Source organism: Vibrio sp. YT-16, assembly GCF_033337405.1.
In the GTDB taxonomy this organism is placed as follows: Bacteria; Pseudomonadota; Gammaproteobacteria; order Enterobacterales; family Vibrionaceae; genus Vibrio; species Vibrio alginolyticus.
Map to the genome: position 1 here is coordinate 230685 of NZ_JAWOQQ010000005.1, position 57671 is coordinate 288355.

At 44.0% G+C, this 57671-nt stretch carries 51 protein-coding genes, 1 tRNA gene and 4 pseudogenes (2 of these 56 cut by a window edge); 25 read left to right on the forward strand and 31 right to left on the reverse strand.

The window, feature by feature from the left end:
- Positions 1 to 369 carry the 5' portion of a CoA-acylating methylmalonate-semialdehyde dehydrogenase gene (locus R7F07_RS11620; protein ID WP_318110495.1) on the reverse strand. It extends 1125 nt beyond the left edge of the window, so 369 of the gene's 1494 nt are visible here — the first part of the coding sequence; its start codon is at positions 367 to 369; its stop codon lies off the left edge, out of view.
- Positions 370 to 392: 23 nt separating this feature from the next.
- On the reverse strand, positions 393 to 1604 hold the full coding sequence (locus R7F07_RS11625) for a thiolase family protein (protein ID WP_005375769.1): 1212 nt from the start codon (positions 1602 to 1604) through the stop codon (positions 393 to 395).
- A gap of 275 nt (positions 1605 to 1879) precedes the next feature.
- On the opposite strand from R7F07_RS11625, the gene R7F07_RS11630 reads away from it, so the two are divergent.
- The 5 genes from R7F07_RS11630 to R7F07_RS11650 all read left to right on the forward strand — a co-directional run bounded on the left by R7F07_RS11630 (position 1880) and on the right by R7F07_RS11650 (position 6897).
- Positions 1880 to 2254 carry a MerR family transcriptional regulator gene (locus tag R7F07_RS11630; protein WP_017821195.1) on the forward strand — a complete coding sequence of 125 codons (375 nt, stop codon included), beginning with the start codon at positions 1880 to 1882 and terminating at the stop codon, positions 2252 to 2254.
- A gap of 66 nt (positions 2255 to 2320) precedes the next feature.
- Positions 2321 to 3490, forward strand: a complete 1170-nt coding sequence (locus R7F07_RS11635) for an isovaleryl-CoA dehydrogenase (RefSeq protein ID WP_005387610.1) — start codon at positions 2321 to 2323, stop codon at positions 3488 to 3490.
- 25 nt (positions 3491 to 3515) lie between these two features.
- Positions 3516 to 5120, forward strand: coding sequence for a carboxyl transferase domain-containing protein (locus R7F07_RS11640; RefSeq protein ID WP_064369189.1), 1605 nt, complete (start codon positions 3516 to 3518; stop codon positions 5118 to 5120).
- A gap of 29 nt (positions 5121 to 5149) precedes the next feature.
- Positions 5150 to 5989 carry an enoyl-CoA hydratase-related protein gene (locus R7F07_RS11645; RefSeq protein ID WP_064369188.1) on the forward strand — a complete coding sequence of 280 codons (840 nt, stop codon included), beginning with the start codon at positions 5150 to 5152 and terminating at the stop codon, positions 5987 to 5989.
- Positions 5989 to 6897 (forward strand): hydroxymethylglutaryl-CoA lyase, encoded by a 909-nt coding sequence (locus R7F07_RS11650; RefSeq protein ID WP_171342545.1) that lies wholly within the window; start codon positions 5989 to 5991, stop codon positions 6895 to 6897. The genes R7F07_RS11645 and R7F07_RS11650 overlap by 1 nt, the downstream gene beginning before the upstream one ends.
- Before the next feature lie 46 nt (positions 6898 to 6943).
- Here the strand turns inward: R7F07_RS11650 and R7F07_RS11655 are convergent, their stop codons facing one another.
- From R7F07_RS11655 to R7F07_RS11665, 4 genes and pseudogenes are all read right to left on the reverse strand, one after another.
- On the reverse strand, positions 6944 to 7822 hold the full coding sequence (locus R7F07_RS11655; RefSeq protein WP_005375761.1) for a DMT family transporter: 879 nt from the start codon (positions 7820 to 7822) through the stop codon (positions 6944 to 6946).
- Between the two features lie 391 nt (positions 7823 to 8213).
- On the reverse strand, positions 8214 to 8750 hold the full coding sequence (locus tag R7F07_RS25610; protein WP_372036153.1) for a methyl-accepting chemotaxis protein: 537 nt from the start codon (positions 8748 to 8750) through the stop codon (positions 8214 to 8216).
- Positions 8748 to 9527: pseudogene (locus R7F07_RS25615) on the reverse strand (PAS domain-containing protein); the annotation flags it as partial. The pseudogene R7F07_RS25615 and the gene R7F07_RS25610, both read right to left, overlap by 3 nt.
- A 420-nt stretch (positions 9528 to 9947) precedes the next feature.
- Positions 9948 to 10064: pseudogene (locus R7F07_RS11665) on the reverse strand (universal stress protein); the annotation flags it as partial.
- Positions 10065 to 10302: 238 nt separating this feature from the next.
- Here R7F07_RS11665 and R7F07_RS11670 point away from each other — a divergent pair.
- Complete coding sequence (locus R7F07_RS11670) at positions 10303 to 10743, forward strand: phosphate-starvation-inducible PsiE family protein (protein ID WP_005375731.1); 441 nt, start codon at positions 10303 to 10305, stop codon at positions 10741 to 10743.
- A 419-nt stretch (positions 10744 to 11162) separates the two neighbouring features.
- Here the strand turns inward: R7F07_RS11670 and R7F07_RS11675 are convergent, their stop codons facing one another.
- Both R7F07_RS11675 and R7F07_RS11680 read right to left on the reverse strand, forming a co-directional pair.
- Positions 11163 to 11771, reverse strand: coding sequence for a MarC family protein (locus R7F07_RS11675; protein WP_017635732.1), 609 nt, complete (start codon positions 11769 to 11771; stop codon positions 11163 to 11165).
- 280 nt (positions 11772 to 12051) lie between these two features.
- The gene (locus tag R7F07_RS11680; protein WP_064354628.1) at positions 12052 to 12477 is read right to left on the reverse strand and encodes a TraR/DksA C4-type zinc finger protein; all 426 of its coding nucleotides are present in this window, start codon (positions 12475 to 12477) and stop codon (positions 12052 to 12054) included.
- Between the two features lie 190 nt (positions 12478 to 12667).
- Between R7F07_RS11680 and zigA the strand changes: the two genes are divergently transcribed.
- Positions 12668 to 13867 (forward strand): zinc metallochaperone GTPase ZigA, encoded by a 1200-nt coding sequence (zigA, locus tag R7F07_RS11685; RefSeq protein ID WP_171342542.1) that lies wholly within the window; start codon positions 12668 to 12670, stop codon positions 13865 to 13867.
- Between the two features lie 147 nt (positions 13868 to 14014).
- Here zigA and R7F07_RS11690 read toward each other — a convergent pair whose 3' ends face one another.
- Positions 14015 to 15229, reverse strand: a complete 1215-nt coding sequence (locus R7F07_RS11690) for a CobW family GTP-binding protein (protein ID WP_171342541.1) — start codon at positions 15227 to 15229, stop codon at positions 14015 to 14017.
- A 276-nt stretch (positions 15230 to 15505) separates the two neighbouring features.
- On the opposite strand from R7F07_RS11690, the gene R7F07_RS11695 reads away from it, so the two are divergent.
- Positions 15506 to 15685: a hypothetical protein gene (locus tag R7F07_RS11695; protein ID WP_081007918.1), complete on the forward strand. Its 180-nt coding sequence runs from the start codon at positions 15506 to 15508 to the stop codon at positions 15683 to 15685.
- A gap of 67 nt (positions 15686 to 15752) precedes the next feature.
- Here R7F07_RS11695 and R7F07_RS11700 read toward each other — a convergent pair whose 3' ends face one another.
- Positions 15753 to 17012 carry a peptidoglycan DD-metalloendopeptidase family protein gene (locus R7F07_RS11700; RefSeq protein ID WP_171342540.1) on the reverse strand — a complete coding sequence of 420 codons (1260 nt, stop codon included), beginning with the start codon at positions 17010 to 17012 and terminating at the stop codon, positions 15753 to 15755.
- Positions 17013 to 17159: 147 nt separating this feature from the next.
- On the opposite strand from R7F07_RS11700, the gene R7F07_RS11705 reads away from it, so the two are divergent.
- Positions 17160 to 18032, forward strand: coding sequence for an aspartoacylase (locus R7F07_RS11705; protein WP_171342539.1), 873 nt, complete (start codon positions 17160 to 17162; stop codon positions 18030 to 18032).
- Between the two features lie 207 nt (positions 18033 to 18239).
- On the opposite strand, the gene R7F07_RS11710 is transcribed toward R7F07_RS11705, so the two are convergent.
- From R7F07_RS11710 to R7F07_RS11735, 6 genes are all read right to left on the reverse strand, one after another.
- Positions 18240 to 19253 (reverse strand): CobW family GTP-binding protein, encoded by a 1014-nt coding sequence (locus R7F07_RS11710; protein ID WP_021707804.1) that lies wholly within the window; start codon positions 19251 to 19253, stop codon positions 18240 to 18242.
- On the reverse strand, positions 19243 to 19803 hold the full coding sequence (locus tag R7F07_RS11715) for a carbonate dehydratase (RefSeq protein WP_017821071.1): 561 nt from the start codon (positions 19801 to 19803) through the stop codon (positions 19243 to 19245). The genes R7F07_RS11710 and R7F07_RS11715 overlap by 11 nt, the downstream gene beginning before the upstream one ends.
- Before the next feature lie 44 nt (positions 19804 to 19847).
- On the reverse strand, positions 19848 to 21182 hold the full coding sequence (locus R7F07_RS11720; protein WP_062730948.1) for a dihydroorotase: 1335 nt from the start codon (positions 21180 to 21182) through the stop codon (positions 19848 to 19850).
- 82 nt (positions 21183 to 21264) lie between these two features.
- On the reverse strand, positions 21265 to 21735 hold the full coding sequence (locus tag R7F07_RS11725; RefSeq protein WP_017635740.1) for a Fur family transcriptional regulator: 471 nt from the start codon (positions 21733 to 21735) through the stop codon (positions 21265 to 21267).
- 4 nt (positions 21736 to 21739) lie between these two features.
- Complete coding sequence (locus R7F07_RS11730; protein WP_005375711.1) at positions 21740 to 22408, reverse strand: DUF1826 domain-containing protein; 669 nt, start codon at positions 22406 to 22408, stop codon at positions 21740 to 21742.
- A 339-nt stretch (positions 22409 to 22747) separates the two neighbouring features.
- Positions 22748 to 23542: an AraC family transcriptional regulator gene (locus R7F07_RS11735; RefSeq protein ID WP_005375710.1), complete on the reverse strand. Its 795-nt coding sequence runs from the start codon at positions 23540 to 23542 to the stop codon at positions 22748 to 22750.
- Positions 23543 to 23664: 122 nt separating this feature from the next.
- Between R7F07_RS11735 and R7F07_RS11740 the strand changes: the two genes are divergently transcribed.
- Positions 23665 to 24471, forward strand: a complete 807-nt coding sequence (locus R7F07_RS11740; RefSeq protein ID WP_171342538.1) for a sulfite exporter TauE/SafE family protein — start codon at positions 23665 to 23667, stop codon at positions 24469 to 24471.
- A 123-nt stretch (positions 24472 to 24594) separates the two neighbouring features.
- Here R7F07_RS11740 and R7F07_RS11745 read toward each other — a convergent pair whose 3' ends face one another.
- The 4 genes from R7F07_RS11745 to R7F07_RS11760 form a co-directional block, all read right to left on the reverse strand.
- Positions 24595 to 25614, reverse strand: coding sequence for an alpha/beta hydrolase family protein (locus R7F07_RS11745; RefSeq protein WP_062730946.1), 1020 nt, complete (start codon positions 25612 to 25614; stop codon positions 24595 to 24597).
- A 401-nt stretch (positions 25615 to 26015) separates the two neighbouring features.
- Positions 26016 to 26318, reverse strand: a complete 303-nt coding sequence (locus tag R7F07_RS11750; protein WP_005375707.1) for a hypothetical protein — start codon at positions 26316 to 26318, stop codon at positions 26016 to 26018.
- Between the two features lie 205 nt (positions 26319 to 26523).
- Positions 26524 to 27462, reverse strand: coding sequence for an alpha/beta hydrolase (locus R7F07_RS11755; RefSeq protein WP_005375705.1), 939 nt, complete (start codon positions 27460 to 27462; stop codon positions 26524 to 26526).
- Positions 27463 to 27502: 40 nt separating this feature from the next.
- Positions 27503 to 28417: an alpha/beta hydrolase gene (locus tag R7F07_RS11760; protein ID WP_017821078.1), complete on the reverse strand. Its 915-nt coding sequence runs from the start codon at positions 28415 to 28417 to the stop codon at positions 27503 to 27505.
- Between the two features lie 128 nt (positions 28418 to 28545).
- Here R7F07_RS11760 and R7F07_RS11765 point away from each other — a divergent pair, with 128 nt between their 5' ends.
- On the forward strand, positions 28546 to 29475 hold the full coding sequence (locus tag R7F07_RS11765) for a LysR family transcriptional regulator (RefSeq protein WP_017821079.1): 930 nt from the start codon (positions 28546 to 28548) through the stop codon (positions 29473 to 29475).
- A 69-nt stretch (positions 29476 to 29544) separates the two neighbouring features.
- Here R7F07_RS11765 and R7F07_RS11770 read toward each other — a convergent pair whose 3' ends face one another.
- On the reverse strand, positions 29545 to 30738 hold the full coding sequence (locus tag R7F07_RS11770) for an acetate/propionate family kinase (protein ID WP_017821080.1): 1194 nt from the start codon (positions 30736 to 30738) through the stop codon (positions 29545 to 29547).
- Positions 30739 to 31206: 468 nt separating this feature from the next.
- Here R7F07_RS11770 and R7F07_RS25620 point away from each other — a divergent pair, with 468 nt between their 5' ends.
- Together R7F07_RS25620 and R7F07_RS25625 are read left to right on the forward strand one after the other, a co-directional pair.
- On the forward strand, positions 31207 to 31437 hold the full coding sequence (locus R7F07_RS25620) for a hypothetical protein (protein ID WP_224721257.1): 231 nt from the start codon (positions 31207 to 31209) through the stop codon (positions 31435 to 31437).
- 71 nt (positions 31438 to 31508) lie between these two features.
- Positions 31509 to 31752: pseudogene (locus R7F07_RS25625) on the forward strand (EAL domain-containing protein); the annotation flags it as partial.
- A gap of 72 nt (positions 31753 to 31824) precedes the next feature.
- On the opposite strand, the gene R7F07_RS11780 reads toward R7F07_RS25625, so the two are convergent.
- Positions 31825 to 33756, reverse strand: a complete 1932-nt coding sequence (locus R7F07_RS11780) for a DEAD/DEAH box helicase (RefSeq protein ID WP_171342537.1) — start codon at positions 33754 to 33756, stop codon at positions 31825 to 31827.
- A 413-nt stretch (positions 33757 to 34169) separates the two neighbouring features.
- Here R7F07_RS11780 and rnb point away from each other — a divergent pair, with 413 nt between their 5' ends.
- Positions 34170 to 36173 carry an exoribonuclease II gene (gene rnb / locus R7F07_RS11785; protein WP_017635749.1) on the forward strand — a complete coding sequence of 668 codons (2004 nt, stop codon included), beginning with the start codon at positions 34170 to 34172 and terminating at the stop codon, positions 36171 to 36173.
- Positions 36174 to 36244: 71 nt separating this feature from the next.
- Positions 36245 to 37054, forward strand: a complete 810-nt coding sequence (locus R7F07_RS11790) for a helix-turn-helix transcriptional regulator (protein ID WP_017635750.1) — start codon at positions 36245 to 36247, stop codon at positions 37052 to 37054.
- 33 nt (positions 37055 to 37087) lie between these two features.
- Here the strand turns inward: R7F07_RS11790 and R7F07_RS11795 are convergent, their stop codons facing one another.
- Positions 37088 to 37441, reverse strand: a complete 354-nt coding sequence (locus tag R7F07_RS11795) for a DUF3024 domain-containing protein (RefSeq protein WP_017821084.1) — start codon at positions 37439 to 37441, stop codon at positions 37088 to 37090.
- A gap of 266 nt (positions 37442 to 37707) precedes the next feature.
- Between R7F07_RS11795 and R7F07_RS11800 the strand changes: the two genes are divergently transcribed.
- Positions 37708 to 38532, forward strand: coding sequence for a phosphate ABC transporter substrate-binding protein (locus tag R7F07_RS11800; RefSeq protein WP_017635752.1), 825 nt, complete (start codon positions 37708 to 37710; stop codon positions 38530 to 38532).
- 63 nt (positions 38533 to 38595) lie between these two features.
- On the opposite strand, the gene R7F07_RS11805 is transcribed toward R7F07_RS11800, so the two are convergent.
- Positions 38596 to 39276, reverse strand: coding sequence for a MaoC family dehydratase (locus R7F07_RS11805; protein ID WP_005375670.1), 681 nt, complete (start codon positions 39274 to 39276; stop codon positions 38596 to 38598).
- 329 nt (positions 39277 to 39605) lie between these two features.
- Here R7F07_RS11805 and R7F07_RS11810 point away from each other — a divergent pair.
- Positions 39606 to 39696 (forward strand) — tRNA-Ser (locus tag R7F07_RS11810).
- A 160-nt stretch (positions 39697 to 39856) separates the two neighbouring features.
- Here the strand turns inward: R7F07_RS11810 and R7F07_RS11815 are convergent.
- Positions 39857 to 41407 carry a PAS domain-containing methyl-accepting chemotaxis protein gene (locus tag R7F07_RS11815; protein WP_025768974.1) on the reverse strand — a complete coding sequence of 517 codons (1551 nt, stop codon included), beginning with the start codon at positions 41405 to 41407 and terminating at the stop codon, positions 39857 to 39859.
- 285 nt (positions 41408 to 41692) lie between these two features.
- Here R7F07_RS11815 and modF point away from each other — a divergent pair, with 285 nt between their 5' ends.
- Positions 41693 to 43147 carry a molybdate ABC transporter ATP-binding protein ModF gene (modF, locus tag R7F07_RS11820; protein ID WP_064354613.1) on the forward strand — a complete coding sequence of 485 codons (1455 nt, stop codon included), beginning with the start codon at positions 41693 to 41695 and terminating at the stop codon, positions 43145 to 43147.
- On the opposite strand, the gene R7F07_RS11825 is transcribed toward modF, so the two are convergent.
- Positions 43135 to 44607 carry an EAL domain-containing protein gene (locus tag R7F07_RS11825; protein ID WP_005375659.1) on the reverse strand — a complete coding sequence of 491 codons (1473 nt, stop codon included), beginning with the start codon at positions 44605 to 44607 and terminating at the stop codon, positions 43135 to 43137. The two genes, modF and R7F07_RS11825, sit on opposite strands and share 13 nt — an antisense overlap.
- A 348-nt stretch (positions 44608 to 44955) precedes the next feature.
- On the opposite strand from R7F07_RS11825, the gene R7F07_RS11830 reads away from it, so the two are divergent.
- The 3 genes from R7F07_RS11830 to R7F07_RS11840 all read left to right on the forward strand — a co-directional run bounded on the left by R7F07_RS11830 (position 44956) and on the right by R7F07_RS11840 (position 49869).
- On the forward strand, positions 44956 to 45690 hold the full coding sequence (locus tag R7F07_RS11830) for an IclR family transcriptional regulator (RefSeq protein WP_005386192.1): 735 nt from the start codon (positions 44956 to 44958) through the stop codon (positions 45688 to 45690).
- A gap of 6 nt (positions 45691 to 45696) precedes the next feature.
- Positions 45697 to 46536: an arginase family protein gene (locus tag R7F07_RS11835; protein WP_025768977.1), complete on the forward strand. Its 840-nt coding sequence runs from the start codon at positions 45697 to 45699 to the stop codon at positions 46534 to 46536.
- Between the two features lie 306 nt (positions 46537 to 46842).
- Positions 46843 to 49869 (forward strand): DUF6701 domain-containing protein, encoded by a 3027-nt coding sequence (locus tag R7F07_RS11840; protein ID WP_171342536.1) that lies wholly within the window; start codon positions 46843 to 46845, stop codon positions 49867 to 49869.
- 64 nt (positions 49870 to 49933) lie between these two features.
- On the opposite strand, the gene R7F07_RS11845 is transcribed toward R7F07_RS11840, so the two are convergent.
- The 4 genes from R7F07_RS11845 to pcp form a co-directional block, all read right to left on the reverse strand.
- On the reverse strand, positions 49934 to 51226 hold the full coding sequence (locus R7F07_RS11845; protein ID WP_025768979.1) for a DEAD/DEAH box helicase: 1293 nt from the start codon (positions 51224 to 51226) through the stop codon (positions 49934 to 49936).
- A gap of 170 nt (positions 51227 to 51396) precedes the next feature.
- Positions 51397 to 52383: a GTP-binding protein gene (locus R7F07_RS11850; protein WP_318110496.1), complete on the reverse strand. Its 987-nt coding sequence runs from the start codon at positions 52381 to 52383 to the stop codon at positions 51397 to 51399.
- A 63-nt stretch (positions 52384 to 52446) separates the two neighbouring features.
- Positions 52447 to 52710 carry a hypothetical protein gene (locus R7F07_RS11855; protein ID WP_171342534.1) on the reverse strand — a complete coding sequence of 88 codons (264 nt, stop codon included), beginning with the start codon at positions 52708 to 52710 and terminating at the stop codon, positions 52447 to 52449.
- Positions 52711 to 52909: 199 nt separating this feature from the next.
- Positions 52910 to 53548 carry a pyroglutamyl-peptidase I gene (gene pcp, locus R7F07_RS11860; RefSeq protein ID WP_138940367.1) on the reverse strand — a complete coding sequence of 213 codons (639 nt, stop codon included), beginning with the start codon at positions 53546 to 53548 and terminating at the stop codon, positions 52910 to 52912.
- 289 nt (positions 53549 to 53837) lie between these two features.
- On the opposite strand from pcp, the gene R7F07_RS11865 reads away from it, so the two are divergent.
- The 4 genes and pseudogenes from R7F07_RS11865 to trpB all read left to right on the forward strand — a co-directional run bounded on the left by R7F07_RS11865 (position 53838) and on the right by trpB (position 56896).
- Positions 53838 to 54086: a hypothetical protein gene (locus R7F07_RS11865; RefSeq protein ID WP_005375646.1), complete on the forward strand. Its 249-nt coding sequence runs from the start codon at positions 53838 to 53840 to the stop codon at positions 54084 to 54086.
- Positions 54087 to 54393: 307 nt separating this feature from the next.
- The gene (locus R7F07_RS11870; RefSeq protein WP_005375644.1) at positions 54394 to 54606 is read left to right on the forward strand and encodes a cold-shock protein; all 213 of its coding nucleotides are present in this window, start codon (positions 54394 to 54396) and stop codon (positions 54604 to 54606) included.
- A gap of 359 nt (positions 54607 to 54965) precedes the next feature.
- Positions 54966 to 55272, forward strand: a pseudogene (locus R7F07_RS11875) (S1 RNA-binding domain-containing protein); the annotation flags it as partial.
- A gap of 400 nt (positions 55273 to 55672) precedes the next feature.
- Positions 55673 to 56896, forward strand: a complete 1224-nt coding sequence (gene trpB / locus R7F07_RS11880; RefSeq protein WP_136976460.1) for a tryptophan synthase subunit beta — start codon at positions 55673 to 55675, stop codon at positions 56894 to 56896.
- A gap of 131 nt (positions 56897 to 57027) precedes the next feature.
- On the opposite strand, the gene R7F07_RS11885 is transcribed toward trpB, so the two are convergent.
- Positions 57028 to 57671 carry the 3' portion of a DUF3360 domain-containing protein gene (locus R7F07_RS11885; protein WP_017635762.1) on the reverse strand. The gene runs 814 nt beyond the window's last position, so only the last 644 of its 1458 coding nucleotides appear in the window; the start codon falls outside the window, past its right edge; the stop codon is at positions 57028 to 57030.

A 57671-nucleotide genomic window follows, 5' to 3' on the forward strand; every position in this document is an offset into this window, starting at 1 on the left:
TTCTCCCATCATGTTGCTAGCAATGTTTGCCGCCTGCTCAACCACCTCGATACCACGCCACACATCGCCTTTGGCATCCGCTAAAATCTTACCCGTCTCATGAGAAAGCAGTGTGGCAAGCTCATCATGATGTTCTTTGAGCAAGTGCTGATAGCGAAGTATGACTCTGGCACGCTCGGATACTGCCACTTCCTTCCAAGATTGAAATGTCTCTTTCGCATTATCAATGGCGGCTTCCATCTCGTGCTCTGTGGAACATGGAACGTACGCAATGACATCATTAGTGGCGGGATTGGTTACCTCAACCCAATCCGATGTTTGAGCTTCACGAAACTCGCCACCAATAAACAAGGGAACCAAACGAGTCATCATTTACTCCTTTCTGATTTCAATTAAAGCGGTATTTCAATGCCTATCGCCGTGGCTTCTCCACCACCGATACAAAGTGACGCAACACCCCGCATCACTTTTTTGGCTTCGAGATCACCATTGGTGCCTAACGCTTGTAGCTGACGCAAACTGTGAATCAATGTCACCAGAATTCGTGCGCCACTAGCCCCTATCGGATGCCCAAGCGCACAGGCTCCACCTTTAATATTTACTTTGCTCGTATCTAGTCCAAGTTCCGCCACCGCTATTTGTGTCACGACGGCAAAGGCTTCATTGATTTCCCACAGGTCCACTTCATAAATGGACCAATCTAGCTGGAACAGCAGTTGCTCAATTGCGTAGACGGGGGCCAAAGTAAATTCTGCAGGTTTTCTGGCATGTGTAGAGTGCGCCTTGATGATCGCAAGTGGTTTAAGCCCCTGATGACGCGCAGTGTCTTCATCCATAAGCACAAGAGCCGCCGCGCCATCTGAAATGGCACTCGAATTAGCAGCGGTCACCGTACCTTTTTCATCGAATGCAGGTTTGAGTTGAGGAATTTTACCAAGGTCAATCGAGCGTGGGTGCTCATCGTAGTCCAGCACCGCTTGTTCTGACTTGGTATTGAGTGAAACCGGCGAAAGTTCATCGGCAAACAAGCCTCGCTCTTGAGCTTCCAACGCACGTTTTGCCGACATCACGGCCCATTCATCCATTTGCTCTCTGGTGAACTTAAGCCTGTCAGCGACTTGCTGAGCATAAACACCCATTAAGTGCCCTTCGTAAGCATCTTGTAGCCCATCGAGAAACATGTGGTCATACGCAGACTGGTGCCCCATACGCATTCCCTTTCTCGCCTCCCTCAGCAAATACGGCGCATTGGTCATACTTTCCATACCACCAGCAATGGCAGAGCGAATCGTTCCAGCTTTAATGAGATCGTGCGCTAACATGACGCTCTTCATGCCAGAGCCACACACTTTGTTAATGGTGGTGCACCCTACGCCCAAAGGAAGATCTGCCCCCATAGATGCTTGCCTAGCAGGAGCTTGTCCACACCCTGCTGGAAGCACACATCCCATGAACACTTCATCCACCGAAGTCACATTCACTTCGTGCATTGCCGCCTTGATCGCCAGTGCGCCTAATTGAGGAGCAGAGTAAGTTTGCAACTTGCCTTGAAAGCGCCCAATTGGCGTTCTTTTCGCGCTGACAATCCAGATGTCTTTTCCCATGATTCGCATTCCCTTAAGGTATATGTGAACACTTGGCAGACTGATGACACCCTACATAGAATTACTCACCAAGCGCCACACCAGCCTTTATCGCCTTTTTCACTAACAAACTTTCATTCCGCGATTTCTTGACGTTTACGTAAGCATAGCACTAGCCTTTACAATGAGATGAAAAAACACACCAAGCAGACGTTTATATTTCAAAGTTGATGTTCGGCCTTCCCATTTAAGGTTCGATTTCCAGAAACTGGATTTTTATTCGAGGTAAGTATGTTATGGAAAAATACAAGATCAGTGACCTCGCCAAGGAGTTTGATATTACTACTCGCAGTATCCGGTTTTATGAAGACGTGGGTCTGATTGAACCAGAGCGAAAAGGCAATATGCGCGTTTATCAACGCAGGGATAGAATTCGCCTCAAACTGATTTTAAGAGGGAAACGACTCGGTTTTTCATTGGCAGAAATTCGTGAACTTTTCGAGCTCTACGACATGCAACAAACCGAAGGACAGTTATTGAAAATGCTCAATATCATTGAAGAGAAACAAGCCGTCCTACAGCAACAACTCAACGACATCAGCGTCGTTATGGCAGAGTTGAATGCCGCTAAGGAGCGTTGTATTCAAACACTCAAAAGCAAGCAGACATAAACGCTATACTCAATTAGCAACACCGCTACAGGCTTTTCCACCTTACCTCTGAAACCGGGAGACGTTATGAAAAGCACCTATACCCCACTCAATTTCGGACTTGGTGATACCATCGATATGCTCCGAGAACACGTTAATGCCTTTGCTACGGAACATATTGCGCCCATCGCCGCTGAGATAGACCGCGATAACCAGTTCCCGAATCATTTATGGCCTTTGTTGGGAGAAATGGGGTTGCTTGGTGTGACCGTCGATGAAGAGCTTGGTGGTGCAGGCATGGGATACCTCGCTCATGTTGTTGCCATGGAAGAAATCAGCCGTGCCTCTGCGTCTGTCGCTTTAAGCTACGGCGCTCATTCTAACCTGTGCGTCAACCAAATCTTTCGTAACGGCACGCCTTCTCAACGCGAAAAATACCTTCCAAAACTCATTGATGGTACGCACGTTGGCGCCCTAGCGATGAGTGAGCCCAATGCCGGTTCAGACGTGATAAGCATGCAACTGAAAGCGGAGAACAAGGGCGACCATTTTGTACTGAATGGCAACAAAATGTGGATAACAAACGGGCCCGATGCTGACGTAGTGGTGCTTTACGCTAAAACAGATGTCAGCGCAGGTTCACGTGGCATTACCGCATTCATTATTGAACGTAACTTCGCAGGTTTCACTCATGCTCAAAAGCTGGACAAGCTAGGCATGAGAGGCTCGAATACTTGCGAACTTGTATTTAACCATTGCGTAGTGCCAAAAGAGAATATTCTTGGCGAGTTGAATCAAGGCGTCGAGGTGTTAATGAGTGGGCTGGATTACGAGCGCGTCGTCCTCGCTGCCGGACCACTCGGGATAATGCAAGCTTGCATGGACATTGTGGTCCCGTACGTACATGAACGAGAGCAGTTTGGAAAATCCATTGGCGAGTTTCAGTTAGTTCAGGGCAAGATCGCCGATATGTACTCTCGAATGAGTGCAGCAAAAGCTTATGTATATACCGTCGCAGCGGCTTGTGATCGAGGTAACGCAACACGCAAAGACGCCGCTGGCGCGATTTTGTACAGTGCAGAACTCGCCACACAAATGGCACTCGATGCAATACAACTGCTCGGTGGGAATGGCTACATCAATGAATACCCTGCTGGTCGTTTGCTACGTGATGCAAAGCTTTATGAAATCGGCGCGGGTACCTCTGAGATTCGCCGCATGTTAATAGGCCGAGAGCTGTTCGAAGAATCTCGCTAACGGAACATACGACAAGGAAGTCATTATGGCCATTATCAAAAGTAAAACTAAGCCAACTGACGAGTTATTTCTTTCCAATAAAGCTGCGATGGAAACGTTGGTCACTCAACTTAATCAACACATCGAGACCATCAAACAGGGCGGCGGTGAAAAAGCCATTCAGCACCAGAGGCAAAAAGGAAAACTCCCCGCACGAGAACGCATCGCGCGCTTGCTTGATGACAACACTGACTTTCTTGAAATCAGCCAGTTTGCCGCCTGGCAAGTGTATGACGAAGCGATCCCCTGTGCTGGCGTTATCGCCGGCATTGGTATCATAGAGGGAATTCAATGCATGGTCATCTCCAACGATGCTTCGGTAAAAGGCGGAACCTACTACCCACTCACGGTAAAAAAACACCTTAGAGCGCAAGAGATAGCCCAACGTTGCCAACTCCCCTGCGTGTACTTGGTGGACTCCGGTGGCGCAAATCTCCCTCATCAGTCCGACGTCTTCCCCGATAAAGAACACTTTGGTCGCATTTTCTTTAACCAAGCGAGAATGTCGGCGAAAGGCATCCCCCAAGTTGCTGTTGTGATGGGGCTTTGCACTGCTGGGGGCGCGTACGTTCCTGCCATGGCGGATGTCTCCATTATGGTTAAAGAGCAAGGCACCATTTTTTTGGCGGGACCACCTTTGGTGAAAGCGGCCACTGGCGAAGTCGTGACGGGTGAAGAGCTCGGCGGTGCAGACGTGCATTGTCGAAAATCTGGTGTCGCAGATTATTACGCTGAAAATGATGAACATGCCCTAATGCTTGCGAGAGAAGCCATTGCCAATGCCAATAGAACAAGACCTGTTAAGCCAGAAAACACCGTACTTCCTCCCCGCTACGACGCAGAAGAAATCTACGGAATCGTGAATGCAAACTTAAGACTGTCATTCGACGTTCGAGAAATTATTGCCCGCATCGTCGATGATTCTGATTTCGACGAATTCAAAGCCTTGTACGGCAGAACGCTAGTGTGTGGCTTCGCTCGTATTCAAGGACACTTGATTGGTATTGTGGCAAACAACGGTATCTTGTTTTCTGAATCGGCACAAAAAGGCGCGCACTTTATTGAGCTGTGCGCCAAACGGAAAACACCGCTTCTCTTTCTCCAAAACATTACCGGCTTTATGGTCGGAAAAAAGGTTGAAGAAGAAGGCATCGCAAAACATGGCGCCAAGCTAGTGATGGCCGTCGCTTGTGCTGACGTGCCGAAGTTTACCGTGATCATCGGTGGATCGTACGGCGCTGGTAATTACGGCATGTGCGGCCGAGCGTATGATCCAACCATGATGTGGATGTGGCCGAACGCGCGTATTTCTGTGATGGGCGGAGAACAAGCAGCAGGCGTTTTAACACAAGTTCGAAAAGACGCGAAGGAACGTCAGGGGGAAGCGTGGTCAGAGCAAGAAGAGCACATTTTTAGAGAATCGATCATAGACTTGTATGAAACACAAGGACATCCCTATTTTGCGAGTGCTCGGCTATGGGATGACGGAATTATTGACCCTAAAAAAACGCGTCAGGTGTTGAGTCAAGCGTTAATGGCAGCATTAAACGCCCCCATTCCTGATAGCGAGTTTGGCGTCTTCAGAATGTAAATATCCAAAGATGAATTAAGGAAGTAAGCATGCAGGAAATGCAACCAAGCATTGTTCCCAACGCCCAAAGGCAAGATGATGTTCTTTGGCATGTCGATGATAATGGCGTAGCGACCATTACCCTAAACAGAACAGCCAAACACAATGCTTTTGACGCTTGTACGATCGACTTGCTGATCCACCGCCTAGATTATCTCGCTTTACGAACGGATGTGCGGTGCTTGGTATTAAGAAGTAACGGTAAGCATTTTTCATCCGGGGCCGATTTGAATTGGATGCAGTCGATGGCCGACAGCACGAGGCAAGATAACTTCGTTGATGCCCAAAACTTGGCAAGACTCATGGAAACATTAGATTCGTTCCCTCAACCCACCATCGCAGTTGTTCAAGGTTCCGCTTATGGTGGTGCTTTAGGGTTGATTTGTTGTAGTGATATCGCCATCGCAAGCCAAAGTGCCAACTTTTGCTTAAGTGAAGTTAGGCTTGGTTTAGTTCCAGCAACCATTGCGCCTTACGTCATGCGCGCGATGGGGAATAGACAAGCTAGACGCTATATCTTGAGTGGTGAAGTCATTTCAGCCGAAGATGCCGAACGGTTTGGTATTGTGCACGAAGTGAAAGAAGCCAAACAGCTTGAAAGTGCGGTCGGTAGCGTAATCAAGACGTTGCTACTGAATAGCCCAGATGCGATGCGTAAAGCAAAAACGCTCTGCCATCAATGTCATCAAAACCCCATCGATCAACAACTGATTCACTATACTAGCAAGCTCATTGCGGACATTAGAGTATCACCCCAAGGTCAAGATGGGCTGCAAGCGTTTCTTGAAAAACGTAGCCCAAGTTGGGTCACCAAGTCACAGGACAAGTAATGCTACCTTCCAAAGTAAAGATTGTCGAAGTAGGTCCTAGAGATGGGTTGCAAAATGAATCTCCTGTTGCGACCCAAACTAAAATCCGGCTGATCAACTTACTCTCTGATACTGGGTTAACGCATATTGAGGCGGGCTCTTTTGTCTCACCCAAATGGGTGCCACAAATGGCGGACTCAATAGAGGTCATGAAAGCAATAACACGGCGAAATCATGTTACCTACTCTGCCCTGACTCCAAACCTAAAAGGCTTAGAACAAGCGTTGGAGGCTGACGCCAATCAGGTCGCAATTTTCACTTCATCCTCAGAAGGATTCTGCCAACACAATATCAATTGCTCGATTGCAGAAAGCCTAACTCGCTTCGAACCTGTAATGCGATTAGCCACCAAACACGGCATCCCTGTTCGTGGCTATCTATCCTGCGTTGCCGACTGCCCTTACGATGGCCCGACAGCCCCTAAACAGGTGGCGAGCGTGGTCAAATCACTCATCGATTTAGGGTGTTATGAGGTGTCTCTAGGCGACACAATCGGTACAGGCACGCCAAACCGTATCGCTGCTATGCTAGAAGCCGTCATGTTGGTTGCACCTCTTCCCCAGCTTGCTGTCCATTTCCACGATACATGGGGACAAGCTCTCACCAACATTCATCAAGCCTTGAGTATGGGCATCAATACCATCGACAGCAGTGTCGCTGGGCTGGGTGGATGTCCATACGCTCATGGCGCATCAGGAAATGTCGCAACGGAGGATGTACTATATTTATGCCAAGGGTTAGGAATAGAAACGGGGATCGACTTAGAGCTACTGGCTAAAGCTGGCTGGATGATCAGCGAAGAGCTGGGTCGGCAGCCTACATCAAAAGTGTCATTAGCATTGCGTAACCGCGTATTATCACTTTCGTAGAAGGCCATCCGGCACCTCAAATTCTCCCAACCCAAGTTAATTTGCTCTACTTTCGAGTTGGGAAGCGAAACCGCCCGCCAGTACGATAAATAATTAGAGAAAATAAGATAAGCACACAACCTACTAGTTTATTTGCCGTTAGCACTTCGCCATACCACAGCACGCTCAGAATAACCGTCCAAACTGGTTCTAATATCATAATTAGAGCAGCGTTACCTGCCTGAACAAATTTTTGCCCCATGGTTTGCATTACGTAACGCAAGCTCGTCGCTAATAAGGTACTCAACGCAAACCACCACCAAATAGAGGAGTCCACCTCTGCCGGGAAAGATTCCATAAAAAATGAAACCAACAAACCTAAACAACCTGCTGAAAAAAGTTGCACGCAAGTAAGCAGCAACACTGGTAGTTTTTGAGAGTATTTGCTGTTCACATTAAAATGAAGCGCCAAAACCAGTGCTGCACCAAGAAACCACAATTGACTGGCCGATTGTTTCCAGCCACCAACTAAAGAAAGACAAGCAAGACCTAATACAGCGATAGGCAAAGAAAGCCAGAAAATTCGTTGTGGTCGTTGACGAAACATAACCCATGCAACAATCGGCACAAACAGCATGGAAAGGCTCATGATAAATGCGCCTTCCCCGAGAGTATCACTGATAGAAATAGCGTAAATCCATGTCATAACGGCACTGCCTAACAGGAGCCCGACACCACCAGCAGAAAGCACATCTTTTAAGTTTGCTTTCAGCAAAGGTCGGTAACATAGAGGCAGTAAGCAGAGCGAAGCGATAGTAAATCGCGCCCCAATAAAGCCAAAAGGTGGTAAACCCTGTATTGTTTCCTTAGAGAATATCCAGCCAAGTGCCGCGATCATCGTCGTCGCAACCAGAATAACCGTCGCTTTGCGTTCTGAGTTAAACATAAGTACTCACAAAATATGGAACACACAATAGCGCAGCAAGAGAGTTTTACTGCGCTATTGTGTAAATTTGAAAGGGGTTTGTGTCGAGCGAAAAAGTGAAAGCCCGATCCTCTCCTGTATTGTTGTCACGCAGATTGAAGTTCTGCTGCTAGATACATTAAATGCAGGCAAAGTCTTAAGGCAAGCCTTTTCGCATACTAAATTACTTTGGCATTCTATACAGCAAGCAAACTGGCTAAAACCTGTACCGGGTGTCGAACTACCTCCCCTTCAAAACGCTTAACTTGACTGCGGCAGGAGTAGTATTGCGACTTAAGCGCTCCTCAATACAGGTTGAATAAGGCGAATTGCTTTTTACCAATCGCCTCTGCAATGAAAACTTATTGATTAACTACAACGAGCGGTTAAATTGCTCCACGGCCTCTACAACACGGCTAGCGCCATCTTGTATTTCATTCATCACATTGCCTGCTTTTTCAGAGAGCTCTAGCGTATCTAGTGCTTCTTTTTGGCATTTAGCGATCAGCTTAACTGCGTTATCTGTTCGCTGTAGGTTTTCACTGACCATTGTGACAATTTCATCGGTGGTTGCATTGGTTCTTGTAGCAAGCTGTCTGACTTCATCAGCAACAACGGCAAAACCTCTGCCATGCTCACCCGCGCGAGCCGCTTCTATCGCCGCATTTAACGCCAATAAGTTAGTTTGGTCAGCGATACCACTGATGCTATTTACCAACTCGCTAATACGCGATGAGTGCGCTTTAAGCTCGTCAATCGCGGTGTTCGCTTGCTGCATTTGCTCGGAAAGTATCTGCATCTTTTCTAACGTTGAGCCTATAACCTCTTGCCCTTGCAGGGTTTGTGTTCCAGTTTCTTGGGAGATTTCGTTCGCCAATTGCGCAGCCTGGGCCATTTTCTGTTCCTGCATCACCTGCTGGGTAATATCTGTCGCGAACTTAACGACCTTGTAGAGCTCTCCTCTGTCGTTATGGATAGGGTTATATGAAGCCTCTAACCACACCTCTTCACCATAACGGTTAACTCGTTTGAATCGCTCTGATGAAAATTGCCCTTTTGCTAAACGTTGCCAAAACTCACGGTAAGCTTGAGAGCTCGACTCTTCCTGATCACAAAACATGCGATGATGCTTCCCTAGAATCTGATCAAGCGCATAACCCATTGTGTTTAGGAAATTATCGTTGGCTTTTAAAACATGGCCATCTAATGTGAACTCAATCACCGCCATAGAACGACTTAATGCATTTAGCATGTCCTCTTGCTCACGGGATGATTTGATCGTTCGCGTAAGTTCAGAAGCAAAAACAAAAAAGCTTTCTACTTCTCTGCGCTCATTTAAAACAGGCTGGATAATCGTTCTTAACCAGGCTTCCTCACCATTACCTTTCCGTACTTGCAATGCCCCATTCCAGAACACTTTATCTTGGACGGCTTTCTTCATTCGATGAAAGTGGTCTGTATTGCGCGAATTTGACGGTACCAATTCAGTAATTGATTTCGTTAAGATCTCATCATCATGTAAGAAAAGTTCTTGCTGTAGTTTGGTATTTGCAGAAGTAATGAGGCCTTTACTATCCAATGTTAAGCGGATCATCTCTTCATCTAAACTGGTTTGGATTTGCTGCAGGATTTGCAACTCCTGCTTTAATCGTTGATTTTCTTGTTGAAGCGACTTATTAAAAAACATGACTTTCTCTCATTTGACCGACCTTCGGATTAGTCAAAGGTTTATTATTTGTATACCGAATAAACTGCAAGCGGCAAAATCGTTTGGTTGCATATTCAAACGCGATTTCTATTTCTTATCAAAGGACCCCGCTGGGAATACGGCGATTTTTTCTCCAGTGTAACCTAAGCGCAGTATACTGAAATTTCTTCAGCACCCAAGTTGTTTATATATTTATCAATATTAAAGCTCTTTATCGCCAATTTGAGGTTTGTATTTGTGGATATACTTATATGGAGAAGTGGTGTGTTCAGATCAATAAGCCTTTTCATTTAAAAAAAGGGCCTTGACTTAGTTCCAATAATTTTCGCCGTTTTACCGCTTTTCCACCCGACTTTTGAGCGATTACCCACTCCTTATTCGCTTGTATTTCTATTAACAACGCACGGAGGAACCAGCAACAAGCGCATCGATTTGCCCAGTATCAATACGTTGTGGTATCCGCTCATTCAGTTTGCCGTGAAGGTGATGAATCACCAGCTCACCAGTCGACTCGTCACGATCAGAAATGAGGCAATGAGGTAATGAGGTAATGAGGTAATGAGGTAATAACGCATGACACCAGAGATTACATTGTGTGTCCAACATTGTGCTCACTCCTAAGTTTCATAACTTCCTTCCCTCGGGCGCTTCTATCTCTCACCACAGCAACTATGCTTAAAACGACATGTATTCAATTGTCTAGCTTCAACATATGAAGGTTAAGTGAACATAAACAAGCGAAGGAAACAGGGCCATGGAAGTCGATAAAAATGATAAGTTAACAAAAAAATTACAGATAGTGATTCATTGGTCTGTAAGAGTATTGTCGATAGTTATGTTGTTTGTAATCGTCATGGGTGTGATAGATGTTGCATGGACGATATATCAAAAACTTATCACGCCACCTAAACTCATTCTGACGATTTCAGATATGCTAGCCACTTTTGGTGCTTTTATGGCCGTTTTAATTGCTATTGAAATTTTCATCAATATAACTATTTACCTGAGAGAAAATGTTATTCATGTAAAAATCGTCATGGCCACCGCGCTGATGGCAATCTCCCGAAAGGTCATTATTATAGACTTTGAAACCTTGTCTCCAATGTACCTGATTGGAATTGCGGCTGTAGTTCTTAGTATGAGTCTTGGTTACTGGCTGATCCATAAACTGCCCAATAAGAGCCATACTGAATAAACTTCTCAGCCTCCCGAATTTTTAGATACTCTCAAGGCATGAAAAAGTCTTGTCTTGGCACGTTGGAAGCTAATAAATTCCTCCATGCTAGGCTCTATATACTGCTAGACTACAAGATTATAGAGTAGTGCCTAGGCGGAGAAATTATCGATATTATTTTCTAGCAGCTAATCTTTGAGTATTGGCACAGCTCAATGGGGCAAGTGTTGCTCCAGTTCCCCATCTGATTTATACCCTCAACATCTATGTATTTTAATTTCAACTTTTCCGTGATCCTCTTAAACAAGGTCGTCACGAATAGCCTGAAGGATTACATCCGGCTAAAAGTAACCGCCAGAAAAGTGATTGTCAGGTGGTCGGTCATCTCGCCGTAAAATTAGCTCTTAACGCATACCTTCAGCTCAGTTTGCGAAAAAGCCTTAAAGGTCAAAGTAACTTTCAATCCCATTCAGAGTGTTGGTCGTGGCCACAGCGGCTAATATCAACCCCATGATCCGACTTACAGCACTAGCTCCTGTATTCCCAATAATCCTGTGTATGCCGCTGGCCATTAATAGCAAGATATAAACAACCAATAGTACAAGCAGCATCATAGCCACTGTCTGGACTTGCTCCCAAATATTAAACCGCACGTTCTCTGTGAGTAAAACGGCGGCTAATATTGCGCCAGGGCTAGCAATTGATGGAATGGCTAGAGGAAAAACTGCTGTATCATGATGACTATTGAGCGTTCTGATTTCTTCTGCTGGTTTACTCTCACCAAATATCATAGTCAAAGCAAACAAGAACAATACGATACCGCCCGAGATTTGAAACGCAGACAAGGGAATACGCATTGCTGTAAGTATGATTTCACCAGCAACAACAAAAAACAGTAGGATAGCAGCGGAGAATAGAGTCGCAAACAGAGCGACCTTACGCTTTGCCACTTCTTCATAGCTTTTTGTGGCTGCGATAAAAACGGGCACAGTACCTATGGGATCGATGACAGCAAAGAAAAAGATAAAAGTTGCCACAAAGTCAATCATGCTACTTTCTCCAGTACCAATTTAGCTTTAAGGATAGAAGATCAGCTTGAAGTAGCAGAGAAAATGTTTGACGCTAACATAGCGAGAGCTCATTCAGAAAAACAAAAATGGTGCGTTATTTACAATACAGAACTTACTTCTATCCTATCGATAACTATTAATATCTCAAAGGTAATGACTACCATACCTAACGGTAGTCGCCATCGCTTTAGACTTCTCAGAGAACATCAAAAAAAACAAGTGAACGAGAAGAATATCGACGTCATAAGATAGTGAGGCTTTAGTGTTTATACCAGTGCTCTTTTGACTCCATTTGAGCTTTTACTTCTGCACTATATTCAGCAGTAGGTCGTGCCAATAACCTTGGAATGCCGATAGGTTCTCCGGACTCTAAACAATAGCCATACTCCCCTGCGCGCAAGCGAGCCAACGATCGTTGAATCTTAGGTAACAGCTTTTGCTCTCTATCTATGATTCTTAATGCGATTGCAGATTGCTCCTCACTGGACGCCCTATCGCTTTCGTCACTGAATTCCATTGGCGCAATCATCTCTTCTTTCGCGCGTTCAATATGCGCTAACGTCAATTCATAAAGCTCAAATAATCGGTTTTCAAAAAACGCGAGCTGAGCTTCATTCATATAATCCGCCTCGGGCGCTGCAAGAATTTCTTCTTCTGTCATGACATGCTTTTTCTCTTCGTTCATAGAACCTCCACACCGAGATAAGAGTTCGATCTCTAAATTCCGGACATCTGAACCTGTGCAACTAAACGACAAATAAAGCCGCCAATAAGGTGCAGTGCTCGACACACTCACAAACTGCTTGATGCCAGAGTTAAGATCACCGACTATATTAATTGTTATATTATAACATTACACTATAAAGAGCATGAGCATGAACACCCAGAAACTCCCTGTTACGGTTTTGTCCGGCTTTCTAGGCGCAGGAAAAACAACCGTTTTAAGTCATATTCTTAACAATAGACAAGGCAGAAAAGTCGCGGTCATCGTCAACGACATGAGCGAAGTCAACATCGATGCAGCGACCGTTCAGAATGAAGTTTCTCTCAACCACAGTGAAGAAAAGTTGGTTGAAATGAGTAACGGTTGCATCTGTTGTACCCTGCGTGAAGATCTGCTTGAAGAAGTCACTAAACTCGCGCAAGAAGGCAGATTCGATTACTTAGTTATCGAGTCCACTGGCATCGCCGAGCCACTTCCCGTTGCAGAGACTTTTACGTTTGCTGATGAAAACGGGCTATCACTTTCAGACGTTGCACGTTTAGACACCATGGTTACGGTGGTTGATGCGATTAACTTTCTGCGTGATTACGATGAAGCTAAGTTCTTAACAGAGACAGCCGAATCATTAGGTGAAGACGATGAACGCAGCGTTGCTGACTTACTCGTTGATCAAGTAGAGTTCGCTGACGTTATCTTGATAAGTAAAACCGACCTTGCTGAGAAATCAGAAATCGAAAGGCTTCTTGCGATTCTTAAAACTCTTAATACATCGGCCACTATTCTTCCTATCTCGAATGGTGAAGTAGAACTTGATGCGGTACTCGACACACAAAGCTTCAGTTTTGAAAAGGCACAACAAGCCCCAGGTTGGTTGAAGGAAATGCGAGGCGAGCACATACCGGAAACCGAAGAATACGGCATTTCCAGCTTTGCCTATCATGCGAGACGCCCTTTCCATCCAGAGAAGTTTTACGACTTCCTCCACAATGCGAAAGATTACGGCAAACTGATTCGTTCCAAGGGTTACTTTTGGCTAGCAACCAGACCAGAGTTTGTCGGTCAATGGAGCCAAGCGGGAGGCATCGCACGTTATGGTGTTGCGGGTATGTTTTGGAAAGCGATTCCGAAGGAGGAATGGCCGACGGTTCAAGATTACCTAGATGCTATAAACGACATTTGGCAAGAACCATACGGCGATATGCGACAAGAATTGGTGTTTATTGGTCAGGGATTAGAGCAAGAGAAATTGATTGCTCGTCTTAACGAATGCTTGTTAACAGAAGATGAGATGGAGCAAGGGCTCGACTATTGGTTATCTCTGGAAGACCCTTTCCCTGAATGGGAACAGTAAACGACTGAGATACAAAAAGCCTCCCACCATTCGGGAGGCTTTTTCGTTACACAGAGCCAATTTTGGTATACCGAGCCAATTCAGTAAGTCCGTTCTCGAAACAACCCGAGATTCAAACATGTAGCGAGGGAATCCTCACCAGTGCATTCAAACCGTCTTCTTCTGGCTCAACTTAGCTATTTTCTTTGGCCAAGGATCTTCAAATGTTGCCCCTTGTTGCCATTGCTCCAGTTCCGCATCCGTTAAAAAGCAGTTTTCCAGCGCATCAATAAACACATCGACTTCGTTTTCTTGCCCAATCACCGTTAAGCGACAACGACGATCACCAAAGCGGCTTTCAACGCTGTCTATCTTATCTTGCAGGATTTGACGATGTTCCTCAGTGAAGTTTTGCGATTCGTCATTGATTACCGAAGCGCGCCAAAAGCCTGTAATTTCAAGCCCCACATTGCCGCTTGCTTGGCTCCAAAGCAGTGAAACATCGTCTCGAGTTGGAAACCAAAAGAACCCTTTACTGCGGAACACACCTTTAGTTAAATACTGGTGGCAGGTATTCCACAAACGCGCAGGATGAAAAGGTCGATCATCTTTGATCACTTTCGCGACAAGGCTTTGTTCGTCTTTATCAGAGAGATTCAACGGCTCATTCACCGTCTCACGAAGTTCTGCGATTAACTGCTCAACAAGGAAGAAATTGTAGTCTTGCTCACCTTTCAACATGCGGATATCCAAGTTTCCCCACGACGTTTTGATTATCTCGGTGTAAACGTTAAGCGGGTGAATCGCCTGCGCGATGTTGCGAACGGTATTGTCGTCCACTTTGTCCGTCTTGGTGAGCATGATACGGTTTGAGAACATGATTTGCTCTACCAACAAGTTTTCAACGCCGCGAACACCCTGCTGCACGTTCTCCTGCCACTTAGGGATTAAGGCAGAACCTTGTCGATAGTCATCTCGCAACCAAGTCGCATCCACCAACGTAATTACGTCTTTGAGTGCGAATTGTGCGTTACTTTTGAAGTACTCGACCAAAGGTAAAGGATGACTACTGCCCGACGTTTCAATCACAACCCATTCTGGCGATTTTTCTGCGCAGAGCTTTTTAAGGGCTTTATCGAGCTGCTTTACACCACTCAGGCTGCTGATGCTGTCTCCACTGATCGTAACAAAGTTGCCCTGCTCTTCACTCACCGCATCGGTATTTAAGATAAGCACGCCATCGACGTCTAACTCACTCATGTCATTAACAATAACGGACAGATCAATACCAGAAGAATCGGCTTGTTGAAGAATGTTGCGTAAAAACGTGGTTTTCCCGGACCCGAGAAACCCATGCAAAATGGTGACTGGAATTGATGGCATACTTTTGACCTACAAACTCTGGATGAACGCATGTTATAACATAACAACTTAGTGAGTTATAGAAGGAATCCAATTGCTGTCTTAGACGCAAAACTTAAGAATCGGTAAAGATCACAGGGGCTGATTTCTCAGAACTCTCCTTCGTTTCTCATCACGTTTCATCACCAGCAAAGGTCTGACTATTGATAAAAATAATAAGTGGTTACAAAACGACCATTGCTTTGTTTATAAAATTGGAGAAAGATGACAATACAGCGATTTATAGGAGGTGGTGTTATGACTTTAGTTCTTACCGTTCTTATTTTCCTAAGTTGTATTGCGATGCTCGCGATTGGTGTGATGTTTTCACGTAGGCCGATCAAAGGCGGAGGTTGTTGCAAAGCGTCCGATGTTGCGGATGTGGACGCACGTAAAAGAAAAAATCGCAGTCATTATTCTTCTAGGAACACATATTGAGACTCACCTATTGCTCCAACCTCATAACACAAAATAGCATAACTGAGCCCTAACAAATTGTCGGGACTCAGTTTTTCGTTTCTACTAGATAATCAAACTCTGATACTCGCGCCAAAAATGAAGGTTTTTGGATGTTAGGAAGCGACTTCGCGATAGGTAAGTCGGCTTTCATTGCATCAACCGGACGATTACGAACTAAAACTTCAAAATGTAAATGTGGTCCGGTTGAACGACCAGTATTCCCAGAGAGGGCTATTTTTTGCCCACGCTTTATAACTTGACCTTTTTTAACCAAGATTTTATTCAAGTGTAGGTAACGAGTTTTGTACACACTGTTATGTTCAATCACTAAATAATTACCGGCATAAGGGTGCTTGCGGACCGCAATTACTTTTCCATCCCCAGTAGAATAAACTGGCGCACCGATTGGTGTCGCGAAATCCGTTCCGTTATGCGGGGTGACTCTTCCCGTCACTGGGTGTTTACGCTTAGGGTTAAACCCAGAGGTGATTCGGCGGTATGCCCTATCGACAGGATAACGGTTAAACGCTCGCTCCAAACTGTTACCAGCTCTATCATAGAACCGTCCATCCTCGGCTAGAAATGCAGCGACTTCTCCCTTCGCTAAGTTAAAAGAAATAGCCTTAATCTCACTATTGCCAGTTTTGTGTTCACCTAAATATTGCTGTTTCACTAATATATCGAAACGGTCACCGGCTCTAAGAGATCGCGCAAAATCAATCTTATCTTTCATCACCTGCGTAATATTTGCGACGTGGCCTGATGCCAATCCTACTCGATGTGCCGAGACTGAAAAACTCCCTTTGATTTCTCCCGAAAATAAGGTTTCACGCCATTCCCCTGAAATTTCCTGAAATTCGTAAGAGAAGGAGCCATCGTTTTCTCTAGTGTAGAGAGCCTTCTCTACAAGGCTCATATGATAAATTAGTCGACTCAATTGCCCCATGTCATCCATCACTAATTCAAGCTCTTCTCCGGGCTTAATCATATCTAGCTGGAGGTGATCAAGATCAACTGAGAGAATTTGCTGCAAAATACCGTAAGGGAGACCCAATTGAGCGAAGATACCACTGAGCGTATCTCCCACTTTAACTATGTAGTGTATTTGTTTAGGTTTAGGCAACGGAGTCAAACTGCTATCTGAGGGAACCACTATCTTTGATGATGGAGGTGGTGACGAATCACTGCTTTGATTCAGTTGAGTGCTGTGACTATCTTGATTTGGCTCATCCTCTGTAGGTAGAAGCAAAGCGACCGAAAAACAAAACACAGCAACGATTAAAGCAATAAATTTAAACTGACTCATGAGAAACTAAGTATCAATAACAACGATTGTTATGTTATAACATATCTATGATTGTTTTTACTCAGTTTAGTAAACGTTTATTCAGTTCACTGGATTGGCTAAGAGAAGACCAGTCATTCAACCCATTCTCTTTGAGAAGGCTCAATAATGAACACATTCAATTCAGCACTTATCGTTGCAGGAACACACGGAAACGAACTTTCTGGTATTTATTTACATAAACTAATCAAAGAAAAACGTTACTCTGTCAATAGATCAACCTTTTCAGCCTGCTCGATCATCGCAAACTCCGAAGCAGCAAAACACAACGTCCGATACATCGATACAGACTTAAATCGCGAGTTCTCAGCAATGAATAGCAATCATTGTCCTGATTTGCATGAAAGCAAGATTGCACATCAATTTATCGAGAAATATGCAAACCAAGAAAAACTGTTGATTGTTGACCTGCACAATACAACAAGCAATATGGGAGCGACGTTGATTTTGCTTTCTAACGATGTGTTTTATCGGAAACTGGGCGCGTACGTCAAACAACGAATGCCATCAGCACATGTCATTTTCGAAGAGCGAAAAGAATGGCAAGAGCAACCTTACCTTTGTACTGCTGGGCAATATGGAATAATGATTGAGGTCGGGGCGCAAGCACATGGTGCGCTAGAGTACAGTACGTTGGAGTTGATGAAACAGATGCTTACCGCAGTATTGGACTATGTTGAAAAGCACAACCTCAACCAAATAGGCTTACTGAGCGATTATGAGGCGTTTTTTTACACCGAAGAAATCAGGGTTCCACTTGATCAAGAGGGTATGCGGCAAGCACTAGTACACCCTACTATTTGTGGCAGAGATTTTGAGGCGGTCAAACCAGGAGCACCTTTATTAGCGACTTTCGCTGGTTATGATATCCATTGGAATGGCAAAGGGGAAATTTACCCGCACTTTATCAATGAGAGCGCCTACAGTACCGCAAATATAGCAATGGCCCTCGCTAAAAAAAGACGTGTTTCTTCCGTGTAACTTAAAGCAAGTAATTAGGCCACGTGTAACGTGGATACCTCACCCCATGAATAAAACTGTGCCTGAACCGCATAGGCAGAAAATACGGGTACTAACCCCACCCTAATACGGCAGCATAAGTGCCCTAAGCGCAGCTTTAAAAGAAACCCCACTAGAATTTTAAGGAGGTAAGACATTATGGTTAAAAGGAGAGTTTTCTCTTTTCTATCATGATGCCTTCTCCAAACATCGAAATAATCTATCTTCAAATTGGTCATCTAGACCGGAAGAGATCAGTTCTAGGCGGCTTTCTGAACACTCGTCTAGTTCAAACTCTGTTAGTCCATCTGATGTTAGATTGTAACCAAAAATACCGCTTCCCGTGATAAAAACCGCTTTCATTCGTTCGACCTTGAGGTCGAGCAGCAATAATCTCAGCTTTTGATGATCGAACACGTTTTCAGCGGATATACGCCAACCGATACTGTAGAAACCTTCCCCCTGATTGGTTGCTTTTAGAATGCCGCTCTCAGGCATAGGCAACTCAGGAACAAGTGACTTTTTCTCTCTTTCACGATAAAGAACAGAGGGCGTTTTTTGCACGTCAATACGAGTCGCTCCCTCACATTCATGAAAAGGGATAGCGCCATGTTCAGCGAAAATCACTTTTGTTTCCCGCAGACCGAGCTTTGCTATATAAGCCGTCAGCTTTTGCTCATCTTCATCTTGATAGAGATCGCGCTTATTACCTACCACTGTATCTGCGATAGTGATTTGCTGGTTAAACGTTTCATGCTCAGTGTACTTAGGATCCGATAGTTTACGTGCATCGACTAAAGTAATGTTTTTTTGCAAAGCGAGAATTTGACGATAATACTCGGTCGATAGCACTTGCAGTACTTCTTTAGGATGACCAAGGCCTGTAGGTTCAATCAACAATCGATCTGGCCTTGCTTCAGACAATAATTGATTTAAGGCGATTTGCATCGGAAGACCTGCTGCACAGCACATACATCCCCCGGGGACCTCTCGAATAAACACTTGGTCTTGTTGTTTTTTTTGGCCTTGTAACAAGCTGCCATCAATACCAACTTCGCCAAATTCATTGACCAATACAGCCCAACGTTCATGACTCGGTTTATGGGTCAATAAGTGCATTATTGCCGATGTTTTCCCCACCCCGAGAAAGCCAGTGATGATGTTAGTCGGCACTCGCGAAATCAGTGGCTTATTAAAGTTCATTGGCAATTCTCCGGTAGCCTTGGACTAGTTCATGGTTGGCAGAAACGACGGATTCGGAAAAAGCTGAATATTCTGGCGGCACTTTAGAGATACTCTCTAAATCAAAACCGACACCAATATTGGTCATCGGTGGTACATGGAAATAAGCGGGTAAATCGAGGCCATCGACGACACAGTTATGACGAATAACACACCTCTCACCGATGACGCTATTGAACACGACGGAGTTGAAGCCAATGAAAACATCATCACAAACCTGGCAAGGACCATGAATAATCGAACGATGAGCAATGGATGAGCGCTCACCAATGGTCACCGCAGCCCCTGCCTTAGAGTGAATTACGACACCATCTTGGATATTGGTGTCACGTTTGATGACGATAGCTTCCATGTCTCCATGGTTATTAACTTCGTCAGCTCGAATAACAGCATAGGGTCCAATAAAAACGTTATCCTCAATAATGACTTTGCCACAGATAATAGCGGTTGGATCGATAAAGGCTGTTGAGGACACCTGTGGCATATGGCCCGTTGGGTTTCTTCTTAACATAATGCTTCCAGTTTGTTTATGGCTCTTTTTTTACGGTCAGCGACTTAACGATTGAAGGATAAACGCATCGCTCCAGCTGGTTTATCGATGACTTTGTTATTGTCATAAACTAGCGCGCCATTGACCCAAGTCTTTTGAATTTGAGCTGAAAATTCATGTCCAGCAAAAGGCGACCAACCACAATGATATAAACTGTTTTCGTTGCTAACTCGTGTTGGGGTATGAGCATCAACCAACACCAAATCGGCGTAGTAACCTTCACGGATAAAACCTCGGCCTTGAATGCCATAGCGAATGGCCGGGTTGTGCGCAGTTTTTTCGACTACTTGAGTCAAACTCATATGACCTAAACGGACATGCTCGAAGAGAGTAAGTAATGCATGCTGAACTAACGGCAGTCCGGCTGGAGCCTGCTCGTAAGGCACTTGTTTTTCTTGCCAAGTGTGAGGAGCGTGGTCTGTTGCAATGATATCTATTTGCCCCGTATTTAACGCTTTTAACAACGCATCGCGGTCACTAGGAAACTTGATTGAAGGATTACATTTGATCAAGTTACCAAGAGCGCCATAATCTTTGTTGCTGAACCAAAGATGGTGAACACAAGCCTCCGCGGTGATTGATTTGTCTCGAATGTCTCCCTCGTCAAAAAGTGCTAGCTCCTTCGCCGTTGTGATGTGCAGCACATGCAGTTGGCTGTGATACTTTTTGGCAAGTTCTACCGCATAAGAAGATGAAGCGTAACAGGCCTCTTCGTCACGCAAAATGGGATGGTCTTCGATAGTGAAACCTGGCTTCTTAAGCCTTTGCTTTTGCTGGTTTTGTTTAATAACAGTCCCACTTTCACAATGAGTAACAATGAGTACTGGAGAGTCACGAAAAATTGACTCTAACGCTTGCGGATCTTCGACTAACAAATTTCCTGTTGATGCCCCCATAAATACTTTCACACCACAATGTTGTTTGGGGTTAAGTTGTTTAATCTGTTCAAGATTGTCTTCGGTTGCACCGAGGTAGAAAGAATAATTCGCAAACGAGCTTTCTTTAGCGAGAGCGAACTTGCGCTCTAACGAGTCAATAGTCGTTGTAGCCGGACTAACATTGGGCATTTCCATGTAGCTTGTAATACCGCCGGCCACCGCTGCCCGCGACTCACTTGCAATTGTGCCTTTATGTGTCAGCCCAGGTTCTCGGAAATGCACTTGATCGTCAATCATGCCTGGCAGTAAGTAAGCCCCTTTAGCATCAATTACAATATCTCCGTGTTGTACGGATATATTAGTAGCAATCTTGTCAATTCTTTGATCAACAATACGTAAATCTGTTTCGGTAATGGCTCTTTCGTTGACCACCCGAGCGTTTTTAATCAATGTTGCTGACATAATTCATTCTTTTAGATAATTTGAAAAGGTGGCCAATACTCGGTCACCTTGTGAAGCTATAAGGGGAGATCGTGTGTCTGCCTCATAGGGGGCGGTTTGCGCATTCATCGCAAACACAGGAAATCTCAAATTGTGGGCTAAGAACGGTGAAGCCTTCTTGTATGGCTTTCGCACATACGCTAGAAATAACATTGGCTTCAACCGCTATTTCACTAACCTTTCCACACTGAGAGCAAATCAAAAACTGTGGAACGCCATGCTTCTGATCGCACGCGATTTGAGAACAAACGACGTATTTACTAGATGTATTGAGCTTATGGACAAAGTGCTCTGCTTCAAGGAAATCGAGTATTCGATAAACCGACATCGCTTGAATGTTTTGAGAAAAGTTGTGATTGCAGTAGTCAACTAGTTCGTAGGCAGAAAGCGGCTTCTCCGCATATAGCAGTGAAGTCAGTATCAATTTCCGTTTAGTAGTGAGTTGTTTACCTCGCAGCAGGCAGATTTTCTCTACCTGCTTCATGACGTCATCTACCGTTTTGAGCTTTCTCATATCTCTAGATGAAATCCAATGTGAGTAGTAAGCGACGTTCATTGTCTGCAACATGTGGAGAGCGATGTATAAGTCCAGTGGCTTCATTGCCTTCCCAACCACTTCCTTTGAGCAGGGCAACATCGCCAGGCTGCATTCGTCGTATGGCACTTTCAGAGTCGTATAAGCCCGATAGGTGATCAGGTTGACCAAGACTACCGGCACCGAGTTTAGTGCGATCAATGGTATCGTTGGTTAACCATTCGGTCGCTCGGCCGGTATAAGTTATGACAAGTCTGCAAGGCACACGATCAAAGTGAAATTTCGGGCACATCGGGCTGTCTAGGCGAGTTAGCCTCAAACCTGCTTCTTTAACCTCAAACAAACAGCAGAACATATCGACGATTAAAGCAACATCTTCACTCAGCGCATCAGCACACGCATAGCCCTTTAACTTGCTTCGTACCCATTGTGCAGCATCATCTGGCGTGACACTTTGTACCAGTGCCAATCTAGGCTCCTGTGCCAGCATCAGATTAATGTCCTTCGTCAACTCTTTCGAGAGCGTTCGCTGCCATATGGCAATATTGTGCTCTGGTTTGTAGATGTCGCTAAGTATGTTCGCTGATGTCGATATCGCCAACGATGATGTTGTTTGGACACGAAGCGGGTTCTCAACTACATCAATGCTCATATATCTTCCTCCCAAGCGTTAAAAAGGTCAGGTAAAGGTTTTAATAACGTTGATTTTCTAGGGCTATGAGACCTAGTAATCGTTACGATTTCGCTCTAGTTCACGGACATATTGACACAGTCCCACCCCATGTAGAGTCAAGTCAGACAACGCTTGTGAAGAAATCAACGTTTACTCTCTCTCAATAGGAGACTACTGGTTGTGAGATCAATTCTTTAAACAACAAATTGTAGAGCCCCAAACAAAGCAATGTTATAACATAACAATTAATCTTTTCAATATTTACCTTTTTTGATTAAAAATAATTAGGGGAACATCATGAGCATGCGAGCACGGAAATTATATTCCGCGATTAGAAAAGTAACGCGTAGGTGAATCGCCATAGACCCGACGAAACATCGCGATAAAGTTGCTGGGCGTCGAATAACCCAAAGCATGTGCAACCGCTCCTACAGATTCCCCTCGAGCTATCATTTCTAATGAATGTATTAGCAGTACTTGTTGCCGCCATTCATTAAAACTCATGTTTAACTCACTTCGAATCAATCGTCTTAACGTCCGAGATGAGACTGCCCCAATATTGGCCCAATGCTCCACAGAATGTTTGCTGTTTGGGTCTATTAAAATTGCTTGAGTAACTTTTTGCAGTCTCGGATCTCTGGGCAGCGGGATGTGGAGTGACTCATGAGGGCTATTGACGATTTCATCGGATATTACGGCAAGAATACGTAAAGACTGTATGGATAGATCGTCTGTTTTGCTCCATATCGATGCTCTAACCGATAGGGCTTTCAACACATCGCTCATTTGGATAACACAAGGTCTCATTGGAAACCGCTCACAACTCTCTGGAGTAAACAGTAATGAACGACCTTTCAGAGAACCACAAAAATAAACACTGTGCATCGCACCCGGGGGGATCCAACCAGCTCGGTGAGGTGGTAGTATCCACGTTCCTTCATCGGTTTTGACCTGAATTAGCCCTTCATCTATACACAGTAACTGGCCTCGATGATGACTGTGCCAATTATGTGGCCGTTGATCCAAATGGTTGAAGTCGCTCCTTTCATGCTGCCACTCCTTAACGATCAGTGCGGCGCCATTTTTCCATTCGCTGTAATCAGAGTTTGTCACTTTATTTACTCAATTCCATTTTGGCCATTATTCATTATTTTCTGTCCTCTTAACGTTACCATAGCAAGTTAGCGTTCGAGTAACATTTTAGCAACGACCATTTTATCGAAGGCAGAACCATCATGAACGAACCTATCTTTATTATCTATTACATTACGGCAGGCTTGGGCATTGGCTTTCTCGCAGGACTCGTTGGTGTGGGTGGTGGTGGAATGGCCGTCCCTATTTTTGCGTTTCTATTTTCACTACAGGGAATAGCTGATACGGAAGTAGTGCATCTTGCGTTGGGGACATCAATGGCTTCGATGATTGTTACAACATTGGGCAGCATGCGCGCTCACTACAAAAAAGAGAATGTAGACTCGACAATGGTAGTAAAAATGTTGAGCGGAGTTCTAGTCGGAACATTTTGCGCCACATTCGTAGCATCGTATCTACAAGGAGTCTATCTGGCAGGCTTTTTCAGCGTATTCATGTTGTATGTTGCTTATAAGATGTTTCTCAACACTGAAAATGAGTACAACCCTAACCCACATGGGGCTATCGGTAATATCACTGTAGGCTCGGTCATTGGCTCTGTATCAGCACTTGTCTCTATAAGCGGTGCGGGGTTGATCATCCCCTATCTTGTCCAGCAAAATTTTGAAGTAAAACGTGCTATTGGAACCTCTGCTGCGATAGGTTTCCCTATCGCGCTGTCAGGAAGCCTCGGTTACATGTTAAACGGATGGGAAAATACAGATTGGAACAACTTAGTCTTAGGATACATATACCTTCCTGCAATGCTCAGCTTCTCCATTAGTAGCTACTTAACTACTAGCCTCGGCGTGCGTTGTGCAGCGTATTTCCCAAATAAAGTTCTTAAGAAAATCGTTGGTATTTTGTGTGTTCTTCTAAGTTTCAAAATGTTGGTACAAGTACTTAGTTAGAGCAAATAACACGGTCACTAGTAGGCCTTGCACTATGGTGAAAGGATAAGCCTGCAAAAACTTACTTCTCGCTTTGCTGGTCCAAGCACACAATGTGTAAGAAAGCTCCTCATTGTTGCACTCTTATGACTTTGTTAACCTGGCCAGAATTACATCCAAAATGTGCTGATGATTGTCCTTTCTGGAAACCTCGTCACGCTCCTGGCAAAGTGCTTCCTCCCCTTCTGATGCGAGAATTTTAATGCCACGCTCAGTACATTCTGCGAACGCACTAAACTGACTCGCACTGGGGATCTCTTGAAATGTTACATTGGGAAGAGCAACAAGTGATTCGGCTGGTGTCAGTGCGGGATATAGCCGATCAGAGAGCGCCACCACGGTGATAGCATTGTTCATCAAGGCCAGAGTTTCAGGGACAAAAGTTTTCGTTAGCTCAGGGTTGATAACGACGACCGATTTCAGTTTGTTTTCAGACTGAAATCGGGGAAATTTTTGATCCGGGATGCTGGTAATATCAACGTTATTTTCACGTAACCAATGACAGTCTACATTGGTGGCGTTGTGACACGATGTTCGATATTTCTCCGGGCTTATTTGCGCTCCGGAGAGCATCAGCATAGATGTGCCGCCCAGAAAAAAGCCGACCCCCTGCACTGCATCAGTATCTACGCCTCCGGACAGTATCCCGACCGAACTTAATTCGTTCAGCCCAAGCACCAAATCACTGGTTCTGAATGTGATTTCATCGACAGCCATTTCTGCATTGATTTCGTTCGGTGCAGGAGGCTTTGGTACCACAACGACATAACCTTGTTGCGCCAGGCTCGAGGCTATCCAACCACTGTGGGAAAACGCTGACCGTGTTCCGCCCTGCGACAAAAGCACAACGGGAAATTTTCCACTTGCTAAAGGGGCATCTAACTGCGTTTCGACTGATTTAAAAATGTTCCCCCTACCAAACGTGAAATTGTTTTTTTCGTTCGTTGTGGGATACCAATAATAGACTTCTACTGGCTTATCTCTGTCTTCACTGAATCCCGTTTTGATTGTTAGCGCAGAATGGTATTTCGGCTCATTCGTACTGGCGCTGGCACTGACACACAATGTAGCGAGTAGAAACGACATTATTATTTTGGTTTTCATTTTTCCCTCAGCCGGTCAACACATTATTCTGCACGGCATCTAGAAAAATAACGCGCAGGAGATTCTCCATATATTTTGCGAAACATAGCAATTAAGCTATTCATAGTCGAGGTAACCCAAAGAAAATGATAGACCGCTCCAGCTAGAGCCTTTCTTTTCAATAATTTTCTGCGGATATCCACCATGCAGAAGTTTGTACTTTACTCATTGTAAACGACTAATCATGGCCTCTTAAGGCAACATTAGAAAACCAACCGTATTCACAATCCATAACTCCATAACTCATAGTTACACCGATGTATATCTAAGTGAGCTGAAGCTTCATTGCCCATCCAGTGCCCTTTGCATTTTTATAGCAAGGTAGCCAAGCACCATTTTATTACGGACCATTGCTGCCTGCGCTAATGCTTTTGTTTTGTATCGTAACTGATTTGCTTACTGACGTTCTTTAGTTGCACTCCTACCTTATTAAATGCCTTTTGAATAGTTGTGGAAACATGCTGGCGGCCCTCTCCTTCAAAAAAGTTAGCTCGATCTTGCTTCGTTTCGAATACACAGACTATTTCTAAACTTTGTGGAAAAGAAGAGAATTTGACGGTATGAGTCACCCAAAGAAAGCCATCGTAGCCTTTTAGCGTATCTTCACAAACTTCGGTCAACACTTCTCTAATTAGATTCTCGACCTTCTTATCTGATTTGCGCATGAATTAAACTGCCTTCCTATCTAACGCCTTTAATTAGGTCTCAGTCTACATTGTCTTAAACAGTATTTGGCAGTGGTATTTAGTCAATAGCCTGTAGATGAGGTTATTCGCACGAAGATTTACCGACCTACTCGCTTCGAACTACATCTTACGCTGTTAAAAATAAGCGCTTTGCAACTCTACAAAACGCTTCTAACTTATTAGATTATTTTAAGTGTGTTTCAAGGAATGCAGAAACCTTGTCCATTGCAATGCCGACTGCTTCTGGATGGTCATACAGTTCATAGTGAGACCAATTTTCCAAATTAACCAGCTGTCGGTCTTTTGATTGAACAGAGCGGCCATAAATTTCCTGCCCATCACGATAAGCACCAAACGCCCCGACTTTTTGCCCTACCACGGCCATAACAGGCTGAGTCAATAACGTTTCGGCAAATGCAAAGGCATCCCAGCTCAGTGTTTTCTGTGCATGTGAAAACAGCATACGAGTTGCACCACCTTCGGTTTGTCCACGTGATGTTTTGTAGTATTCAGTAGCTTCGAACACGTCTCGTTCTGTTAATCCATTTTCTTTTGCAAATTCAATATTTGGAGGAAGAAGTTCATCGATTTTCAGCTCTGAGCCGCGAGCTTCGGCTGTTCTCTGTGCAGCCATAGCTTCAAGATTGGCGATAGGGTCGTACATACTAAAGCCTTCACGGAACAAGCGGCCTAAGTTAACAGGCGTAATACCTACGACAGCTTTCAAGCGCTTTTCGGTTAGGGCTGAATTGATCATGTAACCACCACCGCCGCAGATACCGAGTCCACCAATTCTATTCTCATCGACATATGGTAAAGTTACTGCATAGTCGATAACGCGACTGATATCTTCAACACGTTGACTTGGGTCTTCTACGTAGCGAGGCAATCCTCCCGATTCTCCTTGGAAGCTCGCGTCAAATGCGATCACGACGTAACCTAACTCAGCAAGGGCTTTACCATAGACAGCGCTGGATGTTTGTTCTTTACAACTACCAAAAGGATGAACGCTTATCATTGTTGGGTAGCGTTTCGATTCATTGAAGCCTTCTGGAAATAAAATTAATGCAGACATATCCCAAGCCATATCAGCATTTCTAAAAGTGATTTTTTGCATATTCATAATCAATACCTTAAGAGTAAAAAGCCTTTCATCGGGAATATTAAAGAGTGCGTTGGAAGAAAGATGCGAGTTGGGATACTGCGTCATCGACGTATTCGGCAACATCATAAAGCGACATATGGTTTGCACCATCAATGGCATACAAGGTTTTATCTGAACTCGCTGCACGTTCTATCAGGTCATCACTCATCCATTTGCTGCCTGCGTCACTACCAACGACAGCAAGAATTGGCTGAGTTAGGAATGCTTCCGCTTTGTGGTACGCATCGTAAGTAATGATCTGGTTTAAGTTACGAGTTAGAGCAAAACCCGGCGCATTTGGATGTTCACAACGTGGTGTGTGGTAATACTCCCAAGCTTCGCGTAGCTCTGCATTTGAGGCATCTTCTTCACGCATCGGAGCTAGAGGAATAGTCGCGAATTCTGTACCATTCGTGTCGGTTGTGCGAGCATTCGAACCAAATTCTAAGTAACCAACAGCGTCAGCATCGTTAACCGAATTATCCCAACCATTACGGAACATTTGGCCAATGTTTACGGCACTAACCATACCCAGTGCTTTGATTCGACGATCATTGATCGCTGCATTTGCACTATAGCCCGCACCAGCACAAATCCCCATTGCGCCAATTTTATCGTTATCGACGTACTCTAACGTTGTCAGATAGTCGACGACTGCGCTCACGTCTTCAGTACTCGTGTAAGGGTTTTCCATTTGGCGAGGCTCACCTGTACTTTCACCTTGATACGAACGGTCAAACGCAATGGCAATTATGCCGCTTTTTGCAAGTTTACTCGCATATAGGCCTGCGGTTTGCTCTTTTACGCCACCACCTGGGTGTGAAACAACAACCGCCGCATATTGTTTACTTGCATCAAAATCTGTAGGGAAGTTGATAACCGCTGAAATCTCAATACCTTGACCATTGAGATTTTTGAAAGTGACTTTAGACATAGCGACATTCTCCATTAGAGGTTAACTGTTCATCTCAGGCTGACCTAAGCTTCGATGTAATATTAGTCAACACACTGTTTCGGATAAATATCGTTTTATCTACATGACTGTTTAGTTATACTTAACAAATGAGAATAGAACCTTCTTTAATTTCATCACTGACGTGGTTTGCACATATTGCTCGCCATCGCAGTTTCACTAAAGCAGCCTTAGAAATGGGGGTAACCCGTGCTGCCTTATCACAACACCTAAAAGCGTTAGAACAACAGCTACAAGTTCGGTTAATTAATCGAACCACCAGAAGTATGTCGCTGACGGAAGAAGGCCAACGTCTGCTTGATATTTTGCAACCTTCATTGGTGAACATTGAGCAGGTCGTTAACGAATTGAACGACTCTCATCTTGAGCCTTCGGGATTAATCCGTATCAGTGTATCAAGAACCGCTGCTCGGCTGCTTATTGAGCCCTATCTAGGTGAGTTCCTCTCTCGTTATCCTAAAATACGCCTAGAGCTAATCATGGATGATGGGTTTTCTAACATCGTCGCAGAAGGCGTTGACGCTGGCATTCGCTTAGGATTAAGCTTAGATGAACATATGGTTGCGATCCCTATTACTCCGCCGTTAACAACGGCAATAGTGAGCTCTCCTGAATACTTTAGGCAAAATGGACTACCTCAAACTCCTGAGGATTTAGAAGATCACAATTGCCTTGCTTATCGTTTTACCTCTAGCGGAACAATTGATCATTGGTCGCTAACCTCTCCAGATGTTGCAAAGCGCACCCTCGTTTTCGAGCCTAAAGGCAATGCTATTTTTAATGATGACTATAGTATGTTACAAGCTGCAATACAGGGTGTGGGTTTAGTGAAGCATATTGATTTATGGGTGGAAAAGCACATAAATGAGGGAAGATTGACCCGAGTTCTGACACCTTGGTGCAAAGAGTTTCCAGGGTTTTATTTGTATATACCTTCACGAGAGCATATGCCGAAAAAAATCCGCGTCTTGATGGATTTTTTAATCGAAAAGCGCGAAGCTCTGAAACCCAAAGAGTAATTGTCAAATTGCTTTAAGTAAAAAAAGCGAGCACGAGGCTCGCTTTTAACTTTCTGTTTTCGTTATATATTACAATAGCTCAACCGATTGTTTGGCTATCACAAATTCCTCGTTAGTAGGAATAACAAGAGCTTTGGCACCTAACAACTCAGATGTTGCAATAACACCTGCGTTACCAAATCTTGCATCTTCGTTACCTTTCTGATCTTCAACAAAACCTAACAGTTTTAGGTTTTTCAAGATTTCACGACGAATTGGTAGTGAGTTTTCACCAATACCACCAGTGAAGATGATGCCGTCTAATGAATCCAGAGCCGCGAGGTAGGATGTAATGTATTTCGCAACGCGGTAAGTGAAGATCTCAAATGCCAACTTCGCACGTGAATTCCCCGCTTCCATTGCTTCTAGTACGCCACGAGCATCACTTGTCACACCAGATACACCTAAGAAACCTGACTTCTTGTTCATCATCTCGAACACTTCGTCTTTTTCCCAGCCTTTACGGAAAAGGAACTCGATAACACTTGGGTCTAGGTCACCACAGCGAGTGCCCATCATTAGGCCAGCTAACGGCGTCAAACCCATACTTGTATCAACACATTCGCCATTTTTAACCGCACTCACTGATGCACCGTTACCTAAGTGCACAGTGATAAAGCTGCTTTCTTCAACCGGCTTATCTAGCATTTTCGCTGCTTCACGGCTTACGTAATAGTGGCTTGTGCCGTGAGCACCGTAACGACGCACTTTATGCTCTTCGTAAAGCTCGTAAGGAAGTGCGTACATAAAGGCTTTGGCTGGCATTGTTTGGTGGAAAGCAGTGTCGAATACAGCAAATTGAGGCAGTGAAGGGAACGCCGCCATTGCCGCTCTCATGCCTTCAGCGTTCGCTTTGTTATGAAGTGGTGCAAGTTCAGCAAGGCGCTCTACTTCTTGAATAACTGTTTCATCAACTTTCACAGTTCCTTTAAAGGTTTCACCGCCTGCGACAATGCGATGGCCTACAGCGACAAATTTTGAGCTCAAACCTAGAGTTTCGAGTAGTTTTACCACTCGCTCAACAGCGTACTGATGATGGTTACCGCCAGCTGGAATTGCTTCAACGGTTTTTTCTCCCTGATATTTCCAACTGATTTCAGCTTCAGGTAGGCCAAAACACTCACCAATACCTGATACCAAAGCTTCACCGGTTTCAGAATCAATAACAGCAAATTTTAATGAAGAGCTACCAGAGTTGATCACCAGTACAAACGAATTAGACATGAAATAGTTATCCTGTTGTAGAGCAGAGGTTGTAATAGCGCTTGTGCGCTGCGTACTTCTTGTTTGCCCCTCTATTATTCAATAATTTTTTAATCTTTCAACAATCTTTTAGTAAAAGCGATTTGATTGAACAAATTTTGTTGATCTGTAGCAAGTTTTGATTTTATTTGAAGACTAAAAAATATCACTTGTTAAACATAATTTATGAATAGGTCAATTTGTACAAAGTCAGATATATAAGCTACGTTGTTTATTGGGTGAACAAAAATAACAAACCAATCAATAAATCGGGGTAATAATGTGCCCACTATTGCATTTCTATTAGTGATCTTAGGTTTGATTTTGCTCTGCTGGGGATGGCAGATGACAAAAAACATCTGCTCGAAAACTGACGTAACCGGGTGGACTTTCCTATTATTGTTAATCAGCTGTTTCATTTTTGCTTATGCCGTTTTTTTGCACGCTATCATGCAAAAACCTATTACTTCTCTCTTAGAAACGGGGGTTTCTCTTATACTTTTTGGCGGCAGTATCTTTGTCGTGCTGGTGATTAAGTGGAGCAACGATTCGATATTAAAGCTTCATACTGTTGCTGAAAGAGAGAAGCGCAATGCCGTCCATGACGCTCTTACTGGGCTCCCTTATCGTAAATACTACTTTGAGTCTATCGAAGACATGACACAACCTGAAGGCCAATGACTGATTCAAATTATGAGATAACCTCAAAAACGTCGAAAGATTGATAATACGTTTCAAGGTAAGCTGGTTAATTTCTTTTCACAGCAAGCCGCACTGAAGGCTCCCGCTCTATCGTTGAGAACACGATTGCGCTAGCACATGGATTAGGGTATTCGGTCGTAGCAGAAGGCGTTCAAGACATGGACACACTGCATTTTTTGAGAAGTCGAGGCTGTGACATCATTCAGGGTTACTTGTTCTGCCCTGCCCTTAGACGAAGTAATAAGTTGGGTAAACAAACACGATGAAAAGCAAAACCGTATTAGACGCGCATAAAAAAGCCGAGCGCTTTGCTCGGCTTTCAATTCTTTTTGTAGCAACTTAAACCGTCGCTTTAATCACTCGTGATTATGCGTCTGTACGACGGCCACGACCGTGACCACGTTCACCACGATGTGCACCACGGTGATCACCACCACGGTTGCGATCGAAACGACGTTCGCCACCTTCACGATTACCATCGCGGTTGCCGTCACGGTTACCACGGAAACCACCTTCGCGACGACCGCCTTCACGACGTTCACCACCACGGTTGCCGCCTTCGCGGTTGCCACGGTAACCGCCGCCATCACGACGACCACCTTCGCGACGACCACCGTCACGGCGACCACCACGAGACTCGCGGAAATCATCGAAATCACATACTACAGCACCAACATCTTGTTGACGGATACGTAGTTTGCTTAGCTTGTTCGCCGCGTCTGAAGTCATTGCTTTAGGTAGCTGTACGAATGTGTGGCCTTGAGCTAGCTTGATCGCACCGATAGAACCTTTACCTAGACCTAGTTCGTTTGCTAGAGCGCCAACGATGTCTTTAACTTGAACGCCTTGCTCACGACCAACTTGAAGCTGGTAAGTATCCCAGTCTTGGTTGTTGAAGTTACGACCGCCATCGCGACCACCTTCACGACGCTCTTTACGACGTTGCTTGTCACGCTCAATTGCTTCAACCATTGGGTCTTCGCCAATGTAGAACAGAGGACGTTTGCCTTGCTGACGCTTAAGAAGCATAGCAGCAAGTGTTGCTGGGTCGATGTCTAGAGAAGTTTGTAGTTTCTCTACCAACTCAGCAAATTTGTCTAGTGCTTTGTGCTCTTTCTCTGCTTCAAGCTCAGCGCCTAGCTTAGCTAGACGAGCTTCAGCAACTTGGTCACGTAGAGGAAGTTGGATTTCTTCCATAGATGACTTAGTTACACGCTCGATAGTGCGAAGCATACGAATTTGGTTAGTGCGAACTAGAAGGATCGCTTTACCCTTACGTCCAGCACGGCCAGTACGACCGATACGGTGGATGTATGACTCAACATCAAATGGGATGTCGTAGTTGAATACGTGCGTAATACGTGGAACGTCAAGACCACGAGCTACAACATCAGTTGCAACTAGGATGTCAATAACACCTTGTTTGATGTGATCAACAGTACGCTCACGTAGAGACTGAGGAATGTCACCGTGCAGTGCAGCTGCTTTGAAGCCACGTGCAGATAGCCAGTCAGCCAGACGCTCAGTATCTTGACGAGTACGTACGAATACGATTGACGCGTCAGTTTCTTCAGTTTCAAGAAGACGAGACATTGCTTCATCTTTCTCTACACCTTTCACTACCCAGAACTGTTGTTGAACTTTGTCTACAGTGTGGTTTTTACCAGCAACGTCAACCGTTACAGGGTCACGAAGGAAACGTTCAACGATCTTCTTCAGCATTGGAGGCATAGTTGCAGAAAACAGAACGCGTTGTGCTGACTCTGGAGCGTGCTCCATGATCGCAGTTACGTCATCTACGAAACCCATGTTTAGCATTTCGTCTGCTTCATCAAGAACGAAAGTACTAACTTCGTCTAGGTGTAGACGTTCGCGATTGATAAGATCTTGAACACGGCCTGGAGTACCGACAACTACATGAGCGCCACTTTTAAGAGCACGCATTTGGTCGACAATAGATGCGCCACCGTAAATCTCTAGAACTTTCAAACCTTTGATGTTTTTACCAAGGTTTTTCATTTCCGCTGCAACCTGAATTGCCAGCTCACGAGTCGGAGCAAGTACAATCGCTTGCGGTTTGCGTTGGTTTAGATCGAGTTTGTTGAGAAGAGGCAGAGAGAACGCTGCTGTTTTACCTGTACCTGTTTGAGCTTTACCCAGCGCGTCAGCACCTTCCAATAGGTGTGGGATTGCCGCAGCCTGAATTGGAGTTGGTGACACGAAACCCATTCCGTCTAGAGCAGAAAGGATAGAATCATTCAGAGATAAATCACTGAATTGAATAACAGAATCTTGCATTGGGATCCTACTTAATTAAACAAAAAAACAGTCCCATATGCTCTTCCAATTCGATACTGATCCATCCAGATACTGATTCCATTCAGACGGGAACACAGCACAGTACACAACCGCGATAAGCCATTAGGGACGACTAAGGGAGGCGGATTATTCCTTAAAAGCATAAAAAAATCCAGAAAAAATTGAATTACATCACAATTTATTCTCAACAATGGTATTTTTAGCATATTTTTCCACCAACCCTACCATTCCCCGTAGATTCGCGTAACTCACAGATGAGAATTTCATCAATATTTAAGCCAATTTCTCGTGGTTAAATTGGCAAAATTCACGGCGAAATTACGCTCCACAGGTAGTAATAATAGCTCGCAATGATTATAGTGTGCCCAAGTCCATCGGTAATTTAAGAAAAGATGTTTCAAGATAACCCACTACTCGCTCAGCTTAAGCAGCAAATCCAAGAAAACCTGCCTAAAAAAGAAGGCTCAATAAAAGCCACAGATAAAGGCTTTGGCTTTTTGGAAGTGGACAGTAAGACGAGCTTCTTCATCCCGCCTGCGTACATGAAAAAGTGCATGCACGGTGACAAAGTCATCGCCATTATCCGCACCGAAAATGAACGCGAAGTTGCAGAGCCACAAGAGCTGCTAGAACAAGCCGTGACTCGCTTTATTGGTCGAGTAAAAATGTTCAAAGGCAAGCTCAACGTAGCACCTGATCACCCACAGCTTAAAAAGCTATCTCTTAAAGCGAAACTAAAGAAAGGTCTAAAACCTGACGAGTTCGCCGAAGGTGATTGGGTTGTCGCACATCTTATTCGCCACCCTCTAAAAGGCGATAACTCTTTCTTCGTAGAAATTTCTGAAAAAATCACTGACGCGAATGATAAAATTGCGCCTTGGTGGGTAACGCTTGCTCAAAACGATCTACCAAACTCTGAGCCAGCAGGCATCGATAACTGGGAACTGAAAGACGACGCGGAGCTAGAACGCGTAGACATGACTCATGTTCCATTCGTCACTATCGACGGTGAATCGACTAAAGATATGGACGATGCGCTGTACGCGAAGAAAACCGTATCTGGCGATTTCGAACTCACCATCGCTATTGCGGACCCAACCGCTTACATCACACCTGAAGATGAAATGGATAAAGTAGCGCGTGAGCGTGGCTATACTATCTATCTTCCAGGACGCAACATCCCGATGCTACCTCGCGATTTAGCGGACAACCTATGTTCTCTGATTGAAGGTGAAACCCGCCCTGCTATTTGCTGTACCGTAACGGTAAGTAAAGATGGTGTGATTGGCGACGATATTAAATTCTTCGCGGCAAACATCAAATCACATGCACGCCTAGCATACGATCACGTGTCTGATTGGTTAGAAAACGGCAGCTCTGAAGCATGGACGCCATCTGAAGAGATCGCGACCATCGTTCGTGATCTTTATGAGTTCTCTCTTGCTCGCGCTGAATGGCGTGAGAAAAACGCAGTGGTCTTCCCTGATCGTCCTGACTACCGTTTTGAGCTCAGTGAAGATAACGATGTAATCGCTATCCACGCAGACATGCGCCGCAGTGCAAACCGTCTTGTTGAAGAATCCATGATTACCGCAAACATCTGTGCAGGTCGTACATTACGCGATAAATTTGAAACAGGTGTCTTCAATACGCATGCAGGTATCAAGAACGAGAAGATTGAAGAAGTGGTTCAACTTGTCAATCCAGAAGGCCAGTTGGAGTTCACAGCGGAGTCTATTGCTACGCTAGAAGGCTTTGCTGCGTTGCGCCGCTGGTTGGCAGCTCAAGAAACGTCTTATCTAGATAACCGCATTCGTAAGTTCCAAGCATACAGTGAGGTGGGTAATCAGCCTCTGCCTCATTACGCAATGGGTTTAGACATCTATGCAACTTGGACATCACCAATTCGTAAATACGGTGATATGATCAACCACCGTATGTTGAAGGCCGTCATCCTTGGTAAAGAACCCGTACAAAAACCAGATGACCAAGTAGGCGAAGAGCTAGCTCTACATCGTAAACATCATAAAATCGCTGAGCGAAATGTCTCAGATTGGCTATATGCACGCACGCTTGCTGATGAGCCGAGTAAGAAAACTTGTTTCACAGGTGAGATTTTCGATATTAATCGTGCAGGCGCACGTGTCCGACTTCTCGAAAATGGCGCAGCAGCCTTTATTCCTGGTGCACTAATTCTTGATAATAAAGAAAGAATTGAGTGCAATGGCGACAACGGTACCATCTCTATCGATAAAGAGGTCGTATACAAACTTGGGGATACATTGGAAATTGTCCTTACGGACGTAAACCAAGAAAACCGCAGTTTAGTTGCAAAGCCAACCCAGGTATTCGCTGAACAACCAGCAGCACAAACAGAACAGACTGTAAGTGAGTAATACCGAATGAAGTTAAAAGGCGCTCTATTGAGCGCCTTTTTTATTTGTTATGTAAAACGATAAGAAAGAGTATGCCGAACATTGAGATCATTCGCTTTAATCACTTCACTGCGCGCAAAAGTGAGCGTTACACTGCAACACATAATGGGTTATATATTGTTGAAGAAGGTGCCCTATTAGTTCATCAACCTAATGGCGAGCAATTTGAACTTAAAGCCGGAGATTTCACACTCTATAACTCCGCAGATCTGAGCAGTGCAGAAGCCGTCTCTAGTGACGGAGGCTTTAAAGCACTGGCTTTAGTCTTCAATCCAAATATATTCTGTGACTTTAAGAAAGCGCACCCGATGCTACGTTCCAAAACGGAAGAAAGGCGCTTCTATCCTTTTTCAACGCAATCCAGTAGCGAAGTAGCACAATTGAAGGACATGTTGGTTAAGTTAGCGAGTCGCAATGCTCCAGACTACACACAAAGCCATATCGCAATGGCATTGCTGTCGTTGATGGTTGAGGTAGAGCCAAACATCCTATCTATCATAGATGATGCAAGTAGCCTGAGCGACTCTCAAAAAGCCATTAAGTACATTGAGGGTAATATTGAAAAAGACATCACGCTAGAAGGCTTAGCGGCTCATATGAGCATGTCCATCGCAACCTTAAAACGTCGCCTCGCCGCAGATGATCTTTCGTTTTCTCAGATATTAAAGGTGAAACGGATAAACTTCGCAGCAACCCAACTGCGCAAGTCAGAAAAATCAATAACAGAAATAGCGTTTGAGTCTGGCTTTAAAAGTGCAGCGCATTTCAGTACAGCATTTAAATCCGTTTACAACATGACCCCCAAAGACTTTAGAAACCAAGTTGTTAGGCCTAAAGTATAAATCATGTCGGCATTCGCATCCGTTGGGCTCGCCCTATTCCCAAAAACACGCTTGAGGATCGCGCTCCAACTCGTTGAGTAAGTCCTCAAGCATTCGGCTAAATGGAAGTGGCTTATAAGGCACCCACCTTAACAGCTCGTTGTGATATGTGGGAACATAGAAATACCAAAGTTGGTTTTCCTCATCAAACATGATCTTCGCGACGGGAGAAGTATACTCGCTATGCTGGGAGTCGAGGAGAAAATGCGCCCGATGAAGCTCAACGCCATTTTCTACTAGCTCATAGAGGCACTTGCCCTGTTCGACAGGCAAGTTAGCATTACGCGCAGAGCAGAGCGATTGAACTGATTTGTATAAACGACTTGTCGCCATTTGGGACACTGACATCAACGTTCTCCCGATGGATGATAGTTAGAGCTGTCGATCCTAGTATATAACCTTTACATCATCACCGATGGTAGTTATCTACCTAACTCAAGTATAAGATAGCTATATTATCATTTGCCCAGATTATCATCTCAGTCCACTTGGAAACGCTAGCTCCATCACCTCTTGACTAGAAACAATTCCCCTGTTTAGCGCTAACAGTTCACAAAAGTGTAACCTGAACGCAATATCATAAACTCTGCTTTATCCCGTATATGGAGTTTAATATGTTACGTTTTACTGTGGCGACGTTATTGGCCATAGCAGTCTCCCTCCCTACCATTGCAAAAGAAATCAACATCTCGGGTTCAACGTCGGTTGCTCGTGTGATGGATGTACTTGCTGAGGAATACAACAAAACACACCCAGACGATTACGTTGCTGTTCAGGGCATTGGTTCGAGTGCTGGTATCACCATGGTCAATAAAGGAGTAGCCGAAATAGGCATGAGCTCTCGCTATCTGACTGAAAGCGAAAAAGGTGAAGATCTCAATGTATACCCTATCGCTTATGATGGCCTCGCTGTTGTTGTAAACCGTACCAACTCTGTAGAAAACCTTTCTCAGCAACAGCTGTTTGATATTTACAAAGGTAAGATTAAGAATTGGAAAGAGGTCGGGGGCGCAGATCAGCCTATCGCGGTGGTTACTAGAGAAGCGTCTTCAGGTTCACGTTACAGCTTCGAAAGCTTGCTGGGACTGACCAAAATCGTTAATGATCGCCTTGTCTCGGATATCAGCCCAAACAACTTGGTTGTAAACAGCAACAGCATGGTAAAAACCATTGTTAACCATAACACTCGCGCCATTGGTTTTATCTCTGTAGGGTCAGTAGATCGCTCGATCAAGGCGATTCAGTTAGATGGTATTGACCCAACCTCGACAAACATTAGCAATCATAAGTACAAGTTGGCGCGACCATTCCTAGTGCTATACAAAGTAGATAAGATTAGCGATGCAGGTAAAGGTTTTATCGCTTTCCTTCGTTCAGAGCAGGGACAAAAAGCGATTGCAGATTACGGTTATACGCCAGTAAAAAACTTTAATCAGTAAAAATGAAAAAGAGAGCACCCTGATGCTCTCTTTTACTATGTCGTGTTCTATCCGGTTTCGGAATTAGAAATGCAGTTGAATTACAGAGACCACAACCGCACCAGGTCGACGAATACCTTCAATTTCCACTTTAATTTCGCGCTCAATCTCCAAACCTTTTTTGATTGGCGTTACTTTTGTTAACGTGCTGACTGCACGAACATTATTGCCTGCTTTGACAGGGTAAGGGAAACGGACTTGGTTTAAACCCAAGTTAACTACCATTTTAGCTGTTGGGAACATTGGCTTGTCTGGATCGACTGAATCCGTCAGTTTAGGCAGCAATGCTAATGTTAAAAAGCCATGAGCGATAGTTGTCTTAAATGGAGATTCAGTTGAAGCACGCTCTGGATCGGTATGAATCCATTGCATGTCTTCCGTTACCGCACCAAATTGGTTAATACGTTCTTGAGACACATGAACCCAATCACCAGTGTGAATAACTTCGCCAATTTTTTCACTTAACTCGTCATAAAGCTTTTGAGCCTCAGGTGCCATTACGATCGGTGCAGGTTGAGGTGCAACTTCTTCGTTGACGGCTGGCTGCTGGTGATCACGAACTTTTGAGAAAAGAAAGCTATTTTGAGCTTTCCCCAAAAAGTCACTCCAATAATCGCGTAACGTTGGAGACATCCAATTCATAAACTCGGATTGATGAGCAGAAATCGCATCAACTTTGTCTTTAAATAGATTTGTGACCTTCATAAACACCCTTAAGAATTCTAAGCACAACTGGCTATACCAGTTAATTTTGAATTAGTTCACAAAGTCTTGCAAATACTTTCGGGCGAACACATGTACCCTAAAAGCATGTTATGTCTTATATATCAGCAAGATAACAATAAAACACCATTTTATTGACGTGCGCCAATATAAAGTAAAAACTCTATAAATTGGTACTTTTTGTCCCTTTTTCACTCCGTTTTCAAACTGTCCAACATCACATCAGTGATCATAAAACAAGCAAACAGTACTTCTATTATAATTCAGCACTTTACAAGTCGGACTATGCTCCTTATTATACCGCCCACAACGGAGAGATGGCTGAGTGGTTGAAAGCACCGGTCTTGAAAACCGGCATACGTTAATAGCGTATCTAGGGTTCAAATCCCTATCTCTCCGCCACTTATTTAGAGAGCTCGCATTTATTGCGAGCTTTCGTCGTTTTAGCTCTTAAAAAACGAGATTTAGAAATCCTCGCTCGTAAGCGAATCCAGCACTTCACTATATTCCAGTTAAAAGCCCGCTAATGTTTAGCGGGCTTTTAACTTCGATTTTCTAAAGTTTAAGCAAACTTCTTAATCATTTCAGACAGATCATTGGTGCAATTTTGCACTTTGGTGTTCATATGATTCGTTTCAGTCATCAGTTCATACGATTCACTGTACTTTAAATTAAGCGACTGGATGTTTTCATTTATTTCATCCGTTACATAAACCTGCTCTTCTATCGCGACCGCAATTTGTTGGTTTCGTTCGACGACGTCCTGAACAAGGGACTCCAGTTGTTGAATGCTATCCAAAGCAGTACCTAGCAATGTTACCGTTCCGGTCGACATTTCATTACCTTTCTCTAACGCAGAAACCGCTGATTTGCTCCCATTTTGAATCCCTTCAATGGCCGATTTAATCTCTGTTGTCGATTCCTGAGTTCTTTTAGCTAAGGTTCTCACTTCATCTGCTACAACGGCAAACCCTCTGCCTTGTTCGCCTGCCCTCGCGGCTTCAATTGCAGCGTTCAACGCTAATAAATTAGTTTGTTCGGCAATACCATTGATGACTTCAACAACGGTTCCAATTTGCTCGGTTTGTTGGTTCAAACGTATGACCACTTTAGATATTTCGCCGAGCTCACCCACCAGCTCTAGTACCGATTGGTTAACATTATCGATAACGCTACGGCTGTCTATCATCGTATTTTGCGCTTCTAACGTAGCCTCGGCGGTCGCTTGAGCATTATTTGATATCTCAGATGAAGAGGCTTGCATCTCGTTGACCGCTGTTGCGACCGAGTCAATCTCCACTTTCTGTGCGCTTAAGTTCTCCGTCACTTGCTGGCTATTTGTCGCAGCACTGTTAGCACTTGCGCGCGTTTTTTCGCAAGAGTCTTTTACAGACACGCCAACGCGCCCCAATAGCGCATTGGCAAATTGCTTACGCATCTTCATACCCAGCTCAATCTCAGCCAGATCGTTGATTCTTCCGCAATAAATATATTCCATGAGTGGATTGTTGAAGTCTTGCCTAGCCTGTTTAGCGAGCTTCTCAACTGGTCTGGTTAATACATAAATAGAGAAAACGGAAAGTAACGCAACAACGCCAAACGCTATCACTGGTGATTGATTCATTTGTAGAATGAGTAAGCCAAGAAGGTTTGAAATTAAAAGGAAGAAGGCCGATCTCATCCACAAACGTGTACGAGGAAGATACATTTTCCACGGCTTACGATTATTTCGAAGCTTCGAATACGCTTTTTCCGCTCGCTGGATGTGTATACGCTCAGGTTTAAATCTCACTGATTGGTATTCCACAACTTCACCATTAGATTTTATAGGAGAAGCAAACGCGTCAACCCAATAATAGCCGCCGTTTTTACGTCGATTTTTGACCATTCCCATCCAGTGTTTGCCAGTTTTCAGGTGAGTCCATAAATCTTTAAAAGCCTGTTTTGGCATATCAGGATGACGCACAACATTGTGGGGTTTACCGATAAGCTCCCCTTCATCAAACCCCGCGACTTCATTAAAGTTTTCACTGGCATATTTGATGTAACTGGAGGTATCGGTAATGGAAACTAGGCTGTAACTCGAAGGGTAATCGTATTCCGTTTCACTCATAAACATGTGTCCTTACATTGATTAATTAACAAACGGCAAATATGAATTTATCAGCATAACATATACATGCATAATGATAGGTTGATTCAAAAATAAAACAAAATTATTGACAAGTTTACTTGTTACTTAATGACTCTAGTCGCATTTTTATCCTCTAATACAAGGCTTCGTTAATATGCACAAGACTGAGCACTGTTCAAAATTAATACACAAAAGCGCTTCCGTACTGAGTTCGTAAATTGTTATAAGTAATCCACTAAAACGAAAACAGGGAAGACAAACACAATGACTATTCACTTTCGTCAGCTTGCAGCTAAGAGAAACACGACACACTTGTTTATTGACGATTGGAAAATTAACACTCAGCAGTCTTGGGGGATATTCAGCGCGGATGGAGATATTGGCTCTCTGCTTGGAGACCTTATTTGTGATGAAATGTCACCAAATAGTGGGGAAATTGAGCTAAATGGGCTGTCCGTTGCGCAAGTGTCGTTATCAGAGCAACAGCGATTACTGGAAAGAGAATTAGAAAAGGATGATACGGATTTTCTTGATCGTATCGACCAAGGGAGCACTGTTTATTCATTAATCCTAGAGCAGAGCCAAGACACCAACTTAACTGAACAGCTAATTAATGATCTCGACCTAAGTCATCTTAAAGATAGTGGCTTCCGCGTTCTCTCTACCGGAGAAACCAGAAGAGTAATGCTCGCCCGAGCTTTAGCCACACAACCTGACTTAGTATTACTCGATAATCCATTTACTGGCTTAGATATTGCGCACCGAGCTGCTCTCGCTCGCTATTTACACTCGCTTTCTCAAAATGTGCAACTACTCGTAACCTTCTCTCGCGAATCTGACATGCCTGAGTGGATCAATAGCATCGCGCTTTTCAGTGCAGGAAAGCTTGATAGTACAATGGATAAGTCCAGTTGGGATAATCATCCAATCATTGGACAAATAAAATCTCAGTCAGAGCAACAGAGTGAAGAAATGATGAGCTTGATACGTCAGCATCAGCACTCGACGCCATTCAACAACCCAATATTTGAACTAAAGAATGGAACTGTTGAATACACCGATAAGAAGATTTTTACTGACTTGAACTGGCGCATAGACAAGGGCCAACATTGGCAGGTCAAAGGCCCAAATGGTTGTGGAAAGAGTACCTTACTTGGATTGATCTTTGGCGATCATCCGCAATGCTACAGCAATGACATTGATATTTTTGGTAAAAAGCGTGGTACTGGCGAGACAATCTGGGAAATTAAGCAGCATATCGGTATGGTGTCTTCAGCGCTACACCTCCAATATCGAGTCAATTGCAGCGCATTAGAAGTCATTTTGTCAGGATTTTACGATTCGATTGGGTTGTATAACCAGCCAACTCGCAAAGAGATGAATATTGCAAACGAGTGGCTCGATATCTTACATATGAGCCAGTACAAAAAAACCTCATTCAAGCAATTAGAGTACGGTCAGCAGCGACTATTACTGATTGCAAGAGCCATCGTGAAACAACCCACATTATTGATTTTGGACGAGCCGTATCAAGGGTTAGATTTTTTGGGTAGACGGTTAGTTAAGAACACACTTGAGCTCATCGCTAGAGAGAATTTAAGCCAACTATTGTATGTGTCTCACTACCAAGAAGACCGCTTAGATAGCATCAAAAATGAGTTAGAGTTTGTGTTTGATGAAAATGCTCAGTGTTATAGAGCTAACGTCTACCAATCATAATGACTTCGCTGCGCAAGCTGCTCATAAGGTAATGGTTTGGAGTACAGGTATCCCTGATGATATCTCACTCCCATCTTCTTTAAGTGTTCAGCTTGCGCTATGGTTTCCACGCCTTCAGCGATCAATTGTACTTGTAATTCTTCCGCGAAGTGAACCATCGCTTTTAAGACAGAAGCACTAAGGCTAGGAATACCAATGGTTTCGACAAAGCACTTATCGATTTTTAAGTAATCTATGCGCATGTGCTGTAGAAATGCTAACGAGGTTTGGCCAGTTCCAAAATCATCGATCAGCACATCAATACCATGCACTCGCAGCGCTGCAATGCATTTTCTCGCCTCTGAATCAATGAGCTGACGCTCCGTTATCTCTACCCCTAATGAGACTTTGTTTCGGCTCAACTGTCTGTCGAGCAATTGAATTTTTCTGATCGCGTTTGGTCCGACTAAATAACCAGGCGGCACGTTAATACCAAGGTGGACAGGCTGATCAAAGCCTAATTTACTGAAGTCCTCTGCCGCTTTATCCAGAACGAAATCAGTAAGTAAAAAAACCAATCCACTTTGCTCTGCCGCAGGGACAAACTCATCCGGAGAAATGAACCCCTTACTTTGATGCTCCCATCGCACAAGCGCTTCAAACCCGAATAACTGGCCGGTATCAACGTTAACTTGCGGTTGGTAATACAGGGTCAACTCTCCTCTTTTTATCGCTCTTTTAAGATCCAGTATCAAATTGCGATGGGGATCAATAAACTTATTCAACGCATACAAGCAAAGGTAGATAACGAAAATAATTGGAATTGAGTACAAAAAATAGGAAAGTGTTCTCTGTTTGACGAAAAGATCGCTGGCTTCGCTCAAAGCTTCATACTCAAACATTTGCGACGATTTGATACCGATAGGATTACTTCCCGCTCTTAATGCTCCTTCAGGTGAAACTTGATCATGGATAAACAGCGCAGAGCGTTTTAGGCGTAAATCGTTGTTAAACCCTATTGTCGCATTAAAGTAGTCATGATCGATAATCGTTACGGCTTGATAACCCCGCTCTCCCTCCGTTACCACAAGCAAGAACTGATCGTACAAGCTATCAACACTACCAAACGCTAGCGTTTGTCCCTTAGGAAAGGTGATGTGCTCAGCTAACGGTTTAGAGATACTTCCCAATTTCGAAGAACAAGTAATGACTCCCTCTTTCACAATGAGCATTTCTTCAATATCTCGTTCAAACATTAAGCTTTGCTGGAGCTCTTCACATCGTTCAGGGTGTAGCAACGCCGTGCGGTTTTCTGTCTCTATTTGGAATAAAATTTCATCTGCAATTTGCACATTTTTTTCTAATAAATGATTGAGATTGTTTTGCACGCTTTCACGAGCTAAATACAAAACCTCTCCAATAACCAAGGGAATAGGCAGAAGAAAAATGATGGCTTTTTTAAAAATCGCCTTATTCAGCATATAAAAGTAACCTTTTATAAAACCGATTTACTGAGATGGTACCTCGATTCCGATACCCGCTAGCAACTCACGTTTTTTAACATTATTTGTTTGGATTAACTCAGTATGCGAAACGCTGAGTAATACCGCAAACTAAACAATGTCTTATTCACTCCTGTTCCAATTTAGTATCAAGCGCCTCAAACCTGAGACTTTAATTCGACACCATGTTATGTCTATCGGTACTTGCGAAAGTCTTTACCTGTCTGTTTCTCATCATGTAAGAATTACCCATTAAAATTATTTTTCTTTTCTCAGTGATTAAGAATTATATTTGTCGTAACTCCTACAACACGTTACAACACTCTCATGACGACAAACAAAGCTAATGCTAACCAGGTAAACGAAAAATCACTGCAGTTGTTAATGCAAGTTGCAGTTAGTCCGTTCCCAGTTTCTGCGAAAACGCTAAGCGAGCAATTGAACGTTCCTTTAAGCAGCCTTTACCGACACTTAAAACTGCTTAAAGAGTGGAACTTGATCGAAGAAAGCGTTCACGACAAGACATTTGTAGTTGGTCCGGCGGCATTATTACTCATGCACAGCTATGAGACCGCGCAACATGGGCTCGACATGGTCGAAACCATACTGGCTAGGTTGGTACAACAAACCGGGGAAATGGCCGCTTATATGGTACCAGCGGGTTATCGTGCGCTTTGTGTCAGACAGAAAGAAAGTATGCAGGCGCTGCGTTGCAGCTTCGTCCAGGGTCAAAGTCAACCTCTGCTGCGCGGTGCCTCATCTAAAGTGATGCTTGCTTTTATGCCTCAAAGTCGATGCGAGAAAATCTTGAGATATTTTAATCAAGATCACCGACGTGACGAGTGGGAAAAAGAGCTCACAACCATCCGTAAACACGGATATGCCGTCAGTACTTCTGAGATTGACCCTGGTGTTTCAGGTATTAGCGCACCGGTAATGAAAGGAAGCAAACTGATTGGCGCAGTCTCGGTGATGGCTCCGGCCCACCGAGTCGAAAAGGATAAGCAGCGCATTATTTTACATGTACTGCAAGCGGCAAGGGCACTACCACCAGAAAGGTAATTCATCATGTTAAGCTTTTTCAAACGCTATAAACTCCACCACACCGTGAAACAGCCGCAGCATTACCCTTTTTCTTTTATGACAGTGTGTGAGTATTTGCCACCCATGTCTAAGGGCGCGTTTGAATTAGCTGATCAAAGTTTGGAAAATGCTAGCGATTGGCTATACCAACAGCATGATCATGAAACCGCTGAAAACTTTGGTCACTTCAACCACGACAAGCTGGAAAATGGCGAGTTTCAGGAAGCATTAAGCCTTTCGCTTTCTCGCCACTCAATTCCTGTTTTAGTAACTAACTGTACCGAGGCAATCTTGTCCATGTTACCTGTGGTCGTGTCCTATCGAGACGAAGTGGGTGTGGTAAATATTGGACATGACATGAACTTGAAACCAACACTTGAACCACGTTTAGGCTCGGCATTCCATTTTGCTCTTTCTCGCTATCAAAACGTGCGATTATTTTTTGCTGGTGTTAGCGAACAAGATACAAAGCAAGAAACGTGGGAATACGCGGAGGATCAAGGTTGTGACTGGGTAACCGATAAAGAGTTTTCTTTTCGTCATCGCAATAATGTTAAGCAACAGATCGGCAATTACCTAGACCACTGCGACCAAATAATCATTAGTATCGACCTTGGATCTCTAAAAACCAAAAACAGCCTTGATGGCGCGTCAGAAATTGATATCCAAATGGTTCTACGCACGATTAGGCAATGTTTGGTTGCAGGTAAAGTGAGAGCAATTCAGCTCGTTGGCGATCGAGATTGCCTGGTCTATTCGAGACAAACGAAAGCCATACTAGAAGAGTTATATCAGATGGCTCCACTCATCGTTCACGCTGCCTAGCGTTATAAACATTCAGAATCAGGATCGCGTCCTTCCTGATTCTGAACCAACATGCTTACTTATTATCCTTAACTAACAAATAGTTACACATATAAATCGACACACATCACACTTGCCTCTTGAACTAACCTGACACTTACGTTGTAATAAGGCCGCTAAACTTTGGTATGACATACGAAATAAAAAACAACCAAAGTTCAATAACTAAGCGGCTTCAAAACAAAAAGTACCGCAGCTATTCCAATTTCAGTGAGCATTTGCTCACGCTCGCTTGATGCCATCTTGTTCCACTCATTAGGACATTTGATGATGCGTCTTTGCAGTATTTTCACTGCGGTTCTTTTTTTACCGCTAACCTCACACGCCACCACTTATGACGTAAAAGATCTATCTGAGTTAGCTCAACTTTGCTCACACAAGAGTTTTAGTATCGAAAGCGATGGCACGACTTATCGCTGTACAGGGAAACTAGTCCTACCCGCTGGTGATAAAATTGTCTCCTCATTACCGGAAAAAGAGATAACGTTAAAAGCAGATTATGGAATTGTGTTAGAGGGGAATAATACGATTGGTGAACCCAATAAACGTATCTCTCTACACGCCCTCGCTACCGGATTAACGGTTAACAATGAGAAAGCATCAAACCTCGACGATTACCAAAACAAACACACTGTCATCTATGGTGATCTTCTATCGGCATACCCAACAAAGCTGCATAACATTCTCATAGACGGGAATATTAAGCTAACAGGTTCGACACTTAACATTGATGGAACGTACAACACCATTATTGGTGATATTTCGACACACAGCACGACCAATATACTTAATACAAACATCTGTGGTAAGGTCGAATCACAAGGCGAAACACTACACCTAAAAACAAACCATCCTTTACGAGACCATTTTGTCGTCGGTGATGTTTCTGCGCACAACTCTCTGATTATAAAAGATATATCGATCTATGGCACAGCTGAATCTGTAGGATCGTCAGCTACATTAAGTGGCTCATTCTATAGTTCCATCGCAGCAATTAAATACTTCCAAACATTGAACTTCAACAACGCTCCAAATCAGCCTAGTCAAGTTTGTGGTGAAATCCAACAAACGCCAGGAAGTGCACAAACGAAAGCACGAGACAACAAATACACGCAATACTGTGGATTGGGCGAGGCTGATTGTCACTACTCTTCCCAAATCTGTCCAATCACCCCTCAAGATGTTCCGAATTGCAGCATGCAGCCTCCATCGGAGAACGACTTAAACCTCAGCGTCACACCATCGGACGACATGGCACTGATGTGCGGCGACGATCTTCCGCAATTTACAGCAATGACAACCAATAATGGAGAAGTTGTAAGCGCAGAAGTCAGTGCAGCCCTATCACACCCTGACTTGTTCACTTTAGAGGTGATCAAAGGTCAGCAGACATTAAAAGCAAACCAATTTATGTCTGACGACAATGGTGAGCTCGTTGTTCGAGTGGTCCCGAACGATATTGATACCATCGCGTTAGGTACTAACTACACGCTGACTTTCACTATGGCAGAAGACACCAGCAAACATCAAACGGTTAGCTTTATGTTTACGCCATTTATGTTTGAGGCCTACTCAAAGACGAAAAGCGCCACTTTAAATGAAATACGCGTTATTGCAGGTAAACCAGAAAACGTGCATACGCGATTGCTTGCTTGTGCCTCCACCGGCGAACCTGTAGTGGCAAGCAACTACAATGGTACGCCTAAGGTTTTTCATCCATTGGTTCAACCATTAGGAGGAAGTGAAGGAAACTTTAGCTATTCAGCGGAATTTAAAGACGGCTTGTCTGAACATGGTCTTATCACGAACGAGTCCGGCATATTTGAAGTGACATTGTCCGATCATTTTGAATGTGAGGGATTTGAAGAGTGCCCTGAAGAAGGCAAAGTGGAAGTGAAAGGGACATTTAATGTGCACTCGCGACCATGGACACTCGCTATTTGTGACAACCAACGTGCTTTGCCTTCTGGCACCTCTGAACAAGGAGAAGGGTTTCTTGCTGCTGGAGAACTTTTCTCTCTAACGGTGAAACCAATCATTTGGCAACCTGACGGTTCTGTAAGTGGGTCTGTTGAATCAGCACGCTATTGTGATGCTTCTATCACCCGTAATTTTACGCTTGATGATGCTCCAGCAGCATCGGTTGTCTTGTCGAGTGAGCAACATACGCCATCAGAGACAGCGAACCAAACCTCAAAATTGCTAAAAAGTAGTGACTCACTGGCTCAGGCGCATAATTCAGCCAAGAATGATCAATTCGTCTTTAATGGATTATATTGGGAAGAAGTCGGGAGCTTGAGAGTAAAAGCAAACCTAGAAAGTAAATATCTAGGTATGACTGTGAACGAAGGCTATCGTTACGTTGGTCGTTTTTATCCAAAATATTTTCAAGTGCAAGACCAAGAATGGCACTACCCACATGGCCAAACTTTTGCTTACATGAATCAACCTTTTGAGAAAGTCACTTACGATGTTGTCGCACTCAATGCGAATAAGGAAAACGTGAAGAATTACGTCCACTTTTCGTCTAACCTTCAACAACATTTCGATTTAGGCGAGCTAAGCTCATACTCCGATCGGTTTTTGCCGCCTAAGCCTAAGAAGGTAGACTGGAAACTACTGGGTAGCGCGAGTGTTGGAACGTTTGTTATAGAGAAGCCCTCGACCAATGCGACTTGTAACAATAGCCCATGCTGGAAAAAGAACACGACAGATAAGCAATATCCTGATGGTCCATTCAATACCGAGACTAATAGTGATATCAGCCAAATAGGTTTAGTCTCAGTAAAAGCCGTTGATGAGGTAAACTTCTTCGACGATAGCGAAGTGCTCACAAAACAACCAGACATTCGATTCGGTCGTTTGAACTTTCAAGATGTAGGTGGCAACCAAGGCATGGTGATCAAAGTGCCACTTGCTGTAGAAACTTGGCAAAACGGTCGATTTACGACTAACTTCGATGACAGCTCAACAACGGCGAGTGGTGAATATTACTTCAGCACGCCAATTTGGTCTCATGCGCCAGCAAACAACGCCCTGCTTTCTGGCGTTGGAACGATGAGTATTGGCAGAATGACCGATATCGTTGCAAGCCAAATTGACTCAGCACGCGAGCAAATACAATTCCACCTGGATTTAGACGGCTCAGGTAATCGCATCCCTTGGCTGAAATACGACTGGGATAGCTCTACAAGTGAAGAGGAAAACCCACCCGTCATTGTTACGTTTGGTATTCACCGAGGAAACGATCGCATTATTTATCGTGGTGAGCCAAATATGCTTGGCCTAAATTAACGCGAAACGACAAAACAAAAAAAGCCCCTCAATTGAGGGGCTCTTTTCACACAGACTGTGTAATTTACTTTGCGCCACGACGCGCTTTCAGGCGCTTCACCATAGCAAGACGACGCTCTGCCGACCCTTGGTCTGTTGCCGACTGGTTCGGGTTATTACGACGACCTTGACGATTCTTAAACGCTGGTTTTGAGTGCAGCTTTTCAATGTAAGATTCACGCTGTTTTGGTTCATAGCCTGCAAGCTCAATACGGCGAATGCGTTGCTGGATTAGATTTTCAACCTGAACAACCGTGAGCTCTTCATCTCGATTTACAAATGAAACGGCATGACCTTGTTTACCTGCACGGCCTGTACGACCAATTCGGTGAACGTAATCTTCCGCTAGGAAAGGCATGTCATAGTTCACAACGTGAGGTAAATCTTCAATATCTAGACCTCGAGCAGCGACATCGGTAGCCACCATGACACGTGCTTTACCGGACTTGAACTCTTCTAACGCACGACGACGAGCACTTTGAGCACGGTCACCATGACAAACCACCGCTTTGATACCATCAAGTTTCAGCTCTTTTACAACGTCGTTTGCGGTCTCTTTGTAGTTCACAAATACCAACACTTGTTTCCAGTTCTTACGACCAATCAGCTCCGAAAGCAGTTCCGTTTTTCGCTCTTGATCAACTGGATATAACACGTGAGCAACTGTCTGTGCTGTCGTATTCGCTCGCTCAACTTCAATACGCTTAGGCTTACGTAGGATATCTTTTGCTAACAGATTTAGTTGGCTCGAAGTCGTTGCTGAAAACATCATAATTTGCGGATCAGTATCCACATCTAGCATGATCTTACGTACTGCGTGAATAAAGCCCATGTCCAAGATACGGTCTGCTTCATCAAACACTAAAAACTCTAAATGTGCGACCGAGACATTACCTTGTTCAATGTGCTCTTCCAATCGACCGGGTGTAGCCACTAGGATATCTACACCGTTTTCTAATGCCGTTACTTGAGAAGACATTTTACGGCCACCGAAAATCGCAGCCACCGACAGGTTCGTGTACTTCGTGTAAGCTTTGATGTTGTCAGCAATTTGTTCAGCAAGCTCGCGAGTTGGAGCCAAGATAAGTGCGCGAGCAGTCTTACGAGAAGCGCTACGGTTACTGTCTAGCAACTGCTGAATCATAGGCAGAGAAAACGCAGCCGTTTTACCAGTACCTGTTTGTGCTGTAGCGAAAATATCATGGCCTTTGCGAGCCATTGGAATCGCCTTCTGTTGAATTGGCGTTAACTTTTCATAACCGCATTCTGCCAGTGCTTTAACCACTTCTGGCGCAAAACCTTGAGATGAAAATGACATTGAGCGTATTCCTTAAACAAACCACTAAAAATAGCTTTAAAAATTTAGCCGTGCACTATACCCGAATTTGAGTGATTTATCTCACTTTTCTCATTGAAATCCTACAAAAGAAAAAACGGTGAGCACAGATATATTAGTGGTTCACCGTTTTCGTTTAACCTTTGTTCGATTTAACGCTTGATGCCAGATAACTGAAGGAGAATTCGCTCAAGCTCATCCCATGGCAACAGCTGAGAATCTATCACTTCTAATCGTGATTCAAAGCCTTCTAAGCTGATTTCATTCACCGACACGACTCGGTTGGCAACATTAAACGCGTAACAACCTTGATCCGTATTGACCACCGCTTTAACACGCTCTGCGGTCAAGTCCGAAAGCATAGAGAAAAGCTTTTCAAAATCAAACTTATACTCTGCCCCAAACAACCACCCACAACTAAAATAACCCTGCCCTTTGTTCTCTTTGCGCACAAAGGCTTCACCAGGCGCCAACTGGAATTGAGGCTCTTGATGAGCGTGGTCATGATGATGTGACTCGATATGGGAAGAAGCGCTGCCGTAAACCCGCTCAATATCCAAGACTTCTATCGGTAACTCACCGTCATGAATAAGCTTACTGAATACTTTTGAAGGGGATTGGTCCGTCACCCAGTCATTAAACACATCAAGATCGTGGCTGGAACATAGGTCAACCTTACTACCAATAACCACATCTGCACTGTCTAACTGGTCCACGAAGTTTTGGTTAGAAAGATACTTTTCATCACTTAAGTTACGCGGATCAACCAAGGCAATCGTCGCTTTAAGATCAACGTAAGGTTCATACTGCTGTGAGGTAAGCGTCGCGATAACCTGTTTTGGATGACCAAGGCCTGTTGGCTCAATCAATAAACGGTCCGGTTTTTGACGCAATAATGCGGTGATACCTACCGACATCGGCACACCCGCAGTGCAGCACATACAACCACCTGGCACTTCTTTAATCAGCGCGCCTTGGTCGGTCATCAATGCACCGTCGATGCCAATCTCACCAAATTCATTGACCAAAACCGCCCAGTTTTCTATTTCCGGTTTGTTCTTCAGTAGATTTAAAATCGTGGTCGTTTTACCGACACCCAAAAATCCGGTCAGTATGTTGGTTGGTACTCGATTTGACATGCTTATCTCCGACACGTTAGTGCATTAATGCTCCAGCAAAGTATACGGAGAATGTGACTCGCTTCAACGCTTTTTATCGCACGCATCAAGCTCATTGCGTGATGCGTTGGCACACATTTTTCGAGCTTGTTTGGGTTGACTTATCAACTCTGAACGCTTCATATCAGACAGGTATCTACTGGTATAAATAACGCAAGTAAAAAACGCGATAATAGCGACTACGATGGGAAGAACTCCGAGCGTGTTTTCGAATTTAAGCGCAGCAATAGCCAATGCGAAAACAGCGACAGAGATAAGTGCGATTGACTTACTTTTGTTGCTTTTCATAATAACTCGCCTTTCGTAAAGTTAGCCCCCTAACACCTCCTGTACTAGAGGAATGCCAGTTTGGAACAACATCCAACCTGACTATTCAATGCTACTCCTTTCGCTACTTGTGAAATTTGACGAAGCTAACATTTACTACGACATCAAACGACGAGCTTATTATTATCTTTCAAACACTTACTGAATTTTAAAACACTTACTAGCAAATCGTTCCACCGCTTACCAGGATATCGCTATCATTGGCAATACAAACTTGCGCCACCAGCTTTAGTCCTTCGACTATCATGTCCAAAGACATAGAAGGCTGACTGCCATCTGCTGCTTGTTCTGGCAATAATGGAATATGAACAAACCCGTGACGAATCGGATTGTCTTTCAAGTAATGTTGGATCCCATAAAAGAGATGGTTACATACAAATGTTCCAGCACTGTTGGAAATCTGGCTAGGTATACCCTGCGTTTGCAACGTTTGCACAACACGCTTTATCGGTAGTGTCGAGAAGTAAGCATCAGGACCCTCAGCCACCACGGGTTCATCAATCGGTTGATAACCAACGTTATCTGGAATACGAAAATCATCGACATTAATTGCGACACGCTCTGGGGTTATCGCGCTACGCCCGGCCGCTTGCCCTACAGTAATCACACAGTCTGGCTGGTGCGCTTCTATTGCTTCAATAACGACTTTCACCGAGTCGTATCGAGCTACGGGGACTGGGCAAGTAACTATCACACCGCCTTTTATGGCCGCAGCCTCTAATTGCTTGACCGCTTCTAAGGCGGGGTTAATGGCGTCACCACCAAAAGGTTCAAAACCGGTAATCAGGACTTTCTTCATAACAGCCTTTAGGAAAAGAGTTTTACAAATTATTGCACTCCCCTTCACCCCATCCAATAGCAAAAGTATTGATGAGATAAACCAGACAACATTATGTGACTCATGTCTAACCAGAGAGTGTTTTCTGCCTCATTGAATCTAGGCAAGTTCCGGACTATCGAGACTAACTTATTGATGATTAGTGGCAAGGCAAGGTTCTCTCATTACATGACGCACGTAGAAGCTTGGTTTCCACGCTTAACTTAGGTAGAGTACGCGACCGCAATGCAATTCGAAGAGATTGAATACAATGAATATTGATAACCATGTAATCGAAACGATTGAAGAGTTGGAGGCATTTCTGCATTTAGTAGAAAGCGGCGCTCTAGGCCTTGAAGGTGTCACAGGCGTTGCGCTAGCCACCTCTAATACCGATGGCCGTCCATTTGTTGCCGTATTAGGAGAAAAGCACCAATTGCTCCTCGGTCGCTGGGTTTCGCAGCACGTATATGACAATGGTAAAGACATCGTTCGTAACGGCCCAACCAGAAAACACTAAGCGCTCGACGCCACCTATAACATCACGCCGTCTTATACACCAAGCGTATGCTTTGAAAGCAATGCGCTTGGTGTACTCAAAAAATAAAAAAAGAAAAGGCTAGCCTTTATTAATTTTGTCGGTATACTGCACACCAGCTCTTACGGAAAGAGCTATTAATGTAATTAAAGATCAAAGTTTCTCTCAGTTCCACATCGAATTCCTCGTTTACGTTCCTGCGACAAAATAGTTATCTCTAAAATCATATAGTAGCACTTGATATTAGCTAAAAATTCAATATTTAAAACAATCAAATATAGAGGTATCTATGTCTAATAAATTAACTGGTTCAGTAAAATGGTTCAACGAAACTAAAGGTTTTGGTTTTATTTCTCAAGACAATGGCGGTGATGACGTATTCGTTCACTTCCGTTCTATTGTTTCTGAAGGCTTCAAAACTCTTACTGAAGGCCAAAAAGTATCGTTCGTTGTTGAACAAGGTAACAAAGGTTTACAAGCTGCTGAAGTAACTGCACTGTAATTCTTTGTGTGGCATCAATGTTGTTGGTGCCACAATCCCCTTCCACTTATTACTGCCCTTACTATTCTCTATCTGAGTTTATATAGCCAAATCACTTACCTCTCCCACACCATCATTAATCACTTTCAATAAAGTCACTTTGGTATACATCTTTAGGTAATCACACAGTCTACCTTGCAATTCCAGTTTGGAACTAAATTAATCTCATTCATATCTGAATCACTTCGCCTCATGCTTTGCTCATAAAAATAAAGTTTATAAAATAAAAGCGATTGGCGAATATAAGAGAAAAAATGAAATTAAATATATCTGCTCAATCAATAAATTCTAATAACTACGAGCACATAATCCCTAGCTGAGAGATTGAGTTTGCACTGAAATGTCATTACATGAAGCCATTTATCGGACAACACTTCATAGGGACAGCGTCTGGAGTCACACACTTCGGGGTATTTGTTGAGTTAGAGGAACCGAACCGAAGGTCTCATTCCTTTATCAACTTTCCAAAATGGTGAGTTCGAATTTGATGCAGTCAAACAAAAAATTTCCAGCCAGAGCGCCACGTTTACTTTAGGGACCAAAGTGCACGCGTTGGTTAAAGACGTCGATTCGAAACAAAGAAAGATCATGTTCAACTTAAAAGATGCGGAACACGCGGTAGGCTAGCCTGTTTTAGGTTACTTTCTAATCCATTAATCAAAAATAAAAAATAAGCTTTTAATACCGCAATTAACTTGTGACATTTCGCTGACATCGACTCATTCTAAAACCCTAATATCTGACAAAGGAAACGAATCTAATTTTTGTTTCCAGACACCATCGCAGAGTGTATTTCCAGCACTCTGTTTGCCTCGAGAGGTTCTTATGACAGCCTAGGATCTCTCGAGGCTTTTTTGCACCTATTCAAACCACCTGATTCTACATCACAACTATTATCCCCTACCCAAGCTGCACTTTTTAACTAGTGCACTAGATCGCGAACTCTGATTTAAGCAACTGATCACACAACCACTTCTAAATTTTGGGTATAAAAGTATCAATACTTTCGTTAACTAGGATGTAAATAATGAAAAACTCGTTTGATCTCACTATGCCCAACGAAGAAGGATACTTTGGTGAATACGGTGGTAGCTTTGTTCCACCTGAGCTCGAACAAATCATGCATGACATCAACGCAGCTTATGAGGAATGCAGCAAAGATCCTGAATTTAAAGCGGAACTCGCTCGCCTGTATAAGCACTTTGTTGGACGACCTAGCCCAATCTTCCATGCGGAAAACTTGTCTAAAAAATACGGAGCAGACATCTACCTAAAGCGCGAAGACTTAAACCATACAGGCGCACATAAAATTAACCACTGCTTAGGGGAAGCCATTCTCGCTAAAAAGATGGGTAAGAAGAAACTGATTGCTGAAACTGGCGCAGGGCAACACGGTGTTGCGCTTGCTACAGCCGCGGCATTGGTTGGCTTGAAATGCGATATTTACATGGGTGAAGTTGATATCGCCAAAGAACATCCGAATGTCGTCCGCATGAGAATCCTTGGTGCTAATATCATTCCTGCCACTCATGGGCGCAAGACTCTCAAAGAAGCGGTAGATTCTGCATTCGAAGCTTATCTGAAAGATCCTGATACACAACTTTATGCGATAGGCTCTGTCGTTGGCCCTCACCCATTCCCTAAAATGGTGAGAGATTTCCAATCAATTATCGGTAACGAAGCACGAGTTCAATTCAAAGAAATGACCGGCAAGTTACCCAATAATCTCGTCGCATGCGTTGGAGGTGGTTCTAACGCGATGGGGCTATTTACTGCTTTCTTAGAGGATGAACAAGTCGCCATTCACGGCGTTGAACCTGCGGGCCGCTCTTTGCAAAAGGTTGGCGAGCATGCTGCAACACTCACACTCGGTGAGCCAGGTATCATGCACGGATTTAAGTCTTACATGCTTAAAGATGCGCAAGGCGAACCTCAGGAAGTGTACTCTGTAGCAAGTGGCTTGGATTACCCATCGGTTGGACCTCAGCATAGTTACTTAAAAGACATTGGCCGTGTCAATTACGGCTCAATCAGTGATGACGAAGCGATTGATGCCTTCTTTGAGCTGTCTCGTGAAGAGGGAATAATTCCTGCTATTGAATCCTCACACGCTGTCGCTTACGCGATTAAACTCGCGAAGCAAGGAGAAACCGGCTCGATTTTAATCAACCTATCAGGCCGCGGTGACAAAGACATTGATTTTGTCGTTGAACACTACGGCAAAAAATATGGCATTGAATCACTCATATAGCCTAACTCCGTAGCCTAACCCTACATGCAAAAAGCTACCTGGTACTAGGTAGCTTTTTGTTTTTGTCTACTATTTTAAGAAGCAAGTCCCTTTACTCACTGTTCTCACTATACCTTTAGAGCATAATTCGATTAACCGATAAGAGCTGGAATGCCTGGAAGCTGACCAACAATAGCAAGGGAGCCTGCACAAACGATAAACGCAGTGCCAGGAATCAGATATTTATCTTTGCGCGATAGTTCGTTAGCACGCTCATGGTCGCCGATAAGCCCGAGGTTATCCAACAGCATCGTGATTGCCCAACCGAAGACTGGATTAACGAATGCACAGGCAAAAATACAGATACCTGCACTGAGTGAATCTTTATGCTTATGGATCATCTGCATACCCGCTTCAAGGAGTGGTAAGAATACACCCACAATCAAAGCAACGCGCAGAACAGGTTCCCACATTGCTAGATCCATTGGGTAGCCAATTACCGCCGCCGCAATACACATGAAACCCGTCAACAGAGCGCCACCTGGAATAGGACGCTTGGCAATTGCGGCAGGAATCATGTACGTTCCCCAAGAAGAAGCTAGGTTTCCGCCCCCTAAGAGTGAACCAACCCCCTGACGAACAGATGCTCCGACCATCGTGTCGTCGACATCCATGAGTACGCCTTTCGCTTCTTTTGGGTAGTTAAGTTCTTGAAACACACGATGGCCGAGATAATCAGGGGACCACATAGCGACTGCCAATAGAGCAAATGGAGTCACGGCAATAAAGTGCTCTA

Bases quoted from the DNA above. Each gene is read 5' to 3' on its own strand.
- zigA (WP_171342542.1), top strand. From the start codon at position 12,668: ATGAACACCCAGAAACTCCCTGTTACGGTTTTGTCCGGCTTTCTAGGC.
- R7F07_RS11655 (WP_005375761.1), bottom strand. From the start codon at position 7,822: ATGTTTAACTCAGAACGCAAAGCGACGGTTATTCTGGTTGCGACGACG.
- R7F07_RS11700 (WP_171342540.1), bottom strand. From the start codon at position 17,012: ATGAGTCAGTTTAAATTTATTGCTTTAATCGTTGCTGTGTTTTGTTTT.
- R7F07_RS11645 (WP_064369188.1), top strand. From the start codon at position 5,150: ATGCAGGAAATGCAACCAAGCATTGTTCCCAACGCCCAAAGGCAAGAT.
- R7F07_RS11835 (WP_025768977.1), top strand. From the start codon at position 45,697: ATGTTAAGCTTTTTCAAACGCTATAAACTCCACCACACCGTGAAACAG.
- R7F07_RS11750 (WP_005375707.1), bottom strand. From the start codon at position 26,318: ATGCGCAAATCAGATAAGAAGGTCGAGAATCTAATTAGAGAAGTGTTG.
- R7F07_RS25620 (WP_224721257.1), top strand. From the start codon at position 31,207: ATGCAAAAACCTATTACTTCTCTCTTAGAAACGGGGGTTTCTCTTATA.
- rnb (WP_017635749.1), top strand. From the start codon at position 34,170: ATGTTTCAAGATAACCCACTACTCGCTCAGCTTAAGCAGCAAATCCAA.
- R7F07_RS11710 (WP_021707804.1), bottom strand. From the start codon at position 19,253: ATGAACTTTAATAAGCCACTGATTTCGCGAGTGCCGACTAACATCATC.
- R7F07_RS11815 (WP_025768974.1), bottom strand. From the start codon at position 41,407: ATGAGTGAAACGGAATACGATTACCCTTCGAGTTACAGCCTAGTTTCC.
- R7F07_RS11825 (WP_005375659.1), bottom strand. From the start codon at position 44,607: ATGCTGAATAAGGCGATTTTTAAAAAAGCCATCATTTTTCTTCTGCCT.
- R7F07_RS11670 (WP_005375731.1), top strand. From the start codon at position 10,303: ATGGAAGTCGATAAAAATGATAAGTTAACAAAAAAATTACAGATAGTG.
- R7F07_RS25610 (WP_372036153.1), bottom strand. From the start codon at position 8,750: ATGCAGGAACAGAAAATGGCCCAGGCTGCGCAATTGGCGAACGAAATC.
- R7F07_RS11760 (WP_017821078.1), bottom strand. From the start codon at position 28,417: ATGTCTAAAGTCACTTTCAAAAATCTCAATGGTCAAGGTATTGAGATT.
- R7F07_RS11715 (WP_017821071.1), bottom strand. From the start codon at position 19,803: ATGTTAAGAAGAAACCCAACGGGCCATATGCCACAGGTGTCCTCAACA.
- R7F07_RS11740 (WP_171342538.1), top strand. From the start codon at position 23,665: ATGAACGAACCTATCTTTATTATCTATTACATTACGGCAGGCTTGGGC.
- R7F07_RS11650 (WP_171342545.1), top strand. From the start codon at position 5,989: ATGCTACCTTCCAAAGTAAAGATTGTCGAAGTAGGTCCTAGAGATGGG.
- R7F07_RS11790 (WP_017635750.1), top strand. From the start codon at position 36,245: ATGCCGAACATTGAGATCATTCGCTTTAATCACTTCACTGCGCGCAAA.
- R7F07_RS11850 (WP_318110496.1), bottom strand. From the start codon at position 52,383: ATGTCAAATCGAGTACCAACCAACATACTGACCGGATTTTTGGGTGTC.
- R7F07_RS11720 (WP_062730948.1), bottom strand. From the start codon at position 21,182: ATGTCAGCAACATTGATTAAAAACGCTCGGGTGGTCAACGAAAGAGCC.
- R7F07_RS11625 (WP_005375769.1), bottom strand. From the start codon at position 1,604: ATGGGAAAAGACATCTGGATTGTCAGCGCGAAAAGAACGCCAATTGGG.
- R7F07_RS11690 (WP_171342541.1), bottom strand. From the start codon at position 15,229: ATGCCATCAATTCCAGTCACCATTTTGCATGGGTTTCTCGGGTCCGGG.
- R7F07_RS11865 (WP_005375646.1), top strand. From the start codon at position 53,838: ATGAATATTGATAACCATGTAATCGAAACGATTGAAGAGTTGGAGGCA.
- R7F07_RS11675 (WP_017635732.1), bottom strand. From the start codon at position 11,771: ATGATTGACTTTGTGGCAACTTTTATCTTTTTCTTTGCTGTCATCGAT.
- R7F07_RS11730 (WP_005375711.1), bottom strand. From the start codon at position 22,408: ATGAGCATTGATGTAGTTGAGAACCCGCTTCGTGTCCAAACAACATCA.
- R7F07_RS11870 (WP_005375644.1), top strand. From the start codon at position 54,394: ATGTCTAATAAATTAACTGGTTCAGTAAAATGGTTCAACGAAACTAAA.
- R7F07_RS11765 (WP_017821079.1), top strand. From the start codon at position 28,546: ATGAGAATAGAACCTTCTTTAATTTCATCACTGACGTGGTTTGCACAT.
- R7F07_RS11830 (WP_005386192.1), top strand. From the start codon at position 44,956: ATGACGACAAACAAAGCTAATGCTAACCAGGTAAACGAAAAATCACTG.
- R7F07_RS11745 (WP_062730946.1), bottom strand. From the start codon at position 25,614: ATGAAAACCAAAATAATAATGTCGTTTCTACTCGCTACATTGTGTGTC.
- R7F07_RS11845 (WP_025768979.1), bottom strand. From the start codon at position 51,226: ATGTCATTTTCATCTCAAGGTTTTGCGCCAGAAGTGGTTAAAGCACTG.
- R7F07_RS11725 (WP_017635740.1), bottom strand. From the start codon at position 21,735: ATGAGAAAGCTCAAAACGGTAGATGACGTCATGAAGCAGGTAGAGAAA.
- R7F07_RS11695 (WP_081007918.1), top strand. From the start codon at position 15,506: ATGACTTTAGTTCTTACCGTTCTTATTTTCCTAAGTTGTATTGCGATG.
- R7F07_RS11630 (WP_017821195.1), top strand. From the start codon at position 1,880: ATGGAAAAATACAAGATCAGTGACCTCGCCAAGGAGTTTGATATTACT.
- pcp (WP_138940367.1), bottom strand. From the start codon at position 53,548: ATGAAGAAAGTCCTGATTACCGGTTTTGAACCTTTTGGTGGTGACGCC.
- R7F07_RS11770 (WP_017821080.1), bottom strand. From the start codon at position 30,738: ATGTCTAATTCGTTTGTACTGGTGATCAACTCTGGTAGCTCTTCATTA.
- R7F07_RS11795 (WP_017821084.1), bottom strand. From the start codon at position 37,441: ATGTCAGTGTCCCAAATGGCGACAAGTCGTTTATACAAATCAGTTCAA.
- R7F07_RS11800 (WP_017635752.1), top strand. From the start codon at position 37,708: ATGTTACGTTTTACTGTGGCGACGTTATTGGCCATAGCAGTCTCCCTC.
- modF (WP_064354613.1), top strand. From the start codon at position 41,693: ATGACTATTCACTTTCGTCAGCTTGCAGCTAAGAGAAACACGACACAC.
- R7F07_RS11840 (WP_171342536.1), top strand. From the start codon at position 46,843: ATGATGCGTCTTTGCAGTATTTTCACTGCGGTTCTTTTTTTACCGCTA.
- R7F07_RS11640 (WP_064369189.1), top strand. From the start codon at position 3,516: ATGGCCATTATCAAAAGTAAAACTAAGCCAACTGACGAGTTATTTCTT.
- R7F07_RS11755 (WP_005375705.1), bottom strand. From the start codon at position 27,462: ATGAATATGCAAAAAATCACTTTTAGAAATGCTGATATGGCTTGGGAT.
- R7F07_RS11805 (WP_005375670.1), bottom strand. From the start codon at position 39,276: ATGAAGGTCACAAATCTATTTAAAGACAAAGTTGATGCGATTTCTGCT.
- R7F07_RS11680 (WP_064354628.1), bottom strand. From the start codon at position 12,477: ATGAACGAAGAGAAAAAGCATGTCATGACAGAAGAAGAAATTCTTGCA.
- R7F07_RS11705 (WP_171342539.1), top strand. From the start codon at position 17,160: ATGAACACATTCAATTCAGCACTTATCGTTGCAGGAACACACGGAAAC.
- R7F07_RS11635 (WP_005387610.1), top strand. From the start codon at position 2,321: ATGAAAAGCACCTATACCCCACTCAATTTCGGACTTGGTGATACCATC.
- trpB (WP_136976460.1), top strand. From the start codon at position 55,673: ATGAAAAACTCGTTTGATCTCACTATGCCCAACGAAGAAGGATACTTT.
- R7F07_RS11855 (WP_171342534.1), bottom strand. From the start codon at position 52,710: ATGAAAAGCAACAAAAGTAAGTCAATCGCACTTATCTCTGTCGCTGTT.
- R7F07_RS11780 (WP_171342537.1), bottom strand. From the start codon at position 33,756: ATGCAAGATTCTGTTATTCAATTCAGTGATTTATCTCTGAATGATTCT.